Raw genomic sequence first — 47,329 nt, 5'->3', positions numbered from 1 at the left:
TAGCAAAAACACACAAGCCCATTAAGCCTCCTGGTACCAGAAAACGTTTCCATAAGCGTAGATCAGCAGGAACGTTTGTCATTAAAGGCAGGGCTGAACAACATAACACTCTGTCGAAACTGTTGTCAGGAAAGTTTAGGGTCTCAGCATCAGCTTCGATTAGCTCAATATTAGTCAACCCTGCTGCGGAGATCTTGCGTTGAGCTTGATTGAGTAAACCCGTAGAAATATCTACTCCCACCACTCGACCATCCTGACCAACCCGTTTTGCTGCTTCAATAGCAACTAAGCCAGTTCCCGTAGCAATGTCCAAGATTTTTTGTCCAGGTCTGATATCAACATGTTCGATTAGACAATTTGCAAGCCGAGGATGGAAATCCCCCTTATCGTAAGAATTGCTCCTGTTATCATAGATAGTAGCAATTTCTTGTTTAAACTCACTTAGCTCAAGATTATTGGTCATGGTATTTTGCCTCTTTATAGTTGATGTTAGCCTAAGCATTCAGCTGTCAGCTGTCAGCCGTCAGCCTTGGCCGTTGGCCACGCTACGCGAATGGCTGATAACTGATAACTGATAACTGATAGCTGATAACTGATAACTGATAGCTGATAGCTGATAGCTGATAGCTAATAGCTGAATGCTTTTGAGCTTAATGCTTTTGATCACAAGAAGAATACTCAAGGGGCACAAACTCTAACCCAGACTCCTGGTTGGGACAAGGCACCACATGGACTAAGATTTGTGAGGGATTCTTACGATTACCGTTAGCCGGTTCAAACTCAATTTTTCCCGTTACCCCATCAGCACTAAAATCAGGACTTTTCAAGGTTTTCTGCATACCAAGACGTGTGGGATTCTTCTGTTTTTCGATAGCTGTAATCAACACACGAGTTGCATCATAGGCTAAAGCAGACCAGGCAGTTAAGGAATTAAAAGATTTTCCCCATAAGGTTTGAGCATCTTGATTAACTTGTGGGTTAGCACTGTTTAGGTGATGCCAGGAAACAGACACCACAAGGTTCTCGAATAGATCGGGTTGTTTAAGTGCTAGTGTTTTTGACCTGGCGATTCCCGAGGAACCCACCATCACATTACGACCATTGTTTTCCTTGATCATATCGATAGCATTAGTGACAGCATTGGTGACTTGACCATCAGGATTTAAAACAATAGCTGTGTCCTGGGTTTTCCCAATTTCCTCTATTGCTTGCTTAGGGTTAAAGTTGGGCTTAGATATATCGTAGTGTTTGATATCGACAAGTTCTCCTCCTTGGTTAGTAAACTGCTGTTTAAATTCTTGCCAGAACGAGTGAGTGAATGGACTGCGAGGATTATAAAAAACTGCCGCTTTTTGGTGACCATTTTCAACCAAATAATCAACCAAATATTGGGCTGCAATTTTAGCGGTAGGTACCGTCCGGAAGAAAAAATTTCTAGGGTGCTCTGTCAGTTCTTCCGTTGTGGAGCCAGAGGAGATTAACACTAGCTTATTACTATTATAAATATCCACAGTTTCCATGGTCATATCACTAGCATAGTGACCAACTACCCCTAGGATATCCCGTTCCTTGACTAGTGCCTTTGCCCTTTGGATCGCTTCTGAGGTGATATTAGCATCATCAGCAATAAGAACTTTTAGACCCTTACCCTTGATAGATTTACCGTTTATAACATCCTTTCCTAGTAACTTTTCAGTAAAGTTGTTAGGGAGTTTGTCATTATCCTGAAAAAGCTCTAAGTTAACTTCTGTTTGAGCGTGACCGATTCCTCGAAGAATTTTTTGAGCTAGCTCCCGATGTTTGACAGAGCCATTTTTGTTTCTAACGATGGGCACCGCCACAGCAATGGTGTAGTAATCGGATTTAGTAGCCTCTAAAAGGGCATTATTCAGATAAATTAACGTTTCTGGGTCTTTGTCTTCCTCTTGCCAGGATTTTAAGAATAAATTACCAGCTTTTTTATAGTTAGATTTTGTCCACCAACACCTCTCCCATCGTTGCCAAGTTTTTTGACTAAAAATGGCTAAGTTATCTCTCCAGGGAGTCTGACATTTTGCCATAAATTTAACACCCCGGTGCTTGAAACGTCGAGCAGAGGTTGTATCCAGTATCTCTTCTCCAGAACTAATCTTGTCTCCTAGCTTGTTAGGCTCTGTGGCAATTTTGTAAATTCCGTAAATGCTAAGGAGCGCAACAGTCCCTAACGCTAATTTAATCAAAAGTGTAACTAATGATCCTGACACTGGCCAACGCCATGGTTGTGCTTTAGGATGGTGATAAATCACCGGTAACCAAGTAGCGTAGGGTAATTTTTTATCTAATCGATTCTCTAGATAATGGAGTCTTTTTCGTGCTACTTTAACTGCCTTATGGAGAGACTTTCCTTGAGAAAATTCTTCGAGAAAGAACCTGAGGAAGGTCTGGGCAACTTCATCGGGGACTGGCTCTTTCATAATAATCGCTTGTGGCATTTGTAATCTAGCTAGAGCATTGGCTAAGCCTAAGCCATCACAGCTATTAAATATCGCTAGCTTCAAGCCGTTTTTAATGGCTTCCTTTAGAGCAGGAATTAAATCATCAATGATGAGACTGTCTTCCTGATTGATATAAATTCGACCACTTTCATCATTACATTCGCTAGAACTATGACCAGCAAAAAACAGAATATCCCAGCCCTCTTTTTCCCAAAGTTTATGGTCTAATTCCTCTCGTGTCGGTTCTACTAGAAAGCAGGAGGATGAATCTAAGCTAGAGACTTGCTGCCAATTGTTGTGGTCGGTTTCGATATCAATTCCGTCACTGTTACCAAGAATGGCTAATAGTCTGACTCGATTTCTCAGTTTAGTTTCTGGAGTTGGCTGGTATTCCAAGGGAATTAAACTAAATTCAACGGAGTCATGATTATTTTCCCATACATCCCAGAGGTGCCATGGTAATCGTTGAAGCTGAGGATTATCGGTCTGAATCAATACCCGAATATCACGATGACGGCTTAACTCAGTTGTTAATTGATTTCTGATCTGGTCAAAGCCATCGGATCTAGAATTCAGCCATTGGTTAATATTGTTGCTTAACTCGTCAACCAATTGCTCACAGGATTTCATCGAAGAGATGTACAGTCCTTTGGGAGTTAAGCGGGGGTTTCGGTAAAAATACTCTAAATTACGATATCCTTTCTGCCAATCGGTGTATAGTTGATAAATTTCGGGGTTTGGTGCCAACCGACTCATAATTTTTCCTTCAGCTGACTTGTCTGTTGTTCCCCATGCCAAAGTGACTCGAATTCCCCTGTCTAGGTCACCATCTAGTGTTAGAATAACTACTCTATTCATTTCTATTTATTGCCGTATTTTTGTAGATTGCCAGATCCAATCACCGACAGGAGTCTCCTTGACTCTGATTGACTGACGAAAATTTGCATGTTGATGATTAGCGCTGTTACTCCCTCAGGATTTACTAGGAATTTTAATCCTAAGAATTGTGAGTCAAGCAGCGCTTTGAGTTATGGGGGTATGGGATTTAGGCAACTAGCATACTTGATAGTATATGGACTATACCATATTTTTGAAATTATCCAGAAATATTTAAACTATCTTCACACTAATTTGAAGCCAGACTGCCGCTCTAATGGTATGCGTAGTGCTATATCAGGCTGCTGAGAAAAGCGATTGGCCGTAGGCCACGCTACCCGAACGCAAAATCAAAACACCTTTTCATAAAACCTTGTTTTTGGGCTGAATATAAATATATGGGTAGATTCAGGTAACTAGCATTGTACAGGAAAACACAAACAATGATGAACCTTCAACAAACCCAACTCTATCAACGCCTTCAGGCATTTTCCTTAGATGATCCTGATGCCAAATTTCCCTTTAGCAAGCGACTGGCTCGGGAAAATCACTGGAGTCTTAAATACACTAAGCGAGTGATTGATGAATACAAGAAATTTGCGTTTCTAGCAGTAGTAGCTGACCATCCCGTTTCCCCTTCTGATCCAGTGGATCAAGTGTGGCATCTACACTTGACCTATACCCATTCTTACTGGAATGAATTTTGCCCAAACATTCTACAAATCCCCTTTCATCATCTGCCTAGTGGTGGTGGTGCCAGTGAAAAGTCTAAATTCGACGATTGGTACACTAAAACCCTAGCCAGCTATCACTATTTCTTTGGGGAAGCACCACCATTAGATATTTGGGCACCTGCTGATCTTCATGTTAGTCAGCATGTCAATTTTGTGCGGTTAAACCCTCAGCAGTACTGGATTTTACCTAAAGTTAATTTGCCTAAAGTTAGTTTGCGTAAGGTTAGTTTAGACTCACTACCCAACTTCGGCCTCAACCAATACAGGATGGTTTTCCTATTGTTCGTCTTGGCAGTAACCATCACAGGTTGTGAGTCATTAGTCTTAGTCAATAGCGCAAACCCAATTAATTTCACAGGACTATTATTTCTCGGGTTTTATCTAGTTCTAGTAAGTGCTGCGGTGGTCTTGGCCTACGGTTTACGTTGGTATCTACAACAACCAGCTTCCGATCCTGAGGGGAAATCCATCTCTCTCGATGCCTATGAGACAGGCTATTTAGTTGGAGGTAAAGAGCGAGCTGTCGATACAGCCATCGTTAACCTTGTGCAGGGTGGACATTTAAAACCTGTGCCTGAATACCGAGGGCTAGAATTAGTAAATCCTTTGGTTTACAAAAATGATCCCCTTGAGTTGAAAATTGACATTGGTGCTAGAACTGGTCAGACTATAACTCAAATTAGAGCATCCGCTGCATCCGCTACAGACCAAATACGCGATCGCTTAACCGATCTCAATCTCTTACTTACAGAAGACCAAACCAAATCAGCCCAGCAATATCCCGCACTCCCTCTGTTTGCTGTCTTGCTCCTAGGAATCAGCAAAATTATAGTAGGCATTTCGCGACATAAGCCAGTCGGTTTCCTGATGATACTGTGCCTCATCACAGCAATCATGGGTTTGTTCTTTCTGGTTGAACCAGTAAACCGTAGTGGTTACGGCGATACTGTATTAGACAACCTAAAAGTTAAGCATCAGATGCTGGAAAATGCTCAGAATAATTCTCAAGTAGCCCTGGCATTTGCTCTATTTGGTAGTACAGTTTTGAGCCAAAATGGTCTACAAAACTTGCGAAAGGTATTTAATCCTCCCAGCAATTCTGGTAATAGCAGTAGCAGTGGCTGCAGTAGCAGTAGCTGCGGTGGCAGTAGCTGCGGTGGCGGTAGCAGCTGCGGTGGCGGCTGCGGTGGCGGCTGCGGTGGCGGCTGCGGTGGCTGCGGCGACTAAAGAGTTATAGCGGTTCCCGCGACTGTGAGGTACATCTCGATCAGCCCTACTAGGGGAAAGAAATTTGGTATGTACCTCATCTAACTACAGAATCGCTATAGTTGATCGTTATCCTTCTGTTCCCTGATGGTGCCAAAGCATGGTTTAAGAGTAGCTTTGATGATTGCTTTTGGCTGACCTTTGTTAATCACAGGAGGTGGGATGGAGTAAAGTTATTATCTTACACCATTCTCCCCTCTTTTCTTTATGAGTTTATTCTGAATTTCAAGATTAGCCGAAATTGAGATTAAAAATTGACATTATTGAATTTTTTATTTAGTATAATCAAGGATTTAAAGGCAATCAATTTTGTTCATAGGGAGATTTAGTTTGTAACAAGATTACATTCATTGCTATTCAACCCAAGAGCAAAAACGCCTAATTGAACAAGCTCAATATTGGCGATAAAAACTGATACTGCGTGATTTAAACCTGTCTGGTGGTGAGCATGTCCTAGAACTCGGTTGCGGTGTCGGAGCTGTCTTCGGAATAATTTTGGAAACTTTTCCAGATTTAAGAGTAGCTGGAATTGACCTACAGTCTACCCAAATTGAGTACGCTCATCACTATTTAAATACTCTTGGTTTCGACAATATTGATCTGTGTGTAGGTGACCTGGGGGCGCTTGTCGCCCCCCCAGGTTTTTAGAGTATGTTTACTCTTGTCTAGAGCCAACTCTCAGGCAAATGACGGAAAAACTGGGAAAGGATTATCAACGATTAAAAGCCGGTCTAGAATTTTTTCGAGGTCTTTCAAAGCAGCCAGAAAGTGCAGCAACAATTACAGTATATCGGGCTTCAGGCACACGGTAGTCAAATCACAGACTAAGAGTATCTGATCCAGGACTTACGCAGACACAGTATGTATGTTATATGTTGATCGTTATCCTTCTGTTCTCCTTTCCCTGTTCCCTGCTCCCTATTTCCTATTCCCTGCACGCAGCGCTATAATTGGCTTAAGCTTCATCTTCATTTGCCGCAATAGAAGTGAGCAGTTTGATCCTAATGAAGCCTCCCCCACCTAGCTTTGCTTGAGGTGGGGGTGTCCTATGCTATCGTTTGAGGTTACCCATAGATCACATAAGACTGCCCGACTTCTAGGCAACCGAGTAGAACTTTTGCTACTACGGTTCTCACTGTCATTTCTGCGAGTGAGTTCTTGAATAGCTCTAGCTGCAATGTTGTAACTAGCGCTTAAATCAGCGTTGTATCGTTTACCGTTACTGAACGTAGCTAGAGCGTAATTTTTCCGATCACGCCAAACTGTTCCACTACCGTCATAAGCGTTGCTAGATGTTCCTCGGGCAACTACATCACAAATCTTCCCGCCAGATTCGATCCATTTCATTTCCGTTAATTCTCGAATTATAGACTTTAACCAACCGTGGAAACGCTGTTTAAGATTAGATTTATTCTTACCACCTTTGGGCTTCCAGTTTTTTAGATATTCAAAAGCGATAACCGAAACATTATACTCAATGCTGATCTCAACAATCCCCTTAGAGACTATCTGGGCTATTTGACGGTTAATGTGGCGACATTTCCGATAAGTATTCCGGCAAAAACCTTTGTGTAACCTTCCGCCTTTACCCATCGTTTTAGACGCTTTTTTTGAGACTGATTTCAGCTTTTTATCACGACGGTCTATGTCTCTGACTGGGTGAATAAATTCACGATAAATTACAGTGCCATCGGACTCAACGACTGAAATAACAGCAGTTTTATTAATTCCTCTATCTACTCCTACTACACGATTAACTTCTTTTTTATGATTAGGTTTGCAATCAAACGGAACGGATAACCACGCTTTACCATTTCGTTGAATCAGCGACGGTTACAGCTGTTTGTTAGCTGGGATAGTATGTCGATTCCTAGTTGAAACGATCCCAACCGTTGTCCATACCCAATTTTTCCCGTTTAATACTTTGATTTGAATTTGTTCGAGGGAATCTAACCGATAACATTGACCTTGATCAAGTGCTGGATAACAGTTAGCTCCAATCGTCATTAATGGTGGCTTAGCATCCCGTCTCTTCCGTGACTGTCCACATTGCCAGTCTCTATATCTCGTTACAAAGCTGCTAACTTGCCCCAAGGAAAAAGCGATAGCAGCACGACGATAATAAGACGGCAATTTATAAAATACTCGATTAAATATTTTATACTTAGGGTTAGGGTTTTTATTGGTTTGGTGCATTAGCCGTTCTACGGCTGTAACGGCTTCTTTTGTATCTTTGGAACCGATTGTCTCCCAATGGGTAAATAGTATTGAAGTCAAAAACTTACAGGCACGTTGATAAACAGAGATTGTCTCAGCAAACATTAATTGCTGAGGGGCACTTGGGTTAAGACTCCACTTATCGGTGCGAAGAATTTTCTGTGACTTCTTTGCTATCATGGCTACATGATAGAACATGTGTTCTTGTGGTTTCAAGCCGTCTAAGGTCTTTTTCCCATAGCGTTGGCTCGATTGAGATACATATAGTGTTTGTCACGAAGTCTCGTTATCCGGTGAGATCTGGTGATGTAGAGTTAGACATAATCGATCTCATCCATGGAATATGTCAGAAACACCGCTGCCTACTTAAAGAAGCGAAAGGTGACTTAGTTAAAAATGACCAGATCCACTTACTGATAGATTTGGCACCTGATGTATTAATAAGCACGAAAATTAGGGAGATAACCATTTAACCATTAATAATAAGTTGTTCCTTGACCCCCACTTGAACGAAGTGGGGGAATGCGTCACAAATTTTGTTCAAAATCTCAGGAGCATGGTTAATGGCGAATCACAATCAACCATGCTCTGTAATTCTTCGAAATATCATACATTAGGCAAACCCGATTGTAAACATTGCTTTGCCACCATGTCTATATAAGTTCTCAAATTACGACATCAGAAACTGGCCAAGGAAAGAAGGATTTTGATGTCGTAATTTTATGTCAGTCTTGTTTTAGACTATCAAAGCATCGGCCTGAATCCTTTGTAATCTATCGGTTACCGCCACCGTCAGCTAAATCTGGAGCAGGCTCATAGGTGAGAGTGGCAACAGAAGAAGGAAGGGGAATAAATTTGGGTGTACTTCATCCCACTGTTAACCCCTATAATAACATTACCGAAGGCAAAAAGCAAAATATAAAAGGCATATATAAAACTAAAAAAAAGCCATTAAAAATAAAAATAATAATAAAACTTTTCCAAGATTTATTGTTATTTTTTGTGGATTTTGACTATTTGATATTGCTAACAATCTACATCGTCAACCCTATACTCAAGGTATTAATTCCATGTTTACCTCAACTCTCGCCAAAGTTGGAGCAGTTTTTGCCACTGCTTCTGCTGTGATGCTAGGTTACACTTCCAACGCACAAGCTGAAATGTTGTTTGACCGGGGACTACCCACAGAAAATCTTAATAGTATTTTTGAAGCAAACCGCAGTAATGTGCGGTGGGCTACAGATGCCCAGAACCAGGGCTTTTTTGGTGATGATTTCACTATCGGCAATGTAGGAGACACCTTTGTTATCGATACCATTCGCACTTGGATGGTACCTGGTTTGAGTATTGGTGACCCAGACAACTTGGGGGATTGGTATGAAAGCTTTACTCTGTTGACAGGTCTTGCGGCTGAGGATGATATTTCTCCCTTCGCCAGTGCAACTTTAGACTTTAACAGTAACGTGACGAGCAATCCAGATGTTACCATCACCCAAGTCTCTTACCCAGATGCTGCTGAGTCGATCTACGATAACTTTGGTGATTTTGTCAATATTTGGCAAGTGGATTTCAACAATCTCAACTGGACTATCGAAGGCGGTACAACCTATAATTTCGGGGTGCGGGGTGTTGGTCGTGAGATCCCTGATGAGGATATATTCTATCCCTGGTTTAACCATGCTTCCAACGCAGGATTGAGTGGTTCGCCCCAGGATGGCGCTGACAATCGTTACTTGCAGTTTGATGCCTCAGGTAACTTCGTTTATATCGTCGATACCAATGGTAACGGCTGGGATAAGTCTTCGGATATTAATGTGCAGATTTTTGGCGAAGCGACTCCTAAGACTTCTGTACCAGAACCAGGTTCTGTATTAGCTTTACTGGCGTTTATTACCTTTTTAACCGCAGGTTCACCAAAGAAGCAATAGAAATCAAAGTAAGCATTCAGCCTTATGGGATCAGTTAAAGTTAAAATAAATCCCCTACCGAGGTGAGAGGTAGGGGAGCAAGGTATTGTCTTGAACGCAGACTGAGAGCTAGTAACTAGTGTCTAGAGCTTGTGTGTCTAGAGCTTGTGTGTCTAGTAACTTGTGTTTGGACAAAAACAGACTAAGCAATACTTTAATTACAATACTCTTTGCTCTGTTTGTGTCGCCAAAATGGCTCCAATTTCAAAAAAGGGAGCTTCGGAGTAGGGAAGTCGGAAGTGGAAAAAAATCCTGTATACCTCATGACTATCAGAACCGCTATAACCAGTGGGGATAAAAACAGATGCGTTCCCGTAGGGTCGGCTTTGCCGAATCGCATCCCCAAATCCCAATCATGCCGAAGCAGTACCCGAAACGCCCAAGCCAGAAGCAACTCAGTCCCCTGTACAGCCGAGCGCATTATCTGAAGCATCACAGATAGAAGCAGCACCCGAAATGACCCAACCACCAGAAGAGATTCAACCGCCAAAAGAGTCGAGCCAGCAACAGCAATGGGTGGACAGTCTAGCGCCAGACCTAGCTCAACTTTTGTCAGACGTGCGTTCGCGTAGCGTGACCTACGGTCAATCGCCCTTATTTTGCTTGATACGGCAGAGATGAATGGTGCAGATTGATTTTCAGATCACCGTTTTCATCGCGAACATAACCAAAAGAGTATTCTACCTTGATCTCGCTACCGTCTGTTTTGGTGAAAAAATACTCACCCATCGACATGGCTGTATCGCAGTGGGTAATAATTCCTTCATTCTCAAAGCGCACATTGTTATAGGGCGCAAGAGCAAAACCTTTATCTTCGCTGATGCTGCCCCCGACAAAATAAGACAAAGCCTCTTTCTCCGTGCCTCTGAACGGATCATCGCTGGCCAGTGTTGGTTTGAACAAAACCGTACCAAGATCATAAGCATAAAGCCTGTCAAGAGTACTTTGTGCTTCTGCTTGTGGGTTTTCTGCCTTGCCAATGGCGACAATGGCTTTGCCCCAGCTTTCCTGTGCACCTAGAACATCGTTTTTTGTGACAGGATTTTTGCATGGCGCAGCCTGTGCCCTTGGCGTACCTCCAAGGTTCGTGCAACCAGCTATTGTGGTTACTGTGGATAGGATTAAAAGTGCAGAGAAATATGGTTTCATGGTGATCTTTTTATTTTATAAGACTAGGCGTAAATCTCAGTAAAGGACAAAAGTTGCCAAAAGAGCAGCGTGGGCGTAGCGCAATCGGTGCTTTTGAATAAAATAAGCTGTTCGCGCAGCGTGAGCTTTAGCTCACGGCTGTTCCCTTAGCTTGGTCTACGGCCAACGGCTGACGGCACCTCAAGTAGCGTGAGCCAAAAGCTGACGGCACCTCAAGCAGCGTGCGCGTAGCGCATATGCCGACGTTACAGATTTCGCGATCAAGTCGCTCAATCGAGATTCAGCTGTTGAACCGATTTCAACCCCGTAGCAATACCACAAATACTCTACCACCATTTTTCTGACATAATCCCAAATAATTGGGGTAAGTCGCTGATTTGAACTCTCCTCGACTTGAAACGTTGAGGATTTTGGGCTGATGGTGTGCAACCCTTGGCTAATCGCTGTTAGTTGACGAAATTATAGCACAGCAACCTATGTATTTTACATTACATTTACAATTCTTTACATTTAGGCTAAAATTGATATAATCAAACAGGTTGTGTACATGTGATCTAGATCAGGAGCAATATCTATAGGGAAATCAAAAGCTGTTTACGATTGAGCCAAAACTGTTACGTGGTCATAACCTCTGGGAATTCTATTAGAAAGTCCTAGACAGATTAATCTGACCCTACTAAATCCGGAACCAACAGCTCAACTGTTGAAGTCAAGCATAGGCAAAACGTTTACCGTCCAAACCTAGAGTCAGGATATCAGTCCTGAAATCAGAGCGGGGAACAGTTTCAGCTTGACTACCTCAGCTGAAATATTCAACCTTCCCTGCCTATAGAGAACAATCTATCCAGCAAGAGCAAAGCATCTACTGAGTTGTTCGGTATTGAGTAATTCTCACTACTGATCACTCAATCTATACTCACTATACTTACTACTCAATACTCACGACTGACGTCTTCTGATGCCTCCAACGGATCTATTTCGCGAGGGGTTCAGACTCGCTTTATTGAAATTGTTACGGATGTCCCTAAGGATTATACCTTATGAATATTACCATTATTGGTTGCGGTTATGTTGGCACAGCTCTAGCAAATTTCTGGCATCACCAGCAGGGTCACCAGGTGACAGCTACCACTACTACCCAAGAACGGGTAGCAAAGCTGAAGGAAGTCGCCTCACAGGTAGTGGTGATGAAAGGGGATGATACCCAAGGGATGCAGTCGGCACTTATTGATCAAGACACTATTCTCCTGAGTATTGCCCCGATCAGTAATAGGCAAGTTGATGCCAACCTCTACGAAGCCACTTACATCCCCACCGCTAGCAATTTGGTAGCAGCTTTAGCAGATCATCCCACCGTGAAGCAGGTAATTTACCTAAGTAGTTGCGCCGTCTACGGTAACCAACAGGGAGCATGGGTAGATGAAAATTCTCCTATCGTTCCAGCGAACGAACATGGTCGGGTTTTGTCTTTGACGGAACATATTTTATTAGGGGCAAGCAGTGAAAATTGCAACGTCTGTATCCTGCGCCTTGGGGGGATTTATGGTCCCGGTCGTGAGTTAAGCAAGCGGTTTGAGCGACTGGCTGGCACGACGCTTCCTGGCAGTGGCGATAACTTTATCAATTGGATTCACCGAGACGACATTGTTCAGGCAGTGGAGTTTGCTAGACGAAACCGCTGCCAAGGTATCTACAATGTAGTTAATGACGTCAAACTCACCACGCGGGAGCTGACTGATCAAATATGCGATCGCTACAATCTCCCCAAAGTGTTATGGGATTCCTCACAACCTAACTTCCGAACCAATAACGCCCGTGTCCATAATCGGAAGTTGAAAGTTGCTGGTTATGAGTTGATTCATGCTCAAACCTTGATTTAAGCAATGCCTAATAATGTGAACTATAATCTAGAATGTGACTAGCTTTTTCTGAATAAACCTTACCGAAATTAACCCATAAATTACCAGAATACTGTATTTATAATTTTGTAAAAGTTTCGTTATTAATTCCCACGCCCCATTAAACCTTGTTGGGTGGAATCAATTTTTTTAATACAATCAATCTCCGTTGATTGGAGTGCATCTCACTTTTGCAAAAATACGACCATTTAAGTAAAAAAGTTGCAAGCTTGATCTTCCTCCTTTACTTTAATCACAATCACCTTAAGATAGAGCAAAACTTGCTTTCTGATTTCTTTCAAAAGCCGTTCATAGTTTGAATTGTAATTTATTTTAAAATCTTTTCTTTAAATACTTCGGCTAAATTTTTGAGAGATAGGTTATAGTACAGCTGATTATAATTTTTGAAAAGGGTTTTTTCTGCTTCTGTCTTGGGTTGATCTTTTATAGCAGTCGAAGTAAAGCTTAAGACATCTTCTGCTCCCTGCTCCCTGCTCCCTGCTCCCTTTCAACCAAAAGACTATGTCCTAAACTATACTTCCCTTGCTATACTTTGTTAATATCTTGAATGCAGGTTTGAAAAAACGGCTTAGTACTTTCATTTTAAAGTTTCAAATAAGGCTGACCATCACTATCTTTGCCAGCAATAAAATTGTGATATATTGCTTCAGATAAAATTTTTTTTTCGATTTCCATAAAACCCTCGCAGAGCGCAGAAATAAAAATTGTTAAGGTAGTGAGTCGTTGTTGACCATCAACAATATTTAATACTGTTGATTTGTCATCCCCGACTACAACAAGAGCACCTAGAAAATGTTCTTCATGGTGAAACTCATTATTGTCTTTAATCTCAATATTGGAAATTATATCCTCCCACAACTCCGTAACTTGCTCTTTTGACCAATAATATTCTCTGTGAAATCTAGGAACAATATACTTTTTGTTAGCTGCAAAAATATCATTAATTGTTTTAGTATATGCATGAAGTTCCATTGGTTATGATCTTGATTTTAACTAAAAAACAACATTAGTAGGGATATAGCAGTTTTTAATTGGGTGATTTACACAAACAAGTTCGGAATAGGAAACAGGTAACAGGAAAAAAATCCTGTGTACCTCATAGGTATGATAACCGCTATATCTCTTATTGTGATCATAAGATACAACCTTAGTATTACCAAAAAATTTTGTTTTAACAACAAGGTGTAAAAAGCAGTTTACCCGAGCAACCATCAACCATCAACCATCAAGCTTCCAACCTTTTAATCTGTCCTGCTTGTACTGAAAGAATCTGAGACGAATTCAGCCATTGGGAATCAAAGGCTCCCAAGTGAGTAGTAGTAATCAAAGTCTGAAACCGATCCTGAATAGCATCCAACAGCAAATTTTGCCGATTCAGGTCTAGTTCAGCTAATACATCATCGAGTAGTAACAGAGGTGCTTCTCCCACCACCTCTTCAATCAGCTTCAATTCTGCTAACTTGAGCGCTAATACCAACGTTCGCTGTTGACCCTGAGAACCATAGGACTTGGCTGGGGTCTGATTAATGGTAAACTGTACTTCATCCCGGTGAGGACCAACTAGGGTTCTCCCTTGATGAAATTCAGGAAAGGAGTACTGTTGGATTTTCTCTAAAAAAGCCTGCTTGACTAGATCGGGGTCATCTTTGGAAAGACTGACATTGGGGGCATAGGTAATATCCAATACCTCTGTCTTGCCACTAATACTAGCGTGCCATGCTTGGGCTAAAGGAGCTAATCGTTTTAGCATTCTCTCTCGACGGCGGGTGACTCGTGAGCCAGCGGTAGCCAGTTGGGCATCCCACAACCCTAGCTCGGCATTGTATTGCTTGGATACCGATGCATCAACTTCCCCTTCTTGTTGAAGTTTACGGATTTTTTTCAGCAAAGCATTGCGCTGTCGCAATACTTGGTTATATTGCTGCAAAATGTAAGCATAAATTGGTTCGAGCTGAGTCAGAATCGAATCGAGCCAGGCGCGACGCCGTTCTGGTGCTCCTCGCACTAGTTCCAAATCTAAGCTAGAAAACTGTACCGCATTCAGAATACCTAAAAAGTCCAACTGGCGACGTAAGGATTCTTGATTGAGAGCAACAGTACGTCGTCCTTGAGTGCGCAAGGTTAATCCTAGTTCTACTGAACCATAGGTTCGTTCTAGAGTAGCCCGAATCTCCGCAATAGGAGTAGTTTCTAAGACCAATTCGCGATCGCGTACTGACCGATGACTCTTGAGGGTAGAGAGCAACTCTACTGCCTCCAGTAGATTCGATTTCCCCTGAGCATTATTACCCAGCAAAATTGTCTTGGGAGCATCGAAGTTGACCAGGCAATCTCTGTAGTTACGAAACTGTCGCAGGTGTAGGCTCTTAAGGTACATCCATTTAAGGTTACAGGTTGGGGGTTAGCAGGTTAGTAGGTTAGCAGGTTGAAGGTTAACAGGTTGAAGGTTAACAGGTTGAAGGTTAGCAGGTTGAAGGTTAACAGGTTGAAGGTTAACAGGTTGTTCCCCCAAGGCGTCCCTTATAGGGTAGGTTAGCTGGTTGAAAGTGAGCAGGTTCTAGGTTAGCAGGTTCTAGGTTAATAGGTTAACAGGCTTAAGATTAGAAGTTTGATCTGAACTTAAAAAAATATCTAACCGTCCAACCAGCTAACCTTCAACCTTCAACCAGCTAACCTTCAACCTTCAACCAGCTAACCTTCAACCTTCAACCTTCAACCAGCTAACCTTCAACCTTCAACCAGCTAACCTTCAACCAGCTAACCTTCAACCTTCAACCTTCAACCAGCTAACCTTCAACCAGCTAACCTTCAACCTTCAACCTTCAACCAGCTAACCTTCAACCAGCTAACCTTTAACCAGCAACCTTCAACCTTCAACCTTCAACCAGCAACCTACCAACCTACCAACCGGCTAACCTTGAACTTTTCCCTTGCTAGACCAACGAATAAATAATTTCTCCAGCTCAACCCAAACAAATAGTGAGGTACTAAAGCCAATACAGACAGCGAATTCCATGATAGTCAGAGGCTCAGTACCAAAGAAGTCTTGCAAAAAGGGTACATAGACCAGTAACAGCTGTAAGAGAGTAGTTACAGTAACTGCCAACAGCAAATAAGGGTTAGAGAATGGGTTTAATTCCAGAGTAATGCGTTTGTTGGAGCGGACTGCCAGGGCGTGACCCATTTGAGCAATACATAGGGTAGTAAATACCATTGTCTTCCAGTGAGGGAAGTATCCATAGGCGATTGCCATTAAGGTAATGTTGAAAATGGCAAAAACAATACCAATGCGCACCATATAAGACCCCAACCCTCTGGCAAAAATACTTTCCTGAGGACTAAAAGGCGATCGCTTCATCACATCCGGTTCTGCTGGTTCCACAGCTAGGGCAAGAGCGGGTAAACCATCAGTGACTAGGTTCATCCAGAGAATTTGTAAGGGTGTGAGGGGAACATCTGGTAATCCCATGATCGGGGCTGCGGCAATAGTTAATACCTCACCGATGTTACTGCCCAGGATGTATCTAATAAAGCGACGAATATTGTCATATACTGTCCGACCTTCTTCTGTGGCAGCAATAATGGTGGCAAAGTTGTCATCTAAGAGCACCATATCGCTGGCTTCTTTACTGACATCGGTTCCCGTAATTCCCATAGCGATACCAATGTCAGCTTGCTTGAGAGCGGGTGCATCATTCACCCCATCTCCGGTCATGGCAACAAATTTACCCCTACCCTGGAGTGCCTGAACTATTCTGAGTTTGTGTTCAGGAGCAACACGAGCATAAATGCTGACTTGGTCTACCTGTTCCTCTAGATCAACCTGGGAGAGCTTTTGTAACTCCTGACCAGTCAGTACCTGATCACCATGATTAGCAATTCCCAAATCCTGGGCAATCGCTTTAGCGGTAAGTTTGTGGTCTCCAGTAATCATAATCGGACGAATTCCAGCATTCCGGCACCGCTGAACTGCTTCTAGTACCTCTGGGCGTGGAGCATCCAACATTCCCACTAACCCCAACCACACCAACCCTTGCTCTAAGATTTCATGGTCTGCTTCTGGAGCTGATAAGCGATCTAGGGACTTATAGGCAAAACCTAGCACTCGCAAACCAGCCCCTGCCATTTGGTTATTCTGTTCCAAAATCTGTTGCCGCTGCTCTTCTGTCAAGGGTTGACACCCTAGAGTTCCTGCTGCTCTGTCATCATGATGTACTGATGAAGTACAATGCTCTAACACCAATTCTGGAGACCCTTTGGTCAACATCATGTAACGGGTCAGTTGTGGGTTCTCGGTTGTTCGCGTAGCCTGGCCGAAAGGCCAAGGTTGTTCGCCTTTGGTGTTCGAGTAGGGCAGGTTAGCAGGTTGAAAGCGATCTGGAGAACTATCCCACTGACAAATCACACTCATACGCTTGCGCTCAGAGGAAAAGGGAATTTCATCCACACGGGAATACCTTTGACTCAGGGGTTCCTTATCCACACCCCCTTTACCAGCCAGAGCAATTAATGCTCCTTCTGTGGGGTCTCCTAAAATCTTCCACTCCCCCTGTTCATACTGCAAGATCGCATCATTACACAGAGCACAAGCTAGAAGTAGGGGTTCGAGTTCGGGATACTGTTCTGTAGCAATGGGCTGATTGTCTAGGAGAAATTCCCCTACAGGTTCATAACCATCCCCAGTCACCTGAATACTATAGTTGAGGGTATCCACCCGTTGCACAACCATTTTGTTTTGGGTCAGGGTACCAGTTTTATCAGAACAAATGGTAGTCACACTTCCTAAGGTTTCCACAGCTGGTAGTTTGCGAATTAGAGCATGACGGCGTACCATTCTCTGGGTTCCTAGGGCTAAGGTAACAGTCACCACAGCTGGCAAGCCTTCTGGAACTACAGCCACTGCCATACTTAAAGAAACTTCTACCAGTTGTTGGAACACACTCAAGTCCCAACCGCTTACGCCCAAGCCAATGATAATTACTAGTGCTACTAGCAACAGCGAACCGGTTACCAAGACTTTTCCCAGCTGAGACATGCGCTGTTGCAGAGGTGTCGGTTCACTTTCCACCCCTTGTAGCATCTGGGCAATTTTCCCCAGTTCCGTATTCATCCCAGTACCAGTAACTAGGACTTTACCTCTGCCTTGGACAACTTCAGTTCCCTGAAAAACTAAATTAATGCGATCGCCTATGGGAGTATCTTCTGATAGCTCCACCTCTACGGTTTTATTGACAGCATTAGCTTCCCCAGTCAGTGCGGATTCTCTGACCTGCAAATTCGATGCCTCGATTAGCCTACCATCTGCTCCAACTTGTACCCCAGCTTCCAGCAACATGATGTCCCCTGGAACAAGCTGTGGACTGTCTATCTCTAAGGTACGACCATCCCGCAACACTCGTACCTTAGGAGATGCCATACTTTTCAGGGCTGCTAGGGCTTTTTCAGCACGGCTTTCCTGGAGATACCCGAGGATGCCATTGAGAATCACGATTGAGAGGATAGCAATCGTATCTTTGAAGGGGAATTCACTCGCCTTTTCTGAGGCTTGTTGCAGATTGATCAGATCTAAAATCCCGGAAACTATCGCTACTGCAATCAGCATCAGCAGCATGATGTCCTTGAATTGATCAAGGAACATTGCCCAGGAACTGCGCTTTGCTTTTTCCTCTAACTGATTTAAGCCATAGTATTCCAACCGCTGTGATACCTGTTGAGAGGTCAAACCGACTTGAGGGTCACAGCCGGATTCTGCTAGAGAATTTTCGACAGATTGGTTGTACCACGCTTTTAACGGGTCAGGCAATAAATTAGAATGGGTCAATGGATTCACCGGGAATGTTTGCTTTTAGATGATATTCATTCGATCATAAAAATTTCCTAGGAAGTTTGTAAGCATTCAGCCGTGAGCTTTTAGCTCACGCTACTTGAGGTGCTGTCAGCCGTCAGCGGTGAGCTTAAAACAAGCTATCCGGCTGACGAGTTCAACGGACTGCCAAAGACTATCAATTCCTGGCCGAAAGGCCAGGGAACTGAAATTAAACGAATGCTTACCTCTTTCATTCAAAAGCACCTCAAGTAGCGTGCGCGTAACGCATTAGCTGATAGCACCTCAAGTAGCACCATCTGTAGCGCATTAGCTGTTCACGAACCGTGCGCGTAGCGCATTAGCTGATAGCTTACGGGAGTTTGGAAACCAAGACTATAATCGAATCTAGCGGAACAAAATAGCACCCGATGCAGCAATTGAAGATCTGTTGTTCAAAGTCTGTATTGTTAAGATAGCGAGTTGCCGCTAATTATAGTAATTTAGTCCGTATTTGATCAGGTTTTATATCAAATCCGGATAATTGCCCACAGTTACGATATCTAGAGAAAATCTTTTTCTCCCTGTACCCCTGCGCCCCTGCGCCCCCTGCTCTTTTCACCAGGAAGTATGGGTATTCAACTGGATTTGATATTATTCACTGTTAACGCTCAACGGTTGCCCATTAACCTTAATCGTCAGAGTTTAAATAGTTTAATATTGATAGCGAACATTGAAGTAGAAGCCCTCATCCTGGGCATTGTTACTGCGATCATCCAATTCAAGCAGAGGAATGCCATAGTCAAGTCGCAGATTAAGCCCTGTCACTGGTTGCACAATTAGCCCTAAGCCAATACCCGCTAAAAACCGCTGTGACGGTAACGTATTAGGATTATCAGGGTTATTCCATACATAACCCATGTCGAAAAACGGAATTAGTTGTAATGCGGGGTCATCGTCTACGTCTCGATGTAAAGTTATACGGTCTTCTATAGAAAACCGTACTCCATTGTCCCCTGCTCTGATATTTTGACGGTAGCCCCTCACCGATTGACCACCGCCAAGTAAAAATTGTTGGGGAGGCAATAGGCTATTGGGGGTAAGCTGAACCTCGGTTCCCATAATTAAGAAATTATCCTCTGAGAGAATCTGTAACCGCTGTACTTGACCTACCCAGCGAAAAAAGCGTCCATCAGGTATAGGATCGGGGTTGATAGTGGCATCAAACCACCCAGTTCCGAGACTCAAAAGCGATCGCAAAAACCAAGTTCCCTCCAAATCCCGACGTAGATACTCTTGTTCAAACTTAATCACGCTCAGGGTAGTCGAGCCATCTTGATCTGGACCAAAGCCAAACCCAAGAGGCTCATCACCCAAAAAAGTCTGACCATCTCTGTAGCTGAATCCTAGAGACAGAGCAAATTCTTCCCGAGGTGTGCGGTACAACGGTTGACGAAATCGAATTTCATATAGCTCAGATTCTCCCTCAATATCAAAAACATTGAATGGTGCTTGAGTCACCCGATTACGGTCGATCACTGTTCGCAGTTCTAAGGTACCATTTCGGGGATTGAGGGGAAAGCGATAGCCAAAATCAAAAATATTAGACCCGCCAGTGGTCGAACGGCGATAAGTGAAGGAAATTTCATCCCCATTGCCAGTTAGGTTGAGATGGCGAAGATTAAAGCTGATTCGTTCAGAACCAATACTAGGAGGTGAGTAATTATCAACCCCTACACTTCCTTTGAACGGATTAGCTTCCACAACACGAACAATCAGAATGCTCTGTCCTACTTTTGTTCCTTTGCGGAGGCTCGCTTCTATACTTTCCAACTTTGGGTCAAGCCGTAACAATCGTAATTGTTTTTCCAAATCAGTAGTATTGAATGGTGTTCCGGTACCCAACTGGACACGGCTGCGGATATAGTTGGGATTGAGGCGGCGTGTTCCTTCAACTTCGATCTTTTCTATACCCCCTTCTATAACACGGATTGTAACAATGCCCTTGGTAATGTCAATCGTTTGCTCAGCAAGAAGAATTGCTCTAGTGTTAATATAGCCCTGCTTGAGGTAAAGGGTAGTAATAGCATCCGCGACTTCTCTTAGTTGCTCAATAGTCAGGGAGCGTCCTTGATAGGGTTGTATAATCAGCTTAAACTGCTCTGGTGAAAAGATGGTGCTACCAATGACTTCAATTTTATCAACTTGAATGGTTTTAGAGTCCAAAGCAGTTAGTCTAGCAGGTGTAGTGGCTTGAGTTTCTAGTATAACTGGTCCAACTGAATCTGATAGTATGGGCGCTAATAGTTCAGCTATCTGATTTTGATAATTTCCATCAACCAATTTTACTGACTCCTGAGCGGTTTTATGCTCCTGCTGCTTAAGCAGAAGTTTACTTGCTCTTAGAGATCTATGATTGCTTGGCAAAGAAGTTAGGGTTACTGCTAGGGCATCATTACAACTGGTACAGGCAATTATTAAATACAACGGTGTAAATTTATTTGATATGAATTTATTTAAGAAATACTTTATAAGCACAATTTGAATTAACATCTGATGCCAAAGCAATCCGATCTTCGAGCGCATCGGGTTTTTTATTCTCCTTGGGTGGGGATATCTAGGGATTTTGGGTGACAACGAATGGTCCAAACGTAAACGCCACTAAAAAGCCTAACCCTGATTAGTTCAAAAATTCCAAAAAACTATCACCATCGTCTATCGCAGTTATAGCTTATATCAAATTCGTTTAATTACCCATAATCAAAATCTCTACCCTGTCTGACCGTGTGGTGGTTTTTCCGGTGTCAGTCTAACCTGTGGGTATTCAACAGGTCCGACCCGTGGCGAATTTAATAATTAGATGCAGAAAGCGCACCTAACGGACTTGAGATGAGTTGTTATTCTCTTCAAACCACTTGCGATCATAACCAATTAAGCACACTTGAGGTGCGACCCGTGGCGAATTTAATTCTTAATGGTAAGAGCGCACCTATTGACTTTTGGCAAAAAAATCCCCCGGCTAGTGTCGGGGGAACTCCTTAGAAGTATGAAGTGTGAATTCTGAGGTTATTATAGGCCAATGCTGCTTCTTGAACTATAGCAATCCTAAATAGGTTGTGCTAATTTTATCCAAACGTGATTCTTGCTATACCTGGGTTTCAAGCCCTTGACTTGCCACAACTGATTTAAGGTCGCTATATAGCGTTTATCACAGCTATGAGGTACAGATATTTTTTTCCTTATTACCTATTCCCTGTTTACTGTTCCCTTCACCATGTAAAAGCTGGTTTGGCTTACCCCACCCAACTTCTAAAGTATGGGTGAATAATGATGGGTGGGGAGTATACTCAACAATTGTGTTCAATTGCACACGAGATCAGTATGGCATGATTGCGTCTTGCAGATGAACTTCATATGGATTGAGCGAGTTTCCTTGCCATGCGCTGACACTACCATGATTGGGTAGTCAATTAGGACATCCTGGAAAGACATCTGCAAGCGGAAGGTCCCGTCTGGGTTAATCTTGACTGGACGTCCATCAATAGTAACGGAAGCATCAGGATCGATGCTTCCGTGAATAATTAGCTCTTCATTTGCCACTAAGGACAATTCGGGAGAACGAGCGGGGGGAGCAGAAGCATTGAAACCAGCTCCCGACATGTTTGGAGAAAGCCACTTACCAATACCCGAAGGGAAAGGATTGGAACTTATTGCTGACCTTGGTGCTTGCTCCATAGAACTATAAACAGAATCAGCTACTGCCTGAGCTTCCCCAGATTGAGTTATGCCAAAGATTTCCCCATAGATAGGTCGATCAGGAATTTCCGAGCTACTCCCATTAGCTGTCTGGCTAGGCGGCACAAGTTTTAGGACAGTCTTACCCTGTAGATTATCATCCCAGTTGACCGTGACGAATTGGTCTTCCATCCATTTAGAGGGATAGGCAGGGGGAACATGGATAGGTGCTGAACGGGCCAGAACTAGCCATTGACCATCTTCACAGCGATAACCAATCTCAACTAAATAATCGCGATCGCTAACTGGCATGGGTAGATACCATTCTCGCGCTAGCTCATCACAGGGATATTCTTGGATACTATGGGGACTTTGATAATCCAGTTTGATTGCGGTAACATCATAGAGCCTTAGAGCGAGTTGTTGACCTCCCTGAGAGCGCAGTTCTTTTTTATGTTCATTGGGAATATCCCAATAAGCATAAGACCAATGTGGATCACGAGGCATTAGCACAATCCGGCTTTCACCATAACCTTCTGGTAGCTCTGCTAATCCCTCATCAACAGAAACTAGACTATCACTAGTCGGCTCTTGTTGAGCTAATTCAAACTGGCTTGATTCCTCCTTTGCTTGTGCCTCAATTATCGGCGATGGAGTGGTAGACCTTTTGTGACGTTCTATTGCTTGAATTTCCGCCAATAAGCGTTCTTTACGCATTCTACTGTATCGATATATACCATATTCACTCGCAACTCTACGTAATTGCCGTAGAGTCATTTCTTCTAGGGGAGTTCCTTCTTTTGCCATGATTTCTGTTCTATACGTTGTTAGGTTGCCTGATAGATTACTGATGTCAATCTTGAGGTGCGACCCGTGGCGAATTTAATTCTTAATGCGGAAAGCGCACCTAATTAAAAAAAGTTTTGGTTGCTATGAAACTTACCTAAAGGTCAGACCTGACTAAAGTTTTTATCCTTCTTGATTCCCAGACTTTAATGGAAATTGCCCGTCTACCCTTGCGACATTTCAGTGATTTTTTATACCAACAATATGTTCAAGTCAGCCATCTATAATTTGGTGAAATACTAACAAACCAGCATTTTTATGGGATCCTCTGATCAACTATATATAACAAGGAATTTTTGGGTCAGGTCAAGGGGTAAATAAGCCGATTTTCGGTAAATTCACGCATTTACCAGAAAATCGGGACTCAAAATGTCATGAAATTATCACATCACTCCTCAGGTGCGACCCGTGGCGAATTTAATAATTAGATGCGGAAAGCGCACCTAAGGACTCAGTCATCAATATTATCAAGTTAGGCACCATCAGTGATCCGTATCCAAGAAGGATGAAGCCCTGATCTACTTATCCTTGACACTCTTCATTAATCATTTATCTCTTAGCCTTAATGAGGATAAGCAAGACTATTTGGCTGCTTTCCTCAAGGGTGAGCGAAGCGTGGCAAGGCAAAGCTAATCGCATCATCAATAATCAACAGGAATAATCATTACTTTTCCATTTTCTTTTCGACAGGAATTGACTGGTCAGATATGTTTCTAGTTATCTTACCATCCAACCCTTAATTAACCACTGACCCCCTTGGCGTACTAAGTCATACTTGACTCTTAAGTTGTCATTACTCGAAGCTGCCGGACTCAACATACCATCTTGATATACCTTTGCTTGCTCTTTCACCGCAGCATCTATCACAGCTTGATTAGGATTCGATGTGCTAGTCTCAACTGAGTTAATTTTGACCGTGTGCTTGTAGATCCGGTAATAGTTCTTGGTTTTAGCCGCTTTAGCACTTTTGAGCCAGACAGACAGAGCTGGCTCAGCTAAGATTTTACTAAGTTGCCCTACTTCATGTTTTGGTCCAAAAGCAAGTTTTTTAGTATTTAACCAGGTTTCGATGAGTTGCTGAGCCGTTTCTTGATTTAGAGGACCACTCGGAGCGATCAGCCCACTGCCTGTCGGAGGAATCGGGACTGGAGGTTGGTCAAGCTGAACAAAAGGTTGTTCTCCCTCTAACGGTGGTTTTGAAAAACTTTTGAGAGCTTTATTGAGCAACATCAGCAGGATACCCAGTCCTAGCAAACTTAAAAGACTCAGGAAAATCAGACGTCTTAGTTTAGCCCCTGGTTGGAATCGCTCTGGTGAAGGTTCCATACGATCAGGGGATGAATGATTCAGACTGCTCCGCTGACTTGAGGAGTCTTTGACCAAAGAACCGCCTCTAGACCACCCACCTGAGGCGGTTGAATTGTGACTATCCAGGGTTTTGCCTGACTTCCCACCACCCAGAAAGCTACCTAAGGACTGACGCCTACGACGCCGTCCATGACTCCGCAAGCCTGTGGTTTTTGACTCTAAGTCCTGAGAGGTTTGTGGTTCTGAGCCATTTGATGAGTGGGATATCCCTTGAGCTGTAGGCAAAGTTGATACCCCATTAGTGGTGAAGCGATCGCTATTGACTCGGCTTTGACTAACACCGTTTGCCAACGCCCCACTTGGCCACCTTGACCCCACCGTTACTGGTTCTGCCGTTGTCTGTGAGCCTTGGCCATTGCTTAGTCTATCTTGCCCCAGGATGCTTTTAGAAGAGCCTACCGTTGCATAGGTGGTTGTTTGGGAAGGTACAACCGTCCACTGATTGCTAGTTTCCTCAGATGAATCTGGTAAATTTTCTAGATAGGCTTGTACTTGCTGATCAGCAAAGTATTCCTTCAAAGACACCTTCTGATTGGCCAGATCCCGGAAGTGGGGAAATACAGATTCTTGTAGCCAACGCTCTCCGTAGAGGCATAATCCTGGCAATAAGTCTGGGGAATTTTGAGAATGTTCCCGAATGAAAGCTAGGGGTTCGTATTCCTGGCTCAGTTCCAAGGCACGACTGGCTTCTTCCGTTTGGCCGAGAAGCAGAGCACAAACCCCTTGTTCTAGGTGAACATCCTGCCGCTTACCCAAACGCATCAGCATTTTCTTGGCACGAGCAATCAAAGCCGGTTCTCTGTGGGCAAATCCCCTTGCTAGTAAGGCGTAAACAGCTAGGTATGTAGCAACAGCTGAAGGACGTCGTGCTTCAGCTTCAAATAAGGTTTGCTGTTGGTTGGAGGTAAGATAGCCTCGCAACTGTTGGATAAAGCGTAGAAAGTCATCAATCCCTAAACCAGATTGATCATTACCAGTGCCATCGATCCCTCGACGCTCCTGTAACATTTCTTGGAGCAACCGCAAGCCTTTGCGCCGCTCAATGGCTTTTTCTTCTGGCAGGGCTAATAATTCTAAAATCCGATAAGGGCGAAGTTTATAGAGGTCTGCTTGGATTTCCCCTCGAACACTCGGAAATAAGCCTTCTTGTAGGAGTAATTGTTGTCCAGTTTCTAGGGACATAGCTGCGTTTTCATACTCCCCTTGCTGCCATTCCTCTCGACCTAGCTCTAAGCAGGCAATAGCTAAGGTCAAAACCACGTCGGGTTGAACAAGTTGGGGATCCCCCAATTTCCCCTGACTTAATCCAACGCTGTCACCTTTTTCCAGTAACGGTTGCGCCAGTTTTAGAACCAGTTCGTATTCCCCAAGTTCTTGAAGAATCAGTAAGCTTCCGAGTAATTGGTCGTTATCAATCTCAATCGTAGGAGTGTGAGCTTCGACGGTTTCACCTGTTACTGTTTGATTAGTACCAGGAGCACCCGCCACTGATGGGTGTTGCTCTTGGAGTTGATAAGCTTTGGCAATCAAGCCAGCATCGTACTCCTCTCTTGTTTCAGGGTCACTCAAAACCCCGTAGGCTTTTTCAAGGAGTGTTTTACGAGAGGCTATTGCTGCTTCCGAATACTCTCGGCGCGGTAGTTGTAAGGTACGATCACGATAGGCTTGGCTGAGCTGTTGGGCTGTAGCCTGAATCGGCAATCCTAATATGCGGTAGTAATCGAGCGGAATGCGCACGGTTCACTTCCCCAGCTTTTCGAGCAACTGAATGAGTTGATGATAGCCCATATCGTACTCCCTAAACTGGCTATAGCTATTTATCTGTCACTTTAAAAGACACAGTATCGCAGCTAACCGGTTTTGTCGAGTCGCTAAATACTATTTATTTTAGCAACTGGATCATCTCCTGTGAAGTACCCCAACCTGCAACGCTCACGGTTGGGGCAAACCACTCTCAGGTCAATTCAGGGACGGTCTTATTCGTCTTTTGGGCTTCCCGCGCGCGTCCCCGACGCCTCAAAAAGCCGCGCTAATTTTGGTCTTACTCAGCGTCCACAGGCAGACATCCGCCTTCTATCGACGTATACTTTTACGACAGACAAGTCTTGGAATTACAGCACTGTGGCTAACCAGCCGGGGCTTGTCTCTTTCCTGAGCTCCGCGCTTTACTTTGTATACCTCCAGGTCTAAAAACTGATAGTATATTAGACCGTTTATAAGGTAGCCTTTTAGTCGGTCAGGCGGCTCAGCGACCATCTTCATTTTAGCACGAATCATCACAAGTTATCGTCTCGCTATCCATCCCGGATACGAAACCTGATTGTTGGGTCGCCTTATTACAAAAGCGCCGTTACCTTTTATGCATATCCTGCCGACGCTCAAGCCGCGACCCTACCTTACGGTAACTTCAAGCCCACCTTGGAAGAAGGTGGGTAATTCCGCGAGTTTTGTTAATTAACTTTTACTAAACTAAACAGTATTGATTGTCAAGCAGTAGTGTGATTCTCACTCAACTCAACTTGACCTAACTATTCGCTCTAGGCTTGACCTAAAAGAGAAATCCTAAAAGAGAAATCCTGTAGGCTTGAGTGAAACTTTATGATAGCTTTGCTTAAATTGGCTAAACAAGTAGTTTGGCGAAATGCCAGTATAGTGTTGCGACAAGTATAGGACAAATTAATGGCTCAGGAAAGAACTTTACCTAAAGTAGAGGATTACAGCCCCATTACCAGCGCAGAAGGATTACTCCTTTACGAGGATATGATGCTCGGGCGCTTGTTTGAGGACAAATGTGCTGAAATGTACTATCGGGGCAAAATGTTTGGTTTTGTCCACCTCTACAACGGTCAAGAGGCAGTGTCAACAGGAGTCATCAAGGCGTTGCGTATTGGTGAAGACTTTGTTAGTAGCACCTATCGTGACCACGTCCATGCCTTAAGTGCAGGAGTGCCAGCACGGGAAGTGATGGCAGAGTTATTTGGCAAAGCCACAGGCTGCAGCAAGGGGCGCGGTGGTTCAATGCATATGTTCTCACAAGAACATAATCTCCTGGGAGGTTATGCCTTTGTAGCTGAGGGGATTCCCGTGGCCACGGGTAGTGCTTTCCAAAGTAAATACCGTCGCGAAGCCTTGGGTGATGAGAGTTCTGATCAAGTCACCGTTTGCTTTTTTGGTGATGGAGCTTGCAATAATGGTCAGTTCTTTGAATGTTTGAATATGGCAGCCCTTTGGAAATTGCCCGTTATCTATGTTGTGGAAAACAACAAGTGGGCAATTGGGATGGCTCATGAACGGGCAACATCCCAGCCAGAAATTTACAAAAAAGCCAGTGTATTCGGTATGGCTGGAGTAGAAGTCGATGGCATGGATGTAATGGCTGTCAGAACTGTTGCCCAAGAAGCGATCGCTCGGGCTCGTGCAGGAGAAGGCCCAACCCTTATTGAAGCCCTGACCTACCGCTTCCGAGGTCACTCTCTGGCTGATCCCGATGAACTCCGCTCCAAAGAAGAGAAGGAATTCTGGTTAACTCGTGATCCCATTAAAAACATGGCAAGTTACCTGACAGAAAATCATCTAGCTACTCCCGAAGAACTCAAAGCCATTGAGAGCAAAATCCAGGAAGTCATTAATGATGCAGTTGAGTTTGCCCAAGCCAGTCCTGAACCTGACCCTAGCGAACTACATCGCTATGTTTTTGCTGAGGATTAGTTAACTGAACTAGGAAGTGTGAACTATGAAATACTTCACGCTTTCTTAGTCACGGTCTCAATCCTAGGAGTGCCATCGGTTTCTACCCAGGCAATGTAGGTGATACCGTGACCCAAGGCGTATGCTCTAATTTGTGCTGGTGAGCGTCCCCCTAAATCCATCTCTACCCTGACCAAATGCTCAGAATCTCTAAGTTTCTGGGCATAGGTAAAAGCTACCGCCTCAGCCTCGGGAAATTCTGGCACCACTAACCAATCACTAGCTGGTGTCCGACTGGGTAGTTGATTACTCGACAGTAAGACATAATGAAGGTCTTCTAGGTTGAGGCAAAAACCAATTCCAGGGTAGGTTTCTCCTTGAGGATGATATAGACTCAGCAATTGATCGTACCGCCCTCCCTGGCCTAAAACTCGGCTAGAGCCCTCGCTACTACTGACTACTTCAAAGACAATACCAGTGTAATAGTCAAAGGTTTGTACTAAGGTCAGGTCAAGAACAATCGGTAAGGGGCTAGCGGAACTACTATTTAAAAGTTCCACCAGGGATTTGAGATTGCTCACAATCTCGTGTTCTGATGAGTCTAAATCCAAGCTGGCAACCTTTTGCAAAACATCAGCAGGGTCTCCCCTCAGGTCAAAGAGAAACAATGCCCGCTCTCGTAATTCTGGGGATAGGGGTAACGTTTCTAGGCTAACACGGTCAAGATAGGCAATGGCTTGACGAACCTTGTCTTGCATAGGTTTGGGGAAGGGAGACAAAAGCGATCGCGTTAGCCGAGCTTCCCCCAAAATCAGGTGCCACTGCTGCAACCCTAAATTATTAAGACAATCGGCTAGCAACAGCAGAATTTCCCCATCTGCCAACAGCCCACCAACTCCCAATAATTCTACTCCCGACTGGTAAAACTCTTGTTGACGTCCGTGGTTACCTATAGTTGGTCTGCGAAATACATTGGCATTGTAATAGAGTCGCTGGGGTAAGGATAGGCAGGCTTCACTATTACTGCCAGCAATACGAGTGACCATTGCTCTGGCTATGGATGCCGTTAATTCTGGACGTAGCCCCAGCGTTCCTTCCTCAGCATCGTGCAACTGGATGACCGTGGAACGTTCGACAGCTCCTCCTGCCATCAAGGTATCCAACCATTCTAGAGTTGATGTGATAATCCGGTGATAACTCCAGCGGTGAAATACTTGCTGTAAGTGGTTAGCAATCCAGCGTTTTTGGGTAACTTCTAGGGGGAGTAAATCCCTTGCCCCTGGGGGTGGTTGATGAATCATTACTTTTTCTTTCCACCAAATAAACCACCAAATAAGCCACCACCAGATTTATTGGACGGTTTCCCTTTAGCTGCTTCAGGCGAAACCTTTGGCTGGCTACCGGCACTTTTCGGGGTTAATTCATTTAGAATCTGTTTCGCCTTCAATGCTTTTTCGTTCTGAGGGTTCAATTGCAACGCCTTATTAATGTGTACTTTAGCCATTGTCCCCTTATTTTGCTTCAAATAAGCAATTCCCAATAAACTATGGCAGTCGCTATTGTTTTGGTCCAACTTCAGAGCTTCTCGCAACTCCAAAACTGCCGCAGCAAAATTGTTTTTCACCAAATATCCTTCAGCACGGCGGATATAGCTATCCACTCGTGATACTCCCTTAGTCCCAACCGACCCTCCCTGTGATGTGGCACCGGTAGTAGTCTGACTATTTGGCTGGGTCACACCAGTTGCTTGAGTTTTCACAGGGGTTGAGACAGAAGTTTTTACCGTTTCGCCCTTACCACTTTTACACATCAAATAAACTAGGTTAAGTTCACTGATTTCGGCAATTTTTGCCAAGGCTTGGTCAAGGGCTTGGTATTGCTCTGATGCTAGGTGGTCAACTGAGGTTTTGTAAAGATTATCTAAATTTGCCCCTGCTTGTAATAATTGCTTAGCCGTTGCGCTAGCCAGGGAAATTTTATCTCCTTGAGCCCCTAACCGCTTACTCAAGTGACTTAGACTAGCAGCATAGTCACGATGACCTCTAGAGAGCTGTTCATAAGCAGGATTAACCAGCCGTGTTAACAGCAGATTTGCTTGATTTTTTTCCACTTCGGTACTGGCTTTGCAACTGTCGGGATGCAAACGTCTAGCAATTTGAAGGTACCGTTGACGGACTGCCTTAACATCCGCATCAACTGGAATTCCTAAAACTGCGTGGTAGTCAGTGAAATCAAGCTTGAAGAGTCCGTATTCAATTTTCAAAGACATAGGCAACTGTCCCATCTCAACTGCTGCAAGGCTCGTTTCTAGTATCTCTTAGATTAGATAATCTGGGTTTGTTTCGGCAATAAAAAGCAGCTGCTTCGTTGAAGAAGCAGCTGTATCTATCTTTTATGCCAATTAGAGTGCTTTAATTCATTCGGTAGGCTTTAGTAATCAAAATCGCCACCCATACCAGCACCAGCAGCAGTATTTTCCTTAGGCTCAGGCTTGTCTACCACAATACACTCGGTGGTCAACACCATACCTGCGATGGAAGCGGCATTTTGGAGAGCAGAACGAGTTACCTTAGCTGGGTCAACGATTCCAGCTTCAAACATATCTACAAACTCACCATTGGAAGCATTGTAGCCGACGTTAAATTCTTTTTCTTTAACTCGCTCAGCGATCACCGCACCATTTTGACCAGCGTTCTGGGCAATTCGCTTCAGAGGTGAAGACAGGGCACGAGCAACAATCAATGCACCGGTAAGTTCTTCAGCCTTCAGGTTCTCGTTTGCCCAAGTTTCTAGGTCAGGAGTCAGGTGAGCTAGAGTTGTACCACCACCAGGGACAATACCTTCTTCCACAGCTGCCTTGGTAGCGTTGATGGCATCTTCCAGACGCAGCTTGCGGTCTTTCATTTCCGTTTCTGTAGCAGCACCGACTTTAATCACAGCGACACCACCAGCCAGTTTAGCTAACCGCTCTTGCAGTTTTTCTTTGTCGTAGGAAGAATCCGTTTCGTCCATCTGACGGCGGATTTGCTCACAACGACCCTTCACTGCATTTTCGTTACCTTCAGCAACGATAGTGGTGTTGTCCTTAGTTATGGTCACACGACGGGCTTTACCCAGCATTTCCAGCTTAGCGTTTTCAAGCTTTAGACCTGCATCTTCGGTAATTACTTGTGCACCAGTTAGGGTAGCAATGTCTTCCAGCATAGCCTTACGGCGATCGCCAAAGCCAGGAGCCTTGACAGCTGCCACATTCAAAACACCCCGTAGGCGGTTGACCACCAAGGTGGCCAGGGCTTCTTTCTCAATGTCTTCAGCAATAATCAGCAACGGCTTGCCAGAACGAGCCACTTGCTCAAGTACTGGCACCAGGTCTTGTACCAGGGTGATTTTCTTGTCAGTGAGTAGGAGGTGAGGTTCTTCTAGAACTGCTTCCATCCGCTCAGTGTCAGTAGCAAAGTAGGGAGAGATATAGCCTTTGTCAAAGCGCATCCCTTCGGTAATTTCTAGTTCAGTGGTCATAGACTTCCCTTCTTCAAGGGAAATCACGCCCTCTTTGCCCACTTTGTCCATTGCGTCAGCAATCATCTGACCAACGGTCTCATCGTTACCCGCAGAGATAGAACCAACTTGGGCAACGGCTTTAGAGTCTTCTACTGGGCGGGCATGTTCAGCAATCTTGTCCACCAGAAACGCAGTAGCTTTATCAATACCCCGCTTCAGGGCGATCGGGTTTGCACCGGCAGCAACATTGCGCAAGCCTTCTTTGACCACAGCATGAGCTAGTACCGTAGCGGTTGTAGTCCCATCACCAGCAGCATCATTGGTTTTTGAAGCTGCTTGCCGAATCAGAGAAACACCAGTGTTTTCAATGTGGTCTTCCAGTTCAATCTCTTTAGCAATGGTGACACCATCATTAACAATTTGAGGAGCACCAAACTTCTTCTCTAACACTACGTTGCGACCTTTTGGTCCAAGGGTGACAGCTACAGCTTCAGTCAGAGTGTCCATTCCCTTTTCTAGGGCGCGACGAGCATTTTCGTTGTAAATAATGCGCTTAGCCATAGGTTTTGAGTTCAGTTCCTAACGGTGATTAAGGTTGAAGATAAAAGCCTTGAAGGTAAAAGGGTTGAGGGTTTAAGGGCTCAACTTGTTTGCCTTCAAGGTGTTAGCTGACGACTGCCAAGATGTCTTTTTCTGACAACAAAACGTACTCTTCGTTCCCTAACTTAATATCGGTACCAGCGTACTTGGAGTAAAGTACCTTGTCCCCTACTTTGACTTCGAGAGCAGCGTGAGAACCATCATCGTTGCGCTTCCCAGGTCCGGTGGCTACAATTTCCCCAACTTGAGGCTTTTCCTTAGCGTTATCGGGTAGTAGAATACCGCCAGCAGTTTTTTCTTCAGCGGCGCTTACCTTAACAAAAACTCGATCCCCTAAGGGCTTAACGGTGGAAACACTCAGAGTTACAGCTGCCATATCAGTTTTTCCTCTCTACTTCATCTGATTCATCTGAGCCGATTTAGCACTCTCAGCTCCTGAGTGCTAATTTACTCAAAATCAGCAGTACATGGCAATAAATACCTCTGTACGGGTTCCCGAACTCATAGCAGGTTAACAGATAGCAAATGCACGGATCAGATAGCTTTGGGTTATTATCTGTGTATCAGTATCGGTATGGTGTAGCTTGTCCCTATTTCATCAGGTGCGACCCGTGGCGAATTTAATTCGCCGACGGCAAGGGCACCTAGAAGGTTTTACATTAGTCCCAGAAATTGGTTAAAAAACCAGCACTGCAACCAATGGACTGCTGACCACTGACAACTAGGACAAGCAAATAGATATAACAGATAGGTTGTTACTCTCCCCCTTTAAGCATTCAGCTAATGCGCTACAGATGGTGCTACTTGAGGTGCTATCAGCCGTCACTTAATCAACGGTCGGTAGTAAACAAGCACCGGGAGTGCTGGTACGGCTGGTTGAAAATCCCTGCTCGTTTTACTGATCCAACGCCGTGCAGTTAAAGCCCCTGCTAGCTGATAGCTGATAACTGACCGCTGATAGCTGACCTCGCACTTTCAACTCATCCTCACACAAAAGCCCTAAAACTCATGCCAGCAGACAAAACTGAGCCTGAAGCTACCCAAGCATCTAATTCTGATAATTCTGATAATTCTGATAATTCTGACACTTCCACTATCGAAGCATCAGAGCAAATTACCCTAGCTGCTAACATAAAAAGCTTAGGGCTTAATCAAATTCAGCGCCACATTTTCCTGTGTGCTGATCAAACTAAACCGAAATGCTGCTCAAAAGAAATTAGCCTTCAATCCTGGGAATATCTCAAAAAACGCCTTAAAGAGCTAAAACTAGACCAGCCCAAGGATGTTCAACCAAGTGGCATTTTTCGCACCAAGGCTAATTGTCTGCGAGTCTGTACCTATGGTCCTGTCATGGTAGTTTACCCAGACGGTGTTTGGTATCACAGTGCTACTCCTGAGGTGATTGAACGCATTATTCAAGAGCATATTATTGGCAACCAAGTTTTAGAAGACTATGCTTTTTTAGTTCATCCTTTGCCAGAAACTCTTCAACCATCTGCTTTAGACTACCAGGCAATGGAAGCAGCTCCTCCCCAACCCCAAGCAGGTTAACATCCTAGTTGTAATGAAGCCCACCTTGGCGACGCAACGGGTTCTAAAATCTACTGACTTGGCCAGCCTAGGGTTCCCGGTGCAACGTTCAAGTTAAGTCTTTTCCTTACCAACCCTAATTCTTACCAACCCTAATTATGGTGAGGTAGGATTATTGGTTGGAGAGTTAAAGCAGCTTGGTAACTTCCAGGCATTAGAAAAGGCAAGAGGTACTACCACTATTAACAAAATTAAGCAAGCAAAGTATAAAAAACGTTACAGTTATGAAGGACAATGCTGTAAGAGAGCAACAAAAACTGCTGCTGATTGATGATGACCCCAACCTCATATTGCTAGTCAAGGACTACCTAGAGTTTCGGGGATACGAGGTGATGACCGCTGAACATGGGAAAGAAGCTCTGGACATTTTAGAGCAGGATATTCCTGATATGATTATCTGTGACGTGATGATGCCAGAAATGGACGGCTATACCCTGGTAGAAAAGGTCAGAGATGATTCTCGCACCAGCTGCATTCCGGTACTATTTCTCTCAGCCAAGGGTCAAAGCCAAGATCGAATAAAAGGACTCAATAAGGGTGCGGATATTTATATGGTTAAGCCCTTTGAGCCAGAAGAACTGGTAGCACAGGTGGAATCTTGCCTCAAGCAAACTGCTCGTATGATGCAGCTCACAGTTTCTAATCCAGACAGCGCACCCAGAATTAACGTTCCTTACGATGTTGATTTGACTCCTACTGAGCGGAAGGTTGTCCAGTTTGTGGCAAGAGGTATGGCAAATCGGGAGATTGCTCAGCAGCTGAATGTTTCTCAGCGTACCATAGAAAGTCATGTGTCTAACATGCTAGGGAAAACTGGTCTCCATAACCGTACTGAATTAGCCCGTTGGGCAATTGAAAATAGTATGGCATAACGCTCCATACGCTCATTGGTAAAGCCTAGCAAGCCAACCTTGACCGTTCACTAATCACACAAGGACTAAGCTCGTGAGCCCAGAAACTATTGTTAACAATCCCACCCGACCGGCAGAGTCAGCTCCGGCTGGGGGTGCACCTTATGACCTAACTGAATTTGATGCTAGGGTCATGAAAACCTATGGACGCTTTCCTATTGCCTTAGAGCGGGGTGCCGGTTGCCATGTCTGGGATACTTCCGGGCGAGACTATCTTGACTTTGTGGCAGGGATTGCTACCTGTACCTTAGGTCATGCTCACCCAATTGTGGTAGAAACGGTAATTAAGCAAATCCAAAAGCTAAACCATGTTTCCAATCTCTACTACATTCCAGAGCAAGGGGCATTAGCGAAGTGGCTCATTGACCATTCTTGTGCAGAACGAGTATTTTTCTGTAACTCGGGAGCGGAGGCTAATGAAGCTGCTATCAAACTGGCACGGAAATATGGCCACACTGTGCTCGATATTGAACAGCCAGTGATTTTGACCGCTCAGGCCAGTTTCCATGGGCGAACCTTGGCAACAATCACAGCTACTGGCCAGCCTAAGTACCAGAAAAACTTTGACCCCTTGGTACCTGGGTTCGAGTACGTACCCTACAACGATATTCAGGCATTGGAAAATGCGATCGCAGATATTGATGAGGGAAATCGCCGGGTAGCAGCAGTGATGCTGGAACCATTACAGGGAGAAGGAGGTGTTCGGCCAGGAGACCTAGACTACTTCCAGCAAGTTAGAGAGATCTGTGATGAAACTGGCATCCTGCTGATTCTGGATGAAGTCCAGGTGGGTATGGGTCGCACTGGTAAATACTGGGGCTATCAGAATCTGGGAATAGAGCCAGATATCTTCACCAGTGCCAAGGGATTGGCTGGTGGCATTCCCATTGGAGCAATGATGTCTAAGAAATTCTGTGATATCTTCCAACCCGGAGAGCACGCTAGCACCTTTGGTGGTAATCCATTTGTCTGTGCAGTCGCCCTATCTGTAGGAAAAACCTTGGAACAGGAGAATATTTTGCAAAATGTTCAGGTGCGGGGTGAGCAGCTGCGCACCAGACTAACAGCGATCGCTCAGAAATATCCCGAAGTTATTGACGAAGTGCGAGGCTGGGGTCTAATTAATGGGCTTGTACTAAAATCAGATATCGATCTGACTTCCGTGGATGTAGTTAAAGCCGTTATGGAACGAAGTTTGTTGTTGGTACCAGCAGGACCAAAGGTAGTTCGCTTTGTTCCACCCCTAATTGTGTCAGCTCAGGAAGTTGACCAAGCGGCTCTTATTGTAGAGCAAGCCTTACAAGCTTTAGCTTAACCGTCAACGGTCAACCGTCAACTATCAACAATCTCGATAATCTTGACTTTAACTTGACCCTCACCTAACTGAATTTGTAGTTCTTCTCCAGGAGCCAAATGCCCTGTAGACGAAGCAATGGTTCCATCTGAGGTGCGCACTAGTGCATAGCCTCGTTGTAGGACTTTTTGAGGGTCAAGGGTATTGAGTTTTTCCTTGAGAAGTTGACAGTGCTGGATCCCTTGGCTCAGACGCTTTGATGTCACTTGCAACAATCGCTGATGCTGAAATGCCATCGCATTTTGTTCCTGGTGTAGTTGTTGGTCTAGAGCTAGGTGTCGCAATCGTGTTCGTAGATGGTGCAGTTGATGGCGAGATGCCTGTGTGATTTGAGTCACCGCTTGATAAAGGCTAGTCTGCCGCTGTTGATGTTCAGCATAAAGGGTGATCAGTTCTGGTACAGCTTGTTCCGCTGCTGCTGTCGGGGTGTGAGCACTGTAGTCAGCTACTAAGTCAGCTAAGGATTCATCCCGTTGATGACCAATACCGGTGATCACCGGTATTGAGCATTGAGCAATTGCTCGCACCACCCGTTCATCATTGAAACAAGCTAAATCCTCTGATGCTCCACCCCCCCGAGCTAATATCAGTAGTTTGGCTCTGCCATCCCGCTCGACTCGATCAATAGCGTTAACTATTGATGCGATCGCAAGTTCCCCTTGAACCTGAGCCGGTGAAAACAAGACTCGTAAACCAGGATACCGTTGCTGTAGTGTACGTTTAATATCTCCCCAAGCAGCCGCTTGGGGAGAGGTAACCACAGCAATAGTTTCAGGATGAATCGGCAGGGGGCGCTTTCGTTGTGGGTCAAATAATCCTTCGGCTTCAAATCGTTGGCGTAATTGGCGTGAGCGCAAGGCTTGCAACCCCTCACCCGCCGGTAAGGCTTGCCAGACATTCAGCTGATACTGTCCCCGCTGAGGATAAACTCGGAGGCTGCCCAAAATAATCAACTGTTCTCCTATTACTGGTAGTTGCACCAGCTTGCTTAACTGGCTCCTCCAGGCTACACACCGTATCGTAGCCTTGGCATCTCCGTCTTGGAGGGTAAAAAACATCCCTTTTGGATGGTGGTTACTACTAGAGACTTCTCCAATCACCCAAACTCTATGGAGTTGGTCATCTTCCTCTAACAACTCTTGGATATAGTCGGTTAACCCAGCAACCGACACAATTGCTTCTGAGAATAGGGAATTGATTGTAGATGAGGCCATTGTATCGGTAATCGTTAATAAATTAATAATTTTTCACATCATGCTCTTGAATGTTTCCTAGTGACTGATCGCGTAGCGTGGCCAAAGGCCTTTCAAGGCTTTTGCTGATTATATATAATCAATTTTAGTTAAATCCTGAACAAAAGTATTTCCTAGTGGGTAGCCCATGCCAAGATTGATACCCATAGCAACAGGTGCGCGCCCGTTCGCGCCCCGCGTATCCTAAGGAAAAGGTAAAGCGGACCTATGAGAAAATCCCACTAGTTCCTTTAAGATCATTTCTTTACAAGCAAGTACTTTTGTACTATACTTTACTCAAGTAACTGATCCTCCTCAGCATTCCTACCCAGCTTAACCAAGCAGTGTTGCAGAGAGCTCAAGGAGCTTAAACAGTTAAAATGGATCAGTAACTATAGTCTGGCCTGATCCTTGCATTTAAGAGCCAGAAGGATTGAACAACACCAATCTTAACAAGGGATGGGATTTACCAAACCGTTGGCCTAATATAGAGTATCAGTCAGATCGGTGAAAACCCCTAATTTCAATAAAATTAAAATTTACAGCACAGCTGTTGTTGAGGTATTTTACCTCCTCCTGTGGCAATAACTACCACAAAGCGTGTTAGTCCAATCCTACTTTTAAGGTTGCGTGTAGGCGGTCTTTAACTCCTTGAGCAACATCCCCTCTCAATTCCCCATGTTTCTTTAGGGGGAGAATTCAAACTACCTAATTAGTCCCGATACAGTAAACTTTTTGAGGCATCCATGGCTACCCCAATCACAAACAGTCCCGAAAAAGAAAAAGCTCTGAACCTGGTACTAAAACAAATTGAGCGTAATTTTGGTAAAGGTGCCATCATGCGCTTGGGTGATGCCACCCGCATGAAAGTGGAAACCATTCGGAGTGGGGCAATTACCCTAGATTTAGCCTTGGGGGGTGGTCTGCCAAAAGGTCGCATTATTGAAATTTATGGCCCAGAAAGCTCTGGTAAGACAACCCTAGCCTTGCATGCCGTTTCAGAAGTGCAAAAATCTGGGGGAGTTGCAGCGTTTGTTGATGCAGAACATGCTCTTGATCCCACCTACTCGGCAGCTTTGGGGGTTGATATCGCCAACCTTTTAGTATCTCAACCTGACACAGGGGAATCAGCCCTAGAAATTGTGGATCAACTGGTTCGTTCTGCCGCAGTGGATATTGTTGTTATTGACTCTGTAGCTGCTTTGGTACCCCGTGCAGAAATTGAGGGGGAAATGGGTGATAACCAAGTGGGTTTACAGGCGCGGTTGATGAGTAAAGCGCTCCGCAAGATTGCTGGTAACATTGGTAAGTCTGGGTGTACTGTTATTTTCCTCAATCAGCTACGACAAAAAATCGGCATCACCTATGGTAGCCCAGAGGTGACTACGGGTGGTAATGCACTTAAGTTCTATGCTTCAGTTCGCCTGGATATTCGTCGAATTCAAACCCTGAAAAAATCTAACGAGGGGGAATATGGGATTCGTGCCAAAGTCAAAGTTGCCAAAAATAAAGTTGCCCCTCCTTTCCGCATTGCAGAGTTTGACATTATTTTTGGCCAAGGGATTTCCCGCTTAGGGTGTCTGGTGGATTTAGCAGAACAAACCAAAGTCATTCTGCGCAAGGGAGCCTGGTATAGCCACAATGGGGACAATATTGCTCAAGGTCGGGATAATACAGTTAAGTATTTGGTTGAACATCCCGAGTTTGCTGAGAATATTGAGCAGCAAGTACGTCAACAACTGGACATGGGAGCAGTAGTTTCAGCTAACTCAGTGGCTCCTGTGGATAGCAAGGAAGCAGATAGCATTGAAGCAGGAGAAGAAGAGGCTTAATCTATCAGCATTCAGCTATCAGCATTCAGCTATCAGCATTCAGCTAATGCCCTACGCGCACGCTACGGGAACAGCTTTTGAATCAAACAGGTAAGGATTGGTTTAATCTGAGTGAAGTCACAGGCTGGAAGCCTGTGCCACAAAGCTGAGTGCTGACCCCTGACCCCTGACCCCTGACCCCTGACCCCTGACCCCTGACCCCTGATAGCTGAATGCTTACAATTTACTTTTCTTGAGTGTACTTTCTAATCAAAAAGCGGTCTGTTTCTGGTGGCTCTACAGACGAGTATCATGGTTTTCCTGCTATAACTTGCGTTCTGCCTTATTTTCCAAGCGAAATAGCCAAACCATCAACATAACTACACCAATTTGCAGAGCCAAGTTAGGCATGGCAGTAGCTACAGCTTTACCAGCAGCTAACTGGGCTAGAAAAACCATTGCACCGATAAAACCAGAGGCACCGAAGGCAATATAGATAAACTTTCTTAAGCCTCGGTAGGGATGTTGGGCTTCTGCTTTTAGCCTGGCATACTTCTCGGGATTGATTTTTTGCCCAGAGACTTTGGGATTGGGGTAAGGTTTTTTTGAGTTCGAGTTGGTCATGAATGTTTTACCCTAACTTACCTGACTGATTTGCTGTAGTAATATTTGCTATATTAATAAACTGGTGCCGATGTAGCTCAGTGGTAGAGCATTCGATTCGTAATCGAACGGTCGGCGGTTCAAATCCGCTCATCGGCTTTGGGTAAGCAATCAGCAATCAGCAATCAGCAATCAGTTATCATTTATAAACTATCAGTTATCAGCTATTAGTTATCAGCTATTAGTTATCAGCTTATGGGTTAGGTTCGAGCGATTAAAGTCACAGGGTCGAAGCCTGTGCCACAAAGCTGACGGCTGACGGCTGACCACTGACCGCTGAATGCTTACCCAGCTTTTATGCCAGTTTTAAGGATATTAAAGGTTAAATGGGAGCCACCTTTAGGTATGATCTTAAAAAAGTATGAAGTTAGTCGTGTCGCAAAATCAGATGGTTTTTGATCTAGATTCCCAATTCTAGAAGTTTCACCATCAGACCAATGTCTCATGTACTACTTCATCTTCCGTATTTCATATCTTCTTGGGAGAACTCAACATGGCAACACTCAAAATCATTGTTTATATAGTGGTTAGCTTCTTTATTGCCTTATTTGTGTTTGGCTTCTTGTCAAACGATCCATCTCGTAACCCTAAGCGGAAAGATTTCGAGTAAATAGCGTTCGCGAAGCGGTTCCAAAGGAACATCGCATTATCATGTCAGGTCTATCAAAGACCTCAACTAGAGATAGCCACGGCTCGTGAAGACGGGATTATCTAGACAAAACCACGCTCTTAGATGAGGGTGGTTTTGTATTTATGCTTAATTAGTTGTAATATGGGCTGTCTTTGTCGATAACCGATTTGGAACTACAATCTTGGGGATTGAGTCAAGGATTGTTGGTCTGAATAGTAAAACACCAGCCAATTAGTGAAAAATGCCCCAGCCAGTTCAGCCGCCGGTCGTACCCGCAATTATTCAAACCGTTAAACCTTCCCAGACCACTAGCCACCTCGATGAATTATCTCAAAGAATAACCGTTTCGGCACCGTACCAAACACAGCAAAACCAGGTACTGCTCAAACCCTACCCAACAGGAGAGCTCAAGATTGAGGCTTTCCCAATATTAGCCACAGACAAAAGCGCTGCTAGCTTAGGTCTACCAATTTCCCGAGCAGTTGGCCAGACCTTGCCAAGCATAACAAACAGCCAAGACAATTGGCAACTAGGGCAAGGAAAACAGTGGCAACAAACTTTTCTAAAACCAGGAATCAAGCAACCACTCCATCCTGATTTAACCTCCTTACTCAATAGTCCAACTCCAGAAGCACCATCAACTCTGGAACCGGAATTTTCGACTAGGGTTTCTCCTAGGTTTTCCTCGTCGGTTACTTCTGAGACAGGGGTTGCTGATTCTGGGTATAATGCGGCCCCCCTAGCCCCCCAAGTTTGGGGGGAACAAAACCTTCAAAGTACTCCAAAATTAGGCGTTGCTGATTCTGGGTATGATGCGGCCCCCCTAGCCCCCCAAGTTTGGGGGGAACAAAACCTTCAAAGTACTCCAAAATTAGGCGTTGCTGATTCTGGGTATGATGCGGCCCCCCTAGCCCCCCAAGTTTGGGGGGAACAAAACCTTCAAAGTACTCCAAAATTAGGCGTTGCTGATTCTGGGTATGATGCGGCCCCCCTAGCCCCCCAAGTTTGGGGGGAACAAAATCTTCAAAGTCCCCCAAACTTGGGGGATTTAGGGGGCTTTCCCAAAACCAGACGATCCCACATTAATACTTCAATTCACCAAAGCCAACCTAATAGCCAACCTGAAATTAAACCTGAAATTAAACCTGAGCTAAGACCTGAGCCTGGGAATCAAGAAAGATTCTTCGCTGTTAACTCTTACCCCAAACGATGTTCTACTCTCGAAACCTTACCCAGGCCAGATGACCCCTTGAGCATCAATCCAAATTGCCCTTTGCCAATTCCTAGGAGCAAGCGTATTATAGCTCAAGAGCGGGGGGGAGAGACTAGAGAATTTGAGTTAATCATCCCTGAGCAATCTAACCCACCTTCCCTAGAAGAGACTGCACCACAATCAGACCAAGACTTGTCTCAACGCCAATCTGGTTCCGAGTTAGATTCGGAGGTTACTGCTCCCACAAGTACCTTCGATACTAATGAGCCAGACATACTTGAATTGACTTCAGACCGTCAGGAGTATGACGATACTAGACAAGTGATTACAGCAGTGGGTAATGTTACCTTGCGGTTTCAAGATGCCTTACTAGAAGCTGACCGTTTGCAAGTAAACTTGCCTAATAAGATTGTGGTCGCGGATGGGAGTGTGGCTCTCACCCGTGGTAACCAGGTGCTAGAGGGAGAGCGCTTTGAGTATTATTTTGTTCAAGATACTGGAGTGGTGTTGAAGGCTAGGGGAGAATTTGTCAGAGCAAGTTCAGATTCTGGGCAAACCACCCCAACTCAACCGGTCAGCCGCAGAATTATTAATAGCCAGCCCTTAGCTGGAATTAGTAATCCCGGAGCCTTTGCCATTGAGTTTGGTGCTCGGGTTATTCCCAATACTGAAACTGGGGCAACCACAACCGCTATCGAATCTCCCGACATCGAAGGGACTATCAATCGATTCCGCTATGAAGCAGACCGGGTGGAGTTTGATGGGTTAGAAGGAGTTGCTACTAATGTCAGAATTACCAACGACCCCTTTTCCCCACCAGAATTGGAGTGGCGCACCAGAAATGCTCGATTTCGGCGGATTTCCCCAGAAGTAGATGAAGTAATTGCCAAGAATCCTCGACTGGTGTTTGATCAAGGGTTTTCCTTGCCTACATTTCGTGAACGGTTTGTGATTGACCGCCGTGAGCGGCAACCGAGTTTATTGGATTTTGGGTATGATGATGACGACCGGGGTGGTGTGTTTATTCAGCGTGGCTTCAAGGTAGTTGAAACACCCTCGGTCAGGTTTAGTCTAACACCACAGTTCTTTCTTCAAAAAGCCATTCTTGGAGATAATGATGAAGATGAGAACAATGATCCAGAAGGTGGTGGCGTAATCGATCCGGCTAACTTTGGTTTGCTTGCTGACCTGGATGCTTCCTTAGGGCCACGCACGACACTAGTAGGTTCCGCAGAACTCACTAGTCTGGATCCTGATGATCTAGAAAACGAATCTCGGGGAAGTTTGCGGCTCCGACAAACTATTGGTAACACATATCCTCATCGCCTGACCTTGGAATCCAGCTATCGCGATCGCCTTTTCAATGGCTCTTTGGGTTTCCAAACCGTTCAGAGTAGTATTGGGGGTATATTTGAATCACCAACAATTCCCATCGGGCAAACTGGTTTGACCATTCGATATCAAGCTGGTGTTCAGCATATCAATGCTAAGACCGATCGAGCAGATTTGCTACCTCTGCCACCTCGGGATAACAATCGGATTAGTTTGACCCGTTATCAAGGGAGTGCAACTTTAAACTGGACACAACCCCTTTGGCAAGGTAAAACATTGCCAGCAACTGCTGAAGAAGGTATGCGCTATACACCAGCACCAATTTTACCCAATGTTCAACTAAATTCATCCATTACCGGTGTGGCTAGTGCCTATAGTAACGGTGATTCTCAAGAGTTTCTCCGTGGGAGCATTGGCTTAACTGGGCAATTCGGTCATTTTTCTAAACCGTTTCTTGACTATACCGGTTTTAATATTGGCTATAGTCAAGTCGCCTTAGGAAATACATCACCATTTTTATTTGACCGAGTTGCAGATACTCGAGTCCTTAATGCTGGTATTACCCAACAACTCTATGGTCCATTTCGAGTGGGTTTCCAGACTTACCTAAATTTAGATACAAATGAGGAAATTAGTACTGATTTCTTTTTAGAGTATTCTCGTCGAAGTTACAATGTTTTATTGCGCTATAATCCAGTACAACAACGGGGTTTAGTTGGTTTACGAATTAATGATTTTAACTGGACAGGTGCCACAGAACCCTTTGATACGTTTAGTAACAGCTGGGAGGATGATTAGGGAGGTCAGCCGTCAGCCATCAGCGGTCAGCCATCAGCGGTCAGCTAAAAGCTCACGCTACTTGAGGTGCTTTTTAGCACAGGCTTTGGCCTTTGGCCACGCTGTGCGAACGACGCTGTGACTTTCGTGACTATTAAACCAATCCTTACCTGTTTTATTAAAAAGTTCCGTAGCGTGCGCGTAGCCCATAAGCTGATAACTGAAAGCTGATAGCTGTTCGGTGTAGCGTGCGCGTAGCGCTTAAGCTGACATAGGGAGTAGGAGTATGAAGTAGGGTGAAGCAAATCGAATGGCTCTGATAATTATCAGAAACGTTAGAATTATTTGTGTGGAAAAAGAAACCGTAAACATTCAGGTAAGCTATCAGCTAATGCCCATAAGCTGATAGCTGATAGCTGACGGCTGAATGCTTACGATAAACCCTACCCAAATTAATATCCTGGATAGGTTGGGCATCTCAGATGAAGACTAATAAGCATCGGTCAGTCTGTGGGAAATTCAAGCAGCGGTTAAATAATGCGGTTAAACGCTGGTTTAATTCCCCTAAAAATCGTCATAGCAGCACCACACAACCGATACCTCTTTCTGTGGGAGAGCCTTATGCTCCCTACAAACCTCCCTTAACTACTCAGCGACCTAACCACAGCTACGGCGTAACTAATCATACCTGGCCCCCTGGTTATCGGCTACAGAGGGGGAAGTATACCATCCAAAAAAAACTAGGACAAGGTGGGTTGGGTATTACGTACTTAGCGCGAACTAAAACAGGCGATCGCATTGTTATCAAAACTATCCTTAATCATGTACTCCGCCAAGAGAATTTATTAGAGTATTGGAAAATTTTAGCCAATGAAGCGGTAAAATTAGCCCAATGTAGCCGTGGGAATCCTCATCTAGTCCGCTTATCAGAAGAAATCATCCGAGAAGGTGAACTGCCCTGCCTAATCATGGAATACATCGAGGGGGAAACCTTGTCGGATATAGTTAACCGGCAGGGTGTGCTCTCAGAAGAGAAAGCCTTGCTTTATATCCAGCAAATTGGTAGCGCCCTCTGGGATATTCATCAGCAAGGGTTGCTCCATCGGGATGTTAAACCCAATAACATCATGGTGGGTCACGATGGTTCTGGTGCGGTGTTGATTGATTTGGGTATTGCTACTAGGTTTGTCCCTGGGGTTACCCAAACTCATCTCTGTGCCGTGACTCCAGGCTATGCTCCTCTGGAACAATATCAGTTCCGTTCGCAACAGGGTTCCTACACCGATGTTTATGCTTTAGCCGCTACCTTGTATTTTCTTTTAACTGGAAATGAACCAGTACCAGCTGACGAGCGGGTTGAGGGAGCTGTATTACCAGCACCAAACTATTTTAATCCCCAGATTAGCGGACGCATAAATCGAGCCATTATCCATGGCATGAACTTGGTGGCAACCGATCGCCCTCAATCTATACCAGAATTTTTAACGTTACTGGGTATTGAGTTACCAACTAATAATAGTAACTATAATAGCACAAATAACAGCAATATTCAACCACAGACAACCGCTAAAGTTGAAGACTTTTATATAGAACGTCCTCAAGATGCTGAGTGTTATCAAAAGATTTTACAACCAGGCGCACTAATTCGGATTAAAGCACCCAAGCTGATGGGGAAAACCTTACTCAGTAATCGCATTCTTACTTATGCTAAGTCTCGGGGTTATGGCACGGTTTATTTGAATCTGAATCAATTACCTTGCCATGATTTGGATGTATTTTTACAGTCGTTTTGTGTGCGAGTTGGTGACAACTTGGGATTGTCAGACCAGTTGGATAAGTATTGGAGTAAACGATTATATAGTAAAGTAAATTGTCAACGATATTTTGAGCAGTATCTGTTAGCGTCTTTATCCAGTCCTATAGTTTTGTGTTTGGATGAAGTAGACCGAGTGTTTCCTTATCCAGAAGTAGCTCGAGAATTTCTAGGTTTGTTGCGCACGTGGCATGAGGATGGGAAAAATAATCAGCCTTGGACAAAACTGCGATTGATTGTAGTTTATTCTACAGAAGTTTATATTGAATTGGATATCAATCAGTCTCCTTTTAATGTGGGAGAAGCAGTAGAGTTATCGGACTTTTACTTAGATAAAGTTCAGAGTTTAGCTGGGCGTTATGGTTTAAGTTTATCCATTGAATCAGGTCAAAAGTTAATGGGTATGGTAGGCGGACATCCTTATTTATTGAACCTGGCTTTCTCTACTCTTAGCAAAAATCCCAACATGACCATAGAGCATCTTTTAGAAACTGCCCCGACAGAATCAGGGATTTATCGTCATCATTTGCGAGAACTTTTAAATAATCTGATTCTCCATCCCAATTTACTGGAAGCTTTCAAAAAATTACTGACAACTACTAAAGCTGTGCGTCTGGAACCTAAGGATACCTATCTCTTAGAAAGTCTGGGATTAGTCAAAGCAATCGGTAATGATTGTATTCCGAGATATAATTTGTATCGTCAGTATTTTAGTAACAGGATTTTATAGTTAGGGAGCAGTCAGCAGTCAGCAGTCAGCAGTCAGCAGTCAGCAATCAGCCGTTAGCAGTCAGCAGTCAGCAGTCAGCAGTCAGCAGTTAGCCATTGGTTGGAAAATGAAAAGTGAAAACTGATAGCACCTCAAGTAGCGTGCGCGTAGCACATAAGCTGATAGCTGATAGCTGATAGCTTCTTTATTCCCTACTCCCTTTCCTACCATGACCAACCAACCAACAATCTATCAAGTTGGGGGAAGTTTACCTCAAGATTCCACAACTTATGCTGTGCGCAAAGCTGATGACGAAATTTTTCAGGCTTTGATGGCTGGGGAATTTTGTTATGTGCTCAACTCGCGACAGATGGGTAAATCGAGTTTGCGGGTACAAACTATGAAGCGTCTCCAGAAAACAGGAGTAGCTTGTGGTTGTATCGATTTTACCATGATTGGGAAAGAGAATATCCCCATAGAGATGTGGTATTCAAGCTTGATAGTGATGCTGGTGGATGAGTTTAAGCTATCAGATAAATTTGATGAAGAGGCTTGGTTTAGAGAAACAGAGCACATCACTCCCTTGTTAGGGTTTGGCAAGTTTATTGAATCGGTATTATTGGCAAATATTCCAGAAACTATTGTTATCTTTCTAGATGAAATTGACAGTATTATTAAAGTAGCGTTTAAAGATGATTTCTTTGCTTTTATTCGCAGTTGCTATAATAAACGAGCCGAAAATACAGTCTACAATCGGCTGAGTTTTTGTTTGCTGGGAGTAGCAACTCCAGCGGATTTGATTCAGGATAAACAGCGCACTCCCTTTAATATTGGTCGGGATATTGAACTGACTGGATTTACCTTTGAAGAGGCGAAAACACCACTGCTCCCTGGTTTGGTCGGGAAAGTGGATAATCCTGAACAGGTGTTAGGTGAGATATTGACCTGGACGGGGGGACAACCGTTTCTGACCCAGAAGTTGTGTAAGTTAATGGTGGAGCATGCTCTGGCTTCCCCCTTATTAAGGGGGACGGGAGGGGGATCCATCGATAGCACTTCTGGAGAGGGTACCCCCCTAACCCCCCTTAACAAGGGGGGAACTTCTGGAGGGGGATCCATCGATAGCACTTCGGGATTGGGTACCCCCCTAA

The 47,329-nt window shown here is 44.3% G+C and carries 33 protein-coding genes and 1 tRNA gene (2 of these 34 running past the window's edge); 17 read left to right on the top strand and 17 right to left on the bottom strand.

Annotated elements, in window-relative coordinates; genetic code table 11:
- Together F6K63_RS02615 and F6K63_RS02610 are read right to left on the bottom strand one after the other, a co-directional pair.
- Window positions 1-463, bottom strand: the 5' portion of a protein-coding gene (locus F6K63_RS02615; protein WP_008180259.1) for a class I SAM-dependent methyltransferase. Its footprint begins 371 nt before the window's first position; only the first 463 of its 834 coding nucleotides appear in the window; its start codon is at window positions 461-463; the stop codon falls past the left edge of the window.
- A 187-nt stretch (window positions 464-650) separates the two neighbouring features.
- Entirely contained in the window at window positions 651-3,332 is a 2,682-nt protein-coding gene (locus tag F6K63_RS02610) for an ABC transporter substrate-binding protein (protein ID WP_008180263.1), read from the bottom strand.
- A gap of 461 nt (window positions 3,333-3,793) precedes the next feature.
- Here F6K63_RS02610 and F6K63_RS02605 point away from each other — a divergent pair, with 461 nt between their 5' ends.
- Entirely contained in the window at window positions 3,794-5,311 is a 1,518-nt protein-coding gene (locus F6K63_RS02605) for a TIGR04222 domain-containing membrane protein (protein ID WP_202799158.1), read from the top strand.
- Between the two features lie 450 nt (window positions 5,312-5,761).
- Window positions 5,762-5,998 (top strand): SAM-dependent methyltransferase, encoded by a 237-nt coding sequence (locus F6K63_RS37065; RefSeq protein ID WP_202799160.1) that lies wholly within the window; start codon window positions 5,762-5,764, stop codon window positions 5,996-5,998.
- Between the two features lie 372 nt (window positions 5,999-6,370).
- Here F6K63_RS37065 and F6K63_RS02600 read toward each other — a convergent pair whose 3' ends face one another.
- Window positions 6,371-6,943 carry a transposase gene (locus F6K63_RS02600; RefSeq protein ID WP_287294976.1) on the bottom strand — a complete coding sequence of 191 codons (573 nt, stop codon included), beginning with the start codon at window positions 6,941-6,943 and terminating at the stop codon, window positions 6,371-6,373.
- 240 nt (window positions 6,944-7,183) lie between these two features.
- Window positions 7,184-7,783 (bottom strand): hypothetical protein, encoded by a 600-nt coding sequence (locus tag F6K63_RS02595; RefSeq protein WP_287310647.1) that lies wholly within the window; start codon window positions 7,781-7,783, stop codon window positions 7,184-7,186.
- Here F6K63_RS02595 and F6K63_RS02590 point away from each other — a divergent pair.
- From F6K63_RS02590 to F6K63_RS02575, 4 genes are all read left to right on the top strand, one after another.
- Window positions 7,729-8,040: a transposase gene (locus F6K63_RS02590; RefSeq protein WP_083373854.1), complete on the top strand. Its 312-nt coding sequence runs from the start codon at window positions 7,729-7,731 to the stop codon at window positions 8,038-8,040. The genes F6K63_RS02595 and F6K63_RS02590 overlap by 55 nt on opposite strands.
- 352 nt (window positions 8,041-8,392) lie before the next feature.
- Window positions 8,393-8,695 (top strand): hypothetical protein, encoded by a 303-nt coding sequence (locus tag F6K63_RS02585; RefSeq protein ID WP_071105660.1) that lies wholly within the window; start codon window positions 8,393-8,395, stop codon window positions 8,693-8,695.
- The gene (locus F6K63_RS02580) at window positions 8,638-9,495 is read left to right on the top strand and encodes a hypothetical protein (RefSeq protein ID WP_137985641.1); all 858 of its coding nucleotides are present in this window, start codon (window positions 8,638-8,640) and stop codon (window positions 9,493-9,495) included. Before F6K63_RS02585 ends, F6K63_RS02580 begins: the two co-directional genes overlap by 58 nt.
- Window positions 9,496-9,990: 495 nt before the next feature.
- The gene (locus F6K63_RS02575) at window positions 9,991-10,155 is read left to right on the top strand and encodes a hypothetical protein (protein ID WP_154659687.1); all 165 of its coding nucleotides are present in this window, start codon (window positions 9,991-9,993) and stop codon (window positions 10,153-10,155) included.
- Here the strand turns inward: F6K63_RS02575 and F6K63_RS02570 are convergent.
- Entirely contained in the window at window positions 10,129-10,683 is a 555-nt protein-coding gene (locus F6K63_RS02570) for a metal-independent carbonic anhydrase family protein (RefSeq protein WP_083373855.1), read from the bottom strand. The two genes, F6K63_RS02575 and F6K63_RS02570, sit on opposite strands and share 27 nt — an antisense overlap.
- A gap of 1,040 nt (window positions 10,684-11,723) precedes the next feature.
- Here F6K63_RS02570 and F6K63_RS02565 point away from each other — a divergent pair.
- Complete coding sequence (locus F6K63_RS02565) at window positions 11,724-12,563, top strand: SDR family oxidoreductase (protein WP_287310643.1); 840 nt, start codon at window positions 11,724-11,726, stop codon at window positions 12,561-12,563.
- Window positions 12,564-13,184: 621 nt separating this feature from the next.
- On the opposite strand, the gene F6K63_RS02560 is transcribed toward F6K63_RS02565, so the two are convergent.
- From F6K63_RS02560 to F6K63_RS02535, 6 genes are all read right to left on the bottom strand, one after another.
- Complete coding sequence (locus F6K63_RS02560) at window positions 13,185-13,574, bottom strand: DUF262 domain-containing protein (protein ID WP_287310641.1); 390 nt, start codon at window positions 13,572-13,574, stop codon at window positions 13,185-13,187.
- 253 nt (window positions 13,575-13,827) lie between these two features.
- Window positions 13,828-14,979 carry a DNA replication/repair protein RecF gene (recF, locus tag F6K63_RS02555; RefSeq protein WP_287310639.1) on the bottom strand — a complete coding sequence of 384 codons (1,152 nt, stop codon included), beginning with the start codon at window positions 14,977-14,979 and terminating at the stop codon, window positions 13,828-13,830.
- A 534-nt stretch (window positions 14,980-15,513) separates the two neighbouring features.
- A complete protein-coding gene (locus tag F6K63_RS02550; RefSeq protein ID WP_287310637.1) occupies window positions 15,514-18,432 on the bottom strand; it encodes a cation-translocating P-type ATPase in 2,919 nt (972 codons plus the stop codon).
- Window positions 18,433-19,119: 687 nt separating this feature from the next.
- Entirely contained in the window at window positions 19,120-20,892 is a 1,773-nt protein-coding gene (locus F6K63_RS02545) for a ShlB/FhaC/HecB family hemolysin secretion/activation protein (RefSeq protein WP_008180301.1), read from the bottom strand.
- A gap of 873 nt (window positions 20,893-21,765) precedes the next feature.
- Window positions 21,766-22,947, bottom strand: a complete 1,182-nt coding sequence (locus F6K63_RS02540; protein WP_008180305.1) for a DUF4912 domain-containing protein — start codon at window positions 22,945-22,947, stop codon at window positions 21,766-21,768.
- Window positions 22,948-23,703: 756 nt separating this feature from the next.
- Window positions 23,704-26,091 (bottom strand): IMS domain-containing protein, encoded by a 2,388-nt coding sequence (locus F6K63_RS02535; RefSeq protein WP_287310636.1) that lies wholly within the window; start codon window positions 26,089-26,091, stop codon window positions 23,704-23,706.
- Between the two features lie 942 nt (window positions 26,092-27,033).
- Between F6K63_RS02535 and pdhA the strand changes: the two genes are divergently transcribed.
- Window positions 27,034-28,062, top strand: a complete 1,029-nt coding sequence (gene pdhA / locus F6K63_RS02530; protein WP_008180311.1) for a pyruvate dehydrogenase (acetyl-transferring) E1 component subunit alpha — start codon at window positions 27,034-27,036, stop codon at window positions 28,060-28,062.
- 35 nt (window positions 28,063-28,097) lie between these two features.
- Here the strand turns inward: pdhA and F6K63_RS02525 are convergent, their stop codons facing one another.
- The 4 genes from F6K63_RS02525 to groES all read right to left on the bottom strand — a co-directional run bounded on the left by F6K63_RS02525 (window position 28,098) and on the right by groES (window position 32,518).
- Window positions 28,098-29,342, bottom strand: a complete 1,245-nt coding sequence (locus tag F6K63_RS02525; protein WP_287310634.1) for an ATP phosphoribosyltransferase regulatory subunit — start codon at window positions 29,340-29,342, stop codon at window positions 28,098-28,100.
- The gene (locus F6K63_RS02520; RefSeq protein WP_044492359.1) at window positions 29,342-30,310 is read right to left on the bottom strand and encodes a J domain-containing protein; all 969 of its coding nucleotides are present in this window, start codon (window positions 30,308-30,310) and stop codon (window positions 29,342-29,344) included. Before F6K63_RS02520 ends, F6K63_RS02525 begins: the two co-directional genes overlap by 1 nt.
- Window positions 30,311-30,471: 161 nt before the next feature.
- Window positions 30,472-32,103, bottom strand: a complete 1,632-nt coding sequence (gene groL / locus F6K63_RS02515; protein ID WP_008180317.1) for a chaperonin GroEL — start codon at window positions 32,101-32,103, stop codon at window positions 30,472-30,474.
- 103 nt (window positions 32,104-32,206) lie between these two features.
- On the bottom strand, window positions 32,207-32,518 hold the full coding sequence (gene groES, locus F6K63_RS02510) for a co-chaperone GroES (RefSeq protein ID WP_008180318.1): 312 nt from the start codon (window positions 32,516-32,518) through the stop codon (window positions 32,207-32,209).
- A gap of 632 nt (window positions 32,519-33,150) precedes the next feature.
- Between groES and F6K63_RS02505 the strand changes: the two genes are divergently transcribed.
- The 3 genes from F6K63_RS02505 to F6K63_RS02495 all read left to right on the top strand — a co-directional run bounded on the left by F6K63_RS02505 (window position 33,151) and on the right by F6K63_RS02495 (window position 35,958).
- Window positions 33,151-33,693: a (2Fe-2S) ferredoxin domain-containing protein gene (locus tag F6K63_RS02505; RefSeq protein ID WP_287265674.1), complete on the top strand. Its 543-nt coding sequence runs from the start codon at window positions 33,151-33,153 to the stop codon at window positions 33,691-33,693.
- 263 nt (window positions 33,694-33,956) lie between these two features.
- Window positions 33,957-34,604 (top strand): response regulator transcription factor, encoded by a 648-nt coding sequence (locus F6K63_RS02500; protein WP_008180320.1) that lies wholly within the window; start codon window positions 33,957-33,959, stop codon window positions 34,602-34,604.
- 73 nt (window positions 34,605-34,677) lie between these two features.
- Window positions 34,678-35,958, top strand: a complete 1,281-nt coding sequence (locus tag F6K63_RS02495) for an aspartate aminotransferase family protein (RefSeq protein ID WP_287248905.1) — start codon at window positions 34,678-34,680, stop codon at window positions 35,956-35,958.
- A 17-nt stretch (window positions 35,959-35,975) separates the two neighbouring features.
- Here the strand turns inward: F6K63_RS02495 and xseA are convergent, their stop codons facing one another.
- Window positions 35,976-37,211: an exodeoxyribonuclease VII large subunit gene (xseA, locus tag F6K63_RS02490; protein ID WP_008180322.1), complete on the bottom strand. Its 1,236-nt coding sequence runs from the start codon at window positions 37,209-37,211 to the stop codon at window positions 35,976-35,978.
- A gap of 764 nt (window positions 37,212-37,975) precedes the next feature.
- Between xseA and recA the strand changes: the two genes are divergently transcribed.
- A complete protein-coding gene (recA, locus tag F6K63_RS02485) occupies window positions 37,976-39,061 on the top strand; it encodes a recombinase RecA (RefSeq protein ID WP_008180323.1) in 1,086 nt (361 codons plus the stop codon).
- A 303-nt stretch (window positions 39,062-39,364) separates the two neighbouring features.
- Here recA and F6K63_RS02480 read toward each other — a convergent pair whose 3' ends face one another.
- Window positions 39,365-39,664, bottom strand: a complete 300-nt coding sequence (locus F6K63_RS02480; RefSeq protein ID WP_008180324.1) for a DUF3493 domain-containing protein — start codon at window positions 39,662-39,664, stop codon at window positions 39,365-39,367.
- Window positions 39,665-39,730: 66 nt separating this feature from the next.
- On the opposite strand from F6K63_RS02480, the gene F6K63_RS02475 reads away from it, so the two are divergent.
- The 5 genes from F6K63_RS02475 to F6K63_RS02455 all read left to right on the top strand — a co-directional run.
- Window positions 39,731-39,802, top strand: a tRNA-Thr gene (locus F6K63_RS02475).
- A gap of 394 nt (window positions 39,803-40,196) precedes the next feature.
- Window positions 40,197-40,313 carry a photosystem II reaction center protein I gene (locus tag F6K63_RS02470; protein ID WP_071986807.1) on the top strand — a complete coding sequence of 39 codons (117 nt, stop codon included), beginning with the start codon at window positions 40,197-40,199 and terminating at the stop codon, window positions 40,311-40,313.
- Window positions 40,314-40,575: 262 nt separating this feature from the next.
- Window positions 40,576-43,677 (top strand): DUF3769 domain-containing protein, encoded by a 3,102-nt coding sequence (locus F6K63_RS02465; protein ID WP_287265670.1) that lies wholly within the window; start codon window positions 40,576-40,578, stop codon window positions 43,675-43,677.
- Between the two features lie 461 nt (window positions 43,678-44,138).
- Complete coding sequence (locus tag F6K63_RS02460) at window positions 44,139-46,199, top strand: AAA-like domain-containing protein (protein WP_287310632.1); 2,061 nt, start codon at window positions 44,139-44,141, stop codon at window positions 46,197-46,199.
- Between the two features lie 208 nt (window positions 46,200-46,407).
- Window positions 46,408-47,329, top strand: partial view of a WD40 domain-containing protein gene (locus tag F6K63_RS02455; RefSeq protein ID WP_287310630.1) — the start only. The gene runs 3,698 nt beyond the window's last position; 922 of the gene's 4,620 nt are visible here — the first part of the coding sequence; the start codon lies at window positions 46,408-46,410; its stop codon lies off the right edge, out of view.

Source organism: Moorena sp. SIO1G6, assembly GCF_010672795.1.
Taxonomy (GTDB): Bacteria; Cyanobacteriota; Cyanobacteriia; order Cyanobacteriales; family Coleofasciculaceae; genus Moorena; species Moorena producens.
This window is presented reverse-complemented; position numbering and strand designations above follow the sequence as displayed.

Bases quoted from the DNA above. Each gene is read 5' to 3' on its own strand.
- F6K63_RS02610 (WP_008180263.1), bottom strand. From the start codon at position 3,332: ATGAATAGAGTAGTTATTCTAACACTAGATGGTGACCTAGACAGGGGA.
- F6K63_RS02605 (WP_202799158.1), top strand. From the start codon at position 3,794: ATGATGAACCTTCAACAAACCCAACTCTATCAACGCCTTCAGGCATTT.
- F6K63_RS02600 (WP_287294976.1), bottom strand. From the start codon at position 6,943: ATGGGTAAAGGCGGAAGGTTACACAAAGGTTTTTGCCGGAATACTTAT.
- F6K63_RS02580 (WP_137985641.1), top strand. From the start codon at position 8,638: ATGTTTACCTCAACTCTCGCCAAAGTTGGAGCAGTTTTTGCCACTGCT.
- F6K63_RS02575 (WP_154659687.1), top strand. From the start codon at position 9,991: ATGACCCAACCACCAGAAGAGATTCAACCGCCAAAAGAGTCGAGCCAG.
- F6K63_RS02570 (WP_083373855.1), bottom strand. From the start codon at position 10,683: ATGAAACCATATTTCTCTGCACTTTTAATCCTATCCACAGTAACCACA.
- F6K63_RS02565 (WP_287310643.1), top strand. From the start codon at position 11,724: ATGAATATTACCATTATTGGTTGCGGTTATGTTGGCACAGCTCTAGCA.
- F6K63_RS02560 (WP_287310641.1), bottom strand. From the start codon at position 13,574: ATGGAACTTCATGCATATACTAAAACAATTAATGATATTTTTGCAGCT.
- recF (WP_287310639.1), bottom strand. From the start codon at position 14,979: ATGTACCTTAAGAGCCTACACCTGCGACAGTTTCGTAACTACAGAGAT.
- F6K63_RS02540 (WP_008180305.1), bottom strand. From the start codon at position 22,947: ATGGCAAAAGAAGGAACTCCCCTAGAAGAAATGACTCTACGGCAATTA.
- pdhA (WP_008180311.1), top strand. From the start codon at position 27,034: ATGGCTCAGGAAAGAACTTTACCTAAAGTAGAGGATTACAGCCCCATT.
- F6K63_RS02525 (WP_287310634.1), bottom strand. From the start codon at position 29,342: ATGATTCATCAACCACCCCCAGGGGCAAGGGATTTACTCCCCCTAGAA.
- F6K63_RS02520 (WP_044492359.1), bottom strand. From the start codon at position 30,310: ATGTCTTTGAAAATTGAATACGGACTCTTCAAGCTTGATTTCACTGAC.
- groL (WP_008180317.1), bottom strand. From the start codon at position 32,103: ATGGCTAAGCGCATTATTTACAACGAAAATGCTCGTCGCGCCCTAGAA.
- groES (WP_008180318.1), bottom strand. From the start codon at position 32,518: ATGGCAGCTGTAACTCTGAGTGTTTCCACCGTTAAGCCCTTAGGGGAT.
- F6K63_RS02505 (WP_287265674.1), top strand. From the start codon at position 33,151: ATGCCAGCAGACAAAACTGAGCCTGAAGCTACCCAAGCATCTAATTCT.
- F6K63_RS02500 (WP_008180320.1), top strand. From the start codon at position 33,957: ATGAAGGACAATGCTGTAAGAGAGCAACAAAAACTGCTGCTGATTGAT.
- xseA (WP_008180322.1), bottom strand. From the start codon at position 37,211: ATGGCCTCATCTACAATCAATTCCCTATTCTCAGAAGCAATTGTGTCG.
- recA (WP_008180323.1), top strand. From the start codon at position 37,976: ATGGCTACCCCAATCACAAACAGTCCCGAAAAAGAAAAAGCTCTGAAC.
- F6K63_RS02480 (WP_008180324.1), bottom strand. From the start codon at position 39,664: ATGACCAACTCGAACTCAAAAAAACCTTACCCCAATCCCAAAGTCTCT.
- F6K63_RS02470 (WP_071986807.1), top strand. From the start codon at position 40,197: ATGGCAACACTCAAAATCATTGTTTATATAGTGGTTAGCTTCTTTATT.
- F6K63_RS02465 (WP_287265670.1), top strand. From the start codon at position 40,576: ATGCCCCAGCCAGTTCAGCCGCCGGTCGTACCCGCAATTATTCAAACC.
- F6K63_RS02460 (WP_287310632.1), top strand. From the start codon at position 44,139: ATGAAGACTAATAAGCATCGGTCAGTCTGTGGGAAATTCAAGCAGCGG.